The 57,671-nt window shown below is 44.5% G+C and carries 46 protein-coding genes (1 of these 46 running past the window's edge); 30 read left to right on the top strand and 16 right to left on the bottom strand.

Annotated elements, in window-relative coordinates:
* The 3 genes in view from NSB03_RS05955 to NSB03_RS05945 are tightly spaced (at most 12 nt apart) and all read left to right on the top strand, a layout consistent with a single transcriptional unit that may run on beyond the window.
* Positions 1 to 631 carry the 3' portion of an ATP-binding protein gene (locus NSB03_RS05955; RefSeq protein ID WP_024987339.1) on the top strand. 449 nt of this gene lie to the left of the window's left edge, so the window shows 631 of its 1,080 coding nt (coding positions 450-1,080); its start codon lies beyond the left edge, outside the window; it ends in the stop codon at positions 629 to 631.
* A gap of 12 nt (positions 632 to 643) precedes the next feature.
* Positions 644 to 2,965: a DUF5682 family protein gene (locus NSB03_RS05950; RefSeq protein WP_065537685.1), complete on the top strand. Its 2,322-nt coding sequence runs from the start codon at positions 644 to 646 to the stop codon at positions 2,963 to 2,965.
* A 10-nt stretch (positions 2,966 to 2,975) separates the two neighbouring features.
* On the top strand, positions 2,976 to 4,106 hold the full coding sequence (locus NSB03_RS05945; protein ID WP_065540233.1) for a vWA domain-containing protein: 1,131 nt from the start codon (positions 2,976 to 2,978) through the stop codon (positions 4,104 to 4,106).
* A 91-nt stretch (positions 4,107 to 4,197) separates the two neighbouring features.
* Here the strand turns inward: NSB03_RS05945 and mdh are convergent, their stop codons facing one another.
* The gene (mdh, locus tag NSB03_RS05940; RefSeq protein WP_024987340.1) at positions 4,198 to 5,139 is read right to left on the bottom strand and encodes a malate dehydrogenase; all 942 of its coding nucleotides are present in this window, start codon (positions 5,137 to 5,139) and stop codon (positions 4,198 to 4,200) included.
* Between the two features lie 666 nt (positions 5,140 to 5,805).
* Between mdh and NSB03_RS05935 the strand changes: the two genes are divergently transcribed.
* The gene (locus NSB03_RS05935; protein ID WP_024987341.1) at positions 5,806 to 6,678 is read left to right on the top strand and encodes a DUF8429 coiled-coil domain-containing protein; all 873 of its coding nucleotides are present in this window, start codon (positions 5,806 to 5,808) and stop codon (positions 6,676 to 6,678) included.
* 353 nt (positions 6,679 to 7,031) lie between these two features.
* On the opposite strand, the gene NSB03_RS05930 is transcribed toward NSB03_RS05935, so the two are convergent.
* Positions 7,032 to 7,901, bottom strand: coding sequence for an NAD kinase (locus NSB03_RS05930; RefSeq protein WP_024987342.1), 870 nt, complete (start codon positions 7,899 to 7,901; stop codon positions 7,032 to 7,034).
* Between the two features lie 296 nt (positions 7,902 to 8,197).
* Here NSB03_RS05930 and NSB03_RS05925 point away from each other — a divergent pair, with 296 nt between their 5' ends.
* The 20 genes from NSB03_RS05925 (at position 8,198) to folE (ending at position 30,929) form a co-directional block, all read left to right on the top strand.
* The gene (locus tag NSB03_RS05925) at positions 8,198 to 8,773 is read left to right on the top strand and encodes a DUF3575 domain-containing protein (RefSeq protein ID WP_024987343.1); all 576 of its coding nucleotides are present in this window, start codon (positions 8,198 to 8,200) and stop codon (positions 8,771 to 8,773) included.
* 16 nt (positions 8,774 to 8,789) lie between these two features.
* Positions 8,790 to 10,256, top strand: a complete 1,467-nt coding sequence (locus tag NSB03_RS05920) for an OmpA family protein (RefSeq protein ID WP_168355426.1) — start codon at positions 8,790 to 8,792, stop codon at positions 10,254 to 10,256.
* A 75-nt stretch (positions 10,257 to 10,331) separates the two neighbouring features.
* The gene (locus tag NSB03_RS05915) at positions 10,332 to 12,167 is read left to right on the top strand and encodes an Mfa1 family fimbria major subunit (RefSeq protein WP_024987344.1); all 1,836 of its coding nucleotides are present in this window, start codon (positions 10,332 to 10,334) and stop codon (positions 12,165 to 12,167) included.
* A 284-nt stretch (positions 12,168 to 12,451) separates the two neighbouring features.
* Positions 12,452 to 13,510 (top strand): FimB/Mfa2 family fimbrial subunit, encoded by a 1,059-nt coding sequence (locus NSB03_RS05910; RefSeq protein ID WP_217938184.1) that lies wholly within the window; start codon positions 12,452 to 12,454, stop codon positions 13,508 to 13,510.
* 27 nt (positions 13,511 to 13,537) lie between these two features.
* Complete coding sequence (locus tag NSB03_RS05905) at positions 13,538 to 15,187, top strand: hypothetical protein (RefSeq protein ID WP_257466278.1); 1,650 nt, start codon at positions 13,538 to 13,540, stop codon at positions 15,185 to 15,187.
* Positions 15,188 to 15,189: 2 nt separating this feature from the next.
* Positions 15,190 to 18,588, top strand: coding sequence for a DUF4906 domain-containing protein (locus NSB03_RS05900; protein ID WP_024987346.1), 3,399 nt, complete (start codon positions 15,190 to 15,192; stop codon positions 18,586 to 18,588).
* A gap of 741 nt (positions 18,589 to 19,329) precedes the next feature.
* Positions 19,330 to 20,043, top strand: coding sequence for a pyridoxine 5'-phosphate synthase (locus NSB03_RS05895; RefSeq protein ID WP_024987408.1), 714 nt, complete (start codon positions 19,330 to 19,332; stop codon positions 20,041 to 20,043).
* A complete protein-coding gene (locus tag NSB03_RS05890) occupies positions 20,043 to 20,756 on the top strand; it encodes a MotA/TolQ/ExbB proton channel family protein (RefSeq protein ID WP_024987409.1) in 714 nt (237 codons plus the stop codon). The genes NSB03_RS05895 and NSB03_RS05890 overlap by 1 nt, the downstream gene beginning before the upstream one ends.
* An 83-nt stretch (positions 20,757 to 20,839) precedes the next feature.
* On the top strand, positions 20,840 to 21,256 hold the full coding sequence (locus tag NSB03_RS05885) for an ExbD/TolR family protein (protein ID WP_024987410.1): 417 nt from the start codon (positions 20,840 to 20,842) through the stop codon (positions 21,254 to 21,256).
* Positions 21,257 to 21,262: 6 nt separating this feature from the next.
* Positions 21,263 to 22,141, top strand: coding sequence for a cell envelope integrity TolA family protein (locus NSB03_RS05880; RefSeq protein ID WP_172503794.1), 879 nt, complete (start codon positions 21,263 to 21,265; stop codon positions 22,139 to 22,141).
* Between the two features lie 29 nt (positions 22,142 to 22,170).
* Positions 22,171 to 22,722, top strand: a complete 552-nt coding sequence (locus NSB03_RS05875) for a DJ-1 family glyoxalase III (RefSeq protein ID WP_024987411.1) — start codon at positions 22,171 to 22,173, stop codon at positions 22,720 to 22,722.
* An 11-nt stretch (positions 22,723 to 22,733) separates the two neighbouring features.
* Positions 22,734 to 23,393 (top strand): 2-C-methyl-D-erythritol 4-phosphate cytidylyltransferase, encoded by a 660-nt coding sequence (locus NSB03_RS05870; protein ID WP_172503795.1) that lies wholly within the window; start codon positions 22,734 to 22,736, stop codon positions 23,391 to 23,393.
* Positions 23,394 to 25,490 carry an ATP-dependent DNA helicase RecG gene (recG, locus tag NSB03_RS05865; RefSeq protein ID WP_257466277.1) on the top strand — a complete coding sequence of 699 codons (2,097 nt, stop codon included), beginning with the start codon at positions 23,394 to 23,396 and terminating at the stop codon, positions 25,488 to 25,490.
* A gap of 222 nt (positions 25,491 to 25,712) precedes the next feature.
* A complete protein-coding gene (gene ndk, locus NSB03_RS05860; RefSeq protein ID WP_024987412.1) occupies positions 25,713 to 26,177 on the top strand; it encodes a nucleoside-diphosphate kinase in 465 nt (154 codons plus the stop codon).
* A gap of 19 nt (positions 26,178 to 26,196) precedes the next feature.
* Positions 26,197 to 27,069 carry a M23 family metallopeptidase gene (locus NSB03_RS05855; protein WP_024987413.1) on the top strand — a complete coding sequence of 291 codons (873 nt, stop codon included), beginning with the start codon at positions 26,197 to 26,199 and terminating at the stop codon, positions 27,067 to 27,069.
* 121 nt (positions 27,070 to 27,190) lie between these two features.
* Positions 27,191 to 27,733, top strand: a complete 543-nt coding sequence (locus NSB03_RS05850; RefSeq protein ID WP_024987414.1) for a DUF1599 domain-containing protein — start codon at positions 27,191 to 27,193, stop codon at positions 27,731 to 27,733.
* A complete protein-coding gene (locus NSB03_RS05845) occupies positions 27,723 to 29,021 on the top strand; it encodes a BT_3928 family protein (protein WP_024987415.1) in 1,299 nt (432 codons plus the stop codon). Before NSB03_RS05850 ends, NSB03_RS05845 begins: the two co-directional genes overlap by 11 nt.
* A 46-nt stretch (positions 29,022 to 29,067) precedes the next feature.
* Positions 29,068 to 29,826, top strand: coding sequence for a triose-phosphate isomerase (gene tpiA, locus NSB03_RS05840; RefSeq protein WP_024987416.1), 759 nt, complete (start codon positions 29,068 to 29,070; stop codon positions 29,824 to 29,826).
* A gap of 55 nt (positions 29,827 to 29,881) precedes the next feature.
* Positions 29,882 to 30,331, top strand: coding sequence for an SPOR domain-containing protein (locus NSB03_RS05835; RefSeq protein WP_024987417.1), 450 nt, complete (start codon positions 29,882 to 29,884; stop codon positions 30,329 to 30,331).
* Positions 30,332 to 30,338: 7 nt separating this feature from the next.
* A complete protein-coding gene (gene folE / locus NSB03_RS05830) occupies positions 30,339 to 30,929 on the top strand; it encodes a GTP cyclohydrolase I FolE (protein WP_024987418.1) in 591 nt (196 codons plus the stop codon).
* Positions 30,930 to 30,999: 70 nt separating this feature from the next.
* Here the strand turns inward: folE and dnaG are convergent, their stop codons facing one another.
* The 14 genes from dnaG to NSB03_RS05760 all read right to left on the bottom strand — a co-directional run bounded on the left by dnaG (position 31,000) and on the right by NSB03_RS05760 (position 48,476).
* The gene (gene dnaG / locus NSB03_RS05825) at positions 31,000 to 33,093 is read right to left on the bottom strand and encodes a DNA primase (protein WP_024987419.1); all 2,094 of its coding nucleotides are present in this window, start codon (positions 33,091 to 33,093) and stop codon (positions 31,000 to 31,002) included.
* A gap of 115 nt (positions 33,094 to 33,208) precedes the next feature.
* Positions 33,209 to 33,982, bottom strand: coding sequence for a prephenate dehydrogenase (locus tag NSB03_RS05820; protein ID WP_024987420.1), 774 nt, complete (start codon positions 33,980 to 33,982; stop codon positions 33,209 to 33,211).
* A 38-nt stretch (positions 33,983 to 34,020) separates the two neighbouring features.
* On the bottom strand, positions 34,021 to 35,082 hold the full coding sequence (locus NSB03_RS05815; RefSeq protein ID WP_121765397.1) for a bifunctional 3-deoxy-7-phosphoheptulonate synthase/chorismate mutase type II: 1,062 nt from the start codon (positions 35,080 to 35,082) through the stop codon (positions 34,021 to 34,023).
* A 53-nt stretch (positions 35,083 to 35,135) separates the two neighbouring features.
* Positions 35,136 to 36,314 (bottom strand): pyridoxal phosphate-dependent aminotransferase, encoded by a 1,179-nt coding sequence (locus NSB03_RS05810; protein ID WP_121765398.1) that lies wholly within the window; start codon positions 36,312 to 36,314, stop codon positions 35,136 to 35,138.
* Positions 36,289 to 37,137 (bottom strand): prephenate dehydratase, encoded by an 849-nt coding sequence (locus tag NSB03_RS05805; protein ID WP_024987421.1) that lies wholly within the window; start codon positions 37,135 to 37,137, stop codon positions 36,289 to 36,291. The genes NSB03_RS05810 and NSB03_RS05805 overlap by 26 nt, the downstream gene beginning before the upstream one ends.
* A 300-nt stretch (positions 37,138 to 37,437) precedes the next feature.
* Entirely contained in the window at positions 37,438 to 38,400 is a 963-nt protein-coding gene (locus tag NSB03_RS05800) for a tetratricopeptide repeat protein (RefSeq protein ID WP_024987422.1), read from the bottom strand.
* Positions 38,401 to 38,439: 39 nt separating this feature from the next.
* Positions 38,440 to 40,344: a RecQ family ATP-dependent DNA helicase gene (locus tag NSB03_RS05795; protein WP_024987423.1), complete on the bottom strand. Its 1,905-nt coding sequence runs from the start codon at positions 40,342 to 40,344 to the stop codon at positions 38,440 to 38,442.
* Complete coding sequence (recJ, locus tag NSB03_RS05790) at positions 40,337 to 42,055, bottom strand: single-stranded-DNA-specific exonuclease RecJ (RefSeq protein WP_121765401.1); 1,719 nt, start codon at positions 42,053 to 42,055, stop codon at positions 40,337 to 40,339. The genes NSB03_RS05795 and recJ overlap by 8 nt, the downstream gene beginning before the upstream one ends.
* A 115-nt stretch (positions 42,056 to 42,170) precedes the next feature.
* Positions 42,171 to 43,823 (bottom strand): O-antigen ligase family protein, encoded by a 1,653-nt coding sequence (locus NSB03_RS05785; RefSeq protein WP_024987424.1) that lies wholly within the window; start codon positions 43,821 to 43,823, stop codon positions 42,171 to 42,173.
* Entirely contained in the window at positions 43,795 to 45,801 is a 2,007-nt protein-coding gene (locus tag NSB03_RS05780) for a discoidin/SUN/FTP domain-containing protein (protein WP_024987425.1), read from the bottom strand. Before NSB03_RS05780 ends, NSB03_RS05785 begins: the two co-directional genes overlap by 29 nt.
* Positions 45,802 to 45,805: 4 nt before the next feature.
* On the bottom strand, positions 45,806 to 46,495 hold the full coding sequence (locus tag NSB03_RS05775) for a hypothetical protein (RefSeq protein ID WP_024987426.1): 690 nt from the start codon (positions 46,493 to 46,495) through the stop codon (positions 45,806 to 45,808).
* A gap of 89 nt (positions 46,496 to 46,584) precedes the next feature.
* Positions 46,585 to 47,271, bottom strand: coding sequence for a hypothetical protein (locus tag NSB03_RS05770; protein WP_024987427.1), 687 nt, complete (start codon positions 47,269 to 47,271; stop codon positions 46,585 to 46,587).
* Between the two features lie 2 nt (positions 47,272 to 47,273).
* Positions 47,274 to 47,948, bottom strand: coding sequence for a hypothetical protein (locus NSB03_RS05765; protein ID WP_024987428.1), 675 nt, complete (start codon positions 47,946 to 47,948; stop codon positions 47,274 to 47,276).
* 216 nt (positions 47,949 to 48,164) lie between these two features.
* The gene (locus tag NSB03_RS05760) at positions 48,165 to 48,476 is read right to left on the bottom strand and encodes a hypothetical protein (protein ID WP_024987429.1); all 312 of its coding nucleotides are present in this window, start codon (positions 48,474 to 48,476) and stop codon (positions 48,165 to 48,167) included.
* 154 nt (positions 48,477 to 48,630) lie between these two features.
* On the opposite strand from NSB03_RS05760, the gene NSB03_RS05755 reads away from it, so the two are divergent.
* The 6 genes from NSB03_RS05755 to NSB03_RS05730 all read left to right on the top strand — a co-directional run bounded on the left by NSB03_RS05755 (position 48,631) and on the right by NSB03_RS05730 (position 57,575).
* A complete protein-coding gene (locus NSB03_RS05755; RefSeq protein ID WP_024987430.1) occupies positions 48,631 to 49,191 on the top strand; it encodes an RNA polymerase sigma-70 factor in 561 nt (186 codons plus the stop codon).
* Between the two features lie 182 nt (positions 49,192 to 49,373).
* Entirely contained in the window at positions 49,374 to 50,318 is a 945-nt protein-coding gene (locus NSB03_RS05750) for a FecR family protein (protein ID WP_024987431.1), read from the top strand.
* A gap of 334 nt (positions 50,319 to 50,652) precedes the next feature.
* On the top strand, positions 50,653 to 53,865 hold the full coding sequence (locus NSB03_RS05745; RefSeq protein ID WP_024987432.1) for a TonB-dependent receptor: 3,213 nt from the start codon (positions 50,653 to 50,655) through the stop codon (positions 53,863 to 53,865).
* Between the two features lie 15 nt (positions 53,866 to 53,880).
* A complete protein-coding gene (locus NSB03_RS05740; RefSeq protein ID WP_242358046.1) occupies positions 53,881 to 55,149 on the top strand; it encodes a RagB/SusD family nutrient uptake outer membrane protein in 1,269 nt (422 codons plus the stop codon).
* Between the two features lie 37 nt (positions 55,150 to 55,186).
* Positions 55,187 to 56,119, top strand: coding sequence for a phosphodiester glycosidase family protein (locus NSB03_RS05735; protein ID WP_257466276.1), 933 nt, complete (start codon positions 55,187 to 55,189; stop codon positions 56,117 to 56,119).
* 28 nt (positions 56,120 to 56,147) lie between these two features.
* Positions 56,148 to 57,575 carry a BACON domain-containing protein gene (locus tag NSB03_RS05730; protein WP_024987434.1) on the top strand — a complete coding sequence of 476 codons (1,428 nt, stop codon included), beginning with the start codon at positions 56,148 to 56,150 and terminating at the stop codon, positions 57,573 to 57,575.
* The last annotated feature ends 96 nt before the right edge of the window (positions 57,576 to 57,671 follow it).

The following is a 57,671-nucleotide window of genomic DNA, read 5'->3' as shown; positions in this document are numbered from 1 at the left end:
GATCGGGCGTATTGAAGAGCTGACCCGAATCGGTTCGGATGTACAGGATACTTTGATTACGATTCTCTCAGAAAAGACGCTCCCCGTTCCTGAGTTGAATAAAGAGATACAGGCTGTCCGCGGCTTCAATATCATTGCCACCGCCAACAATCGCGATAAGGGGGTGAATGAACTTTCGAGTGCTTTGAAGCGACGTTTCAATACGGTCATTTTGCCTTTGCCTGACTCTATTGACGAGGAGATTGATATTGTCCGTCGTCGGGTGGAAAGCTTTGAGAAGGTGATGCAGCTTCCGGCAGAGAAGCCGGCGTTGTCGGAAATTCGGCGGGTGATCACCATTTTCCGTGAACTGCGGCAGGGGGCGACTGTCGATGGCAAGACCAAACTGAAAACACCGAGTGGTACACTTAGCACGGCTGAAGCCATCTCGGTTGTGAATAACGGCTTGGCAATGGCCGGTTATTTCGGCGATGGAGAAATCCATGCGGAAGATTTGGTATCCGGTATCTTGGGAGCAGTGGTAAAAGACCCGGTACAAGATAAAGTCGTTTGGCAGGAATACATGGAAACAGTCGTGAAGAACCGGGAGGGTTGGAAAGACATCTATCGTGCTTCAAGGGATATGATCTAAAAAGAAGAGAAAATGGCGATTCATTTATTAGGTATCAGGCATCATGGTCCCGGCTCATGCCGCAATGTGCTGAATTACCTGCAAGAACTGCAACCGGATTTGATTCTGGTAGAAGGTCCGGCAGAAGCAGAGGCATTGCTTGCTTGTGTGGGAAATCCGCAGATGGTTCCTCCCGTTGCGTTGTTGGCTTATCAGCCCGACGAACCGCAACGGGCAGTATTCTATCCGTTTGCTGAGTTCTCTCCGGAATGGCAGGCGATGCGATATGCCGTACAGAATGGGGTTCCTCTTCGTTTCTTCGATTTGCCTTTGGTTTATTCGATGGCTCTCCGTAAACAGGAAGAACTGAAGGCTTCGGAAGAATTGACGGAATCCGTTGACGAACAAACAGACCCGACCGAAAAGGAAACGATCGAAATGGAAGCTGCAGAAATGGAAGTGGCGGAAGAAACAGTCACAGCGGCAGAAGAAAAGAAAGAAGAATCAATCGGCGATCCGTTTGATTGGCTGGCTCGTGCCGCCGGATGTACCGATGGAGAATCCTGGTGGGAAATGATGATTGAACACCGAAAGGAATCTGAAGATATATTTCAGGCGGTGAAGGAAGCGGTCACTGCTCTTCGGGAAGAACTGTCCGGACAGACTTCCGCCCGTGATTTGCTTCGTGAAGCCTGGATGCGTAAAATGATACGGGCGGCACAGAAAGAAAACTTTGAGCGCATTGCCGTTGTTTGCGGTGCTTGGCATGTGCCCGCACTGGAGGATATGCCTAAAGTGAAAGAGGATAACGCATTGCTGAAAGGCTTGCCGAAAGTAAAAATAGAATGTACATGGATTCCGTGGACATATAATCGGTTGGCTCTGCGTAGCGGTTATGGCGCGGGAATCGAATCTCCGGGATGGTATCACTATCTTTGGCATCATCCGGAAGATGACGGTACGCTTTGGATAAGCCGGATAGCCTCCTTGTTGCGGCAGAAGAATATGGATATTTCGGTGGCTCACGTCATTGAGACTGTCCGACTGGCACAAGCTACGGCCGCACTCCGAAATCTGCCCTATCCTTCACTGAACGAATATAACGAGGCTGTGACTACAGTGATGGGGTTTGGAGATGATATCTTGTTGCAAATCATTCGTGAAGAGCTCATTATCAGCAATCGTTTGGGAAGCGTTCCCGATAATGTGCCCAAGGTGCCGTTGCTGGTAGATGTGGAGAAGACACAGAAAAGTCTGCGTGTTCCGTTCACTGCCGAAATAAAAGAGCTGATACTGGACCTCCGCAAACCCAATGACCTCGAACGGAGTATCTTTTTTCATCGTCTGCAATTGTTGGGAATTGACTGGGCGATTCACGGAGAAATAGACGGTAAAGGTACTTTTAAAGAACAATGGACCTTATATCATAAACCGGAACAGATTATCGATATCATTGAGCGGGCGATATGGGGGAATACGGTGATGGAAGCTACCCAAAAGTATTTGCAGGCAACCATGGAGGAGATTTGTCATATTCCTGAGTTGACCGCATTATTGAACGGGGTGCTTCCGGCAGATCTTCCCGCATTGGTGGAGACTATGACCGTGCGGCTGGATGCACTTTCGGCAGCCTCGACCGATATTCTTGAAATGATGGAAGCGATTCCCGGACTGGTGAATATCGTCCGTTACGGAAATGTCCGCAACCTCGACTTCTCGAAGGTAGGCAGTATGCTTGAGGCGATGGTTGCGCGTATTCTTGCAGGCGGTGTGCTGGTATGTATCAATATTGATGAAGAAGCGGCAAGCGGTCTGCTCGACAAATTAGTTGCCACAGACTATGCCCTTTCTATTCTGAATCGGGAAGAACTGAACCGGATGTGGCGTAATTTTATCTGTCAAATACGCTTATCGGCCAATGTCCATCCGTTATTGTCCGGTTACGCCACTCGTTTGCTGAATGATAAAGGCGAGATAACGATGGAAGAAATGCAGGATACGTTAAGTTACTATTCGTCGGTTGGTAATTCTCCGGCAGACATGGCTTATTGGTTTGAAGGATTCCTGCGCTCTTCGGGTTCGGTGTTACTATTGGACGATCGTCTTTGGAATCTGGTAAATACTTGGGTGTGTGCGCAGGAGCAAGAGACGTTTATGGAGTTGTTGCCGATTCTGCGGCGTACTTTCAGTGAATTTACTTCGGCCGAGCGCCGTAAACTGGGAGAAAAGGCACGTCATGCCGGAACTGCCACCGCCCGTCCCCTTGCCGGAACAGAGGATTTGAATCTCGACCGGGAAGAGGCGGCAAGAGTAATTCCGGTGATTCGTCAGTTGTTGGGACTTGAAACAAAGTAAAAGAAAAGAAATGGAAGAAGAATTACTGAAAAGATGGCGTTTGATATTGGGGGGTGATGAGGCCGATGGCACAGGCGTATCGTTGAGCGTGGAAGAACGGCGGATCGACCAATCCTTGGAAGCCGTATATGATAGCGACAGGAGGGGAGGGCTGGGCTCCTCGGCTCCCAAAGTCAGCCGATGGCTGGGGGAGATTCGTGAGTTTTTCCCACAGACAGTGGTGCAGGTGATTCAGCGGGATGCCATCAAACGGTTGAATCTGACTACGTTGCTTACAGAAAAGGAGATGTTGGAAACGGTGGTTCCCGATGTGCATCTGGTGGCTACCTTGATGTCTTTAAGTCAGGTGATTCCGGAGAAGAATAAAGAGATGGCGCGTCAGGTAGTCCGTCGGGTGGTTGATGAATTGCTCCGCAAACTGTCGGCACCTACCCAACAGGCGGTGACCGGTGCGTTGAATCGCTCCGCCCGTCGCCGGAATCCCCGCTATAATGAAATAGACTGGAAAACAACCATTACGAAGAACCTGAAAAATTACCAGCCTGAGTATAAGACGATTATTCCTGAAATACGTATCGGATACGGCCGTAAGAGGAAAGCCATGAAAGATATCATTCTGTGTTTGGACCAGAGTGGTTCTATGGGGACATCCGTGATTTACTCCGGCATTTTCGGTTCTGTATTGGCGTCTATTCCGGCTGTCTCTACCCGAATGGTCGTGTTTGACACGGCGGTTGTCGACCTTACGGATGATTTGCAAGACCCTGTCGATTTGCTTTTTGGAGTGCAACTGGGCGGAGGGACGGATATTGCCCGGGCTTTGACTTATTGTCAAGGCATAGTGACCCGCCCGCAAGATACAGTGCTCGTATTGGTGACCGACCTTTATGAAGGGGGCGATCCGCGAGAGATGCGAAAGAGGTTTGCGTCTCTTGTCGACAGCGGCGTGCAACTGATTGTGTTGCCGGCATTGAATGATGATGGTGCTCCGTCTTATGACAAGAACCATGCGGAATTTTTAGCTTCTATCGGCGTACCTACTTTCGCCTGCACTCCGGATAAGTTTCCCGACCTGATGGCGGCTGCTCTTAGCAAACAGGATATCGGTATGTGGGTTTCTCAAAACATAAAGATGTCCTGACAATCGAATACCGGATATTCGGTGGCAACGAAAAAGGCTGTTCCTCGTTGTGAAGAACAGCCTTTCTTGATATATAAAGTAAGGGGATTAATTACAGAGCACCTACTTCTTTCAAAGCAGCGTTCGTTCCGTGAACAGCTTTTGCGCTAGCTGCGAACTTAGCTTTTTCGTCTTCGTTCAGGTTCAGTTCAACGATTTTTTCGATACCGTTCTTGCCAAGGATTACAGGAACGCCGATGCAAAGATCTGATTCGCCGTATTCACCTTCCAATAATACAGAACAAGGAATCATCTTCTTTTGGTCATGAAGGATAGATTCAACTACGAATGCTCCTGCTGCACCCGGTGCATACCATGCAGAAGTACCCAGCAATTTAGTCAGCGTAGCACCACCTACCATAGTAGCAGCAGCAACTTCTTCCAATTTCTCTGCAGAGATGAAATTAGCTACAGGCATACCTTTGTAAGTAGCGAAACGAGTCAAAGGAATCATCGTAGTATCACCGTGACCACCGATAACCATACCTTCTACTTCGTTAGCGTTGCAACCGATAGCTTGAGACAAGAAATATTTGAAACGAGAGCTATCCAAAGCACCACCCATACCGATTACACGGTTTTTCGGCAAGCCCAGAGCCTTCAATGCCAAATAAGTCATTGTATCCATCGGGTTAGAAATAACAACGATGATAGCGTTAGGAGAATATTTCAACAGGTTTTCTGCTACCGACTTAACGATACCAGCGTTCACACCGATCAATTCTTCACGAGTCATACCCGGTTTACGAGGAATACCTGAAGTAATCACAACAACGTCAGAGTTAGCAGTTTGAGCATAGTCGTTAGTGCAGCCTACCAATGTAGAGTCGAAACCCAGCAATTGAGCTGTCTGCATCATATCCATTGCTTTACCTTCTGAAACGCCTTCTTTAACGTCCAGCATTACTACTTCGTCTGCTACTTCATTAAAAGCAAGTACATTTGCACATGTAGCACCTACGTTACCTGCGCCTACTACGGTTACTTTTGACATAATACTATATATTTAAAAAGTTGATAATTTGTTTTATCTTTTAGCGCGACAAAATTACAACGATAATCCTGATTAAAGAAATTTTTCCGTAATAATTTTAGTTAAAGGTCAAACTTCCTAATAATATGACGTCAGTTTGATATAAGCCATGCGGGCGAACTTATATCGAACTGACGTTAATATAATAGGTAGGATGAAAAGTTTGGGCAAAGGAAGCTGTTTGAGGTACGGTTATAAACCGAATGTAGCTATAGTGAGAGTGCACTGTTATGGAGAATTGTTTATTTAGCCATTTTTTTATAGCTGCTTGCCTATTCGGATTTACTTCGTTCGCTACTATTACTTCGTTTCACTATAGTTATACGCAAAAATAACTATAGTCTCCCTTGCGTATAACTATAGTCATACGCAAGAGTAACTATAGTTAAACGAAGTAAAAATAGGCAGTGGAGTTAATAATAGTAGGCAATAAGATAAGTTTAATTGGCATCTTGGCGAAAAAAGGTGTTTGAGTGCTTTGCTTTTGCCAATTTGAATAAATTAGCAAGCAAATAAGTTAAAATTATATGGATTAGCAGCGGGGGATAAAAAACTCTCTGTATTTCTGCTTGACTTCTGTTGCGAAATGATTACTTTTGCGCACGTTATCAATTCACAACTGAAACTATGAGTAAAAAAAGCCTTCTTATTGCGGCCGTGACTATCTTGGTGATAGCTATTATTGGTGTTACCTATTTATTGTTTACCGAGAAACAAGCTAACCGTGAGTTAGTGCAGGAGTTTCAATTAGATAAGGAAGATTTGGAAAACGAATACACCCGTTTCGCACAACAATATGATGAGTTGAAGATGACCATATCCAATGATTCTTTGTCTCATTTGTTGGAACAGGAGCAACTGAAAACACAGCGTTTGTTGGAAGAACTCCGTACGGTGAAAAGCTCGAACGCTACGGAAATCCGCCGTTTGAAGAAAGAACTGGCTACCCTGCGTAAGGTAATGATCGGGTATATCAACCAGATTGATTCATTGAATAAACTGACCGAACGGCAGAAACAGGTTATTGCTGATGTGACCGAGAAGTATAATAAGGCTTCTCAACAAATCAGTAATCTTTCTGAAGAAAAGAAGAACTTGGATAAGAAGGTGACATTGGCCGCCCAGCTTGACGCCACCAATATCCGTATCGACCCCCGCAACAAACGTGGCAAAGTAGCTAAGAAGGTGAAAGATGTGGTGAAACTGGCCATCAGCTTTACGGTGGTAAAGAATATCACTGCTGAAAACGGTGAGCGTACCCTATACATACGTATCACTAAGCCGGACAACGATGTGTTGACTAAGAGTGCGTCCAATACTTTCCCTTATGAGAATCGTACACTGGCCTATTCTATCAAAAAGTATATTGAGTACACCGGAGAAGAACAGAACGTTAATGTGTTTTGGGATGTGGAAGAGTTCTTATATGCCGGAAACTATCGGGTTGATATCTTCGAAGACGGCAATCTGATAGGCTCGCAGTCGTTTATATTGAATTAGCCAAGACTTTCTTACCGGATTCTTATGCTATAATCCGGTTTCAGTCGTTTCAGTCTTATCCGCAAACGCCTTGCTGGAAGGCGATAGCGGATGAAGGCGAAAAAAAACAACCCCTGCGAGAATAGGCTGTAGCCAGGGGGAGTGCTTTCAGTGCATTCAGCTTTTCAGACTTGACAGTAGAGCTGTGTATCCACCTTGGTGGGTATATATACTCACCGTGATGGATCTATATGCCCACCGCGATGGATCTATATATCCACCGCACTGAATCTATATGCCCACCACACGGGGTATACAGATTCATCAATCTTGACGAAATTTGCATTCAGGAGTGACCTCAGCCAAAGGACTGTTTATCTTCTGCCGTCCGCTCCCCACATCATTTTACTGCGAAGTGTATCGAAAAAGATGTGATTAAAGCGTTTCACCACTTTTACGCTGTAGTCGGCACGGCGAATAGTGAGTTGCGTCGTTTCCTTGCAGGTTTCACTGTTGCCGTCGATAGCGACCAGGAAGTTATGGCTGCGGCTTTCCACATCCAACGTGATTTCCCAATCGTCACGTATGACGATAGGGCGAACATTAAGGCTGTGCGGAGCTACGGGAGTAATGACGATGGTGTTGGCATGAGGAACCATAATCGGCCCGCCCACACTTAGCGAATAAGCTGTTGAACCGGTTGGAGTAGCAATCACTAATCCGTCGGCCTGGTAAGTATTCAAGAATGCACCGTTGATGGCAGTACGGATACTGATCATTGAAGAACTGTCCCGTTTGAGTACGGCTATTTCATTTAGAGCATACGGAGATGCTTGCAGGTGGGTGCCGTTACAGATAAGTTGAAGCACGCTGCGTTCTTCAACATTGTATCTTCCGGCTTGAATCTCGTTGAATGTCTCTTCCATCTCTTCGGGAGAAATATCGGCAAGAAAGCCCAAACGTCCCGTATTGATGCCAAGGATAGGAATCCCCTTTCTGCCTACCCGGCGGGCAGCTTTCAGGAAAGTGCCATCCCCGCCGATACTGATTACCATGTCGGCTGTGAAATCATCGCCGTCAAACAATTGGTCGGCTTCGATTTCCATATGCTCTGAAATCAGGAATTGGTAGAACTCCCTGCATACGCAGACTTCCGTTCCCCGTTTTTTCAGTAGTCTGAATAAATTGGCGGCATGAAAGGATTTTTTAACTTGATACGTATTCCCGAAAATTGCAAATTTCATAATCGAATCTTTATTTTTAAATACAAAAATGCTATTTTTTCTTGATATATCTCTTTAATCTTTCTTTTTTATTTTTGATTTTTTTGATTTTATAATACTTTAAACAATTAAAAAACAGATAAATGCAGTTTAATGAATGTTAATGTAAGTATACTTTTTTTTTAAATGCCGTATATTTGCAACGAAATTATATTTGTAATGGAAACAAAGAGGATTCATAAAACAGTATTTGGATTCGGAAAAAAGTTTTATTGTATGTGTTAGGATGTTGTAAGTTTCTAAAAAGCAACAGGGGAATGAAAATAAAAAAGTTTATAGGTTTGTTCATGTTCGTTTGTCTGTTTATGGCGGAAGCAAATGCGCAAAAAACGGTAATTAAAACGAACTTGTTATACGATGCAACAGCAAATGCGAATGTTGCGATCGAGACTCGTCTTGCCCCACTTTGGACTGCGGAAGTGTCGGGTATCTTTAATCTATGGAGAAAGCAGTGGCGCAATTATGTGTTGCAACCTGAATTGCGCCGTTGGATTTGCCGTCCTTTTGCAGGACATTTCTTTGGAGCACATTTGCTGGGTGGTCAATATAATATAGGTCATTTGGATATGGATTTCAAAATGCTGGGTACTGATTTCGGCAAATTGAAAGATTCGCGCTATCAAGGATGGTTTGTCGGAGCGGGCATTGCATACGGTTACGACTGGGTGTTGAACCGCCGGTGGAACATCGAAGCGGAAATCGGCTTCGGATGGACATATACCCGTTACGACCGGTTTAATTGTGCCGGATGCGGTCAGAAAGTGGAGTCGGGCAAGAGCCACAATTACGTAGGGCCAACGAAAGCGGCAGTCAACTTAATCTATGTTTTCTGATAAAATGCACCACACTATGAAGGTAAATATGTTAAAAAATAGCATTGTTTGTGCTGTTGTGATGATGTTATGTGTCGGGACGGCATCGGCACATTCCGGCAGATTGTTCAAGGTCTCAAAGATTAATATCAGTCGTGGTGAAGGGCAGCTCCTGATTCATTTCGATGTCGATGCCCGTCATATCAAGCCGGGACTTGACCGTGAAGTGGTGTTCACACCTGTCATTCGTGCCATCGGTAGTGCCGACAGTCTCCGGTTGCCGGCCATCACCGTTGCCGGAAAGAACAGTTATTATGCACATCTGCGCAATAAGGATATTATGCCGGGCGAGAAACTTGTCCGTGCCGGTTCGGACGAACTGGTGGCGTTTCGCGAGACAGTCCGTTTTCAGCCGTGGATGCAGCGTTGTTTGGTGGTGATGCGTGAAGAGACGCAGACTTGTTGCGACCCGATAGAAGACGCGGGAGACACGCCGGTTGCCGAACTCAATTACGTGATCGAACCGTTTCATCCCGATTTCCGTTATGTGAATATTGTGGGCGATAGCCTGGTGGTGATGTCTGCTGAGGGACGTGCTTTTGTGACTTTCGTTGTCGACCGCACCGAATTGAAGCCCGACTACATGAACAATCCGAAAGAGATTGGCAAAATCATAGCGTCCATCGACAAAGTGAAAAACGATCCTGATGCCACCATTACATCGGTCAGCATAAAAGGATTCGCCTCTCCCGAGGGAACTTATAAACATAACATCGAACTTGCCATGGGGCGTACCGCCACATTGAAAGAGTATGTGCGGAGCCATTACAACTTCGACCAGTCGATAATGCACACCGACTTCGAACCGGAAGACTGGCAGGGGCTTATCGAATGGCTGGATACGTGCCGTTTGGAACATCGTACTGAAATACTCGATATTGCACGTAGCGATATGGACCCGGATGCCAAAGACCTTACCATCAAACGGCGTTTCCCTGAAGAGTATTCGGTAATATTGAAGACCGTTTATCCGTGGCTGCGTCATTCGGATTATAAGGTGACATATTCCATACGTACATTTGCCGACATCGACGAACTGAAACGTGTCTTCCGGACAACTCCCGAGCGTCTCCGTCCCGTAGATTTCTCGCGCATAGCGGCAACGTATTCTCCGGACAGTCCGGAGTATGAGGCTACTTATATGAAAGCCGTCGAGATATACCCGTACAACAACGAAGCCAACCTTAATGCCGCCAATATCATGATGAAGCGCAACAATCTCGTTGAGGCTGCCCGATATGTGGCTCGTTCCGGCGATTCGGTGGAGGCTATTTATACCCGCGGAGTGCTGGCGGCTCGCAACGGTGACTTCGAACGTGCGCAGATGTATATGACCACTGCTGCCGAACAGGGACTTGATGTGGCAATCAGCCAACTCGAACTGTTGAAGAAACATCGTGCGAAACCGACAGTGAAATACCTGATACAGCCTACAGAAAAATAATAATGGAAAAAGACAGGGAAAAAATAATAATGGGAAAAGAAAACAATAGTAATTCATCTAAACATTAAAAAAAACATGAAGAAAATTAGTAACTATTTCTTAGGGTTTGCAGCAATCGCCCTGATGGCAGCTTGCTCAAATGATGAGATTGCTCCCGAGGTAGACAATACAACATTACCAGGTGTTGCCAACGGTGAAGCTTATTTGAACGTCCGTCTGCAGGATGCAAGCGCAATGACACGTGCTACAGATGGTGGTTATGAAAACGGTATTGCATCAGAACACACAGTGAAGGATGCACAGTTCTTCTTCTTTGATGCTCAAGGAGTATTTGTTGGAAAAGCAAGTGTATGGAACGGTGGTAATGATAACGGAGACCATGGGTCCACTGGAAACAATGTAGAATTTAAGGGAAATACGGTGATAGTACTCCGTGGTGTAACAGAGAAGAATTATCCGGAATACCTGTTGACAGTAATTAATGCGGAAGGATTTACTGCACAACCTACTATAGAAGCTACTTCTCAATCTTTGAAACAATGGTACAATACATATACAGAAACTGTTGAAGGTAAAGACCCATCTACTGTTGATTGTTTTGTAATGAGTACCTCAAGCTATTTTGGTACCGATGAAACAAAACATAATAATAATTTTTATTATGCTACCAAAATACTGTCTACACAATTCAAACCTGAACCAATTGAAGCAGCAGAAAGTGGAGCTGTACAGGTTTACGTAGAGCGTCTTGCTGCAAAAGTACAAGTTGAGACTAGTGAGAATTTGACATCTGTTGGAACAGACAAGGATGGCAAAAAACTTTATAAACTTAATAATGTAACTATTGCAGGTAATGAAAATGGACAGGTTGACCCAAACGAGGGTGTAACTGAAGTCTATGTGAAATTTTCCAATTGGGGATTGAGCGCTACAACAAAAGATTCATACCTGTCAAAACAACTGAAAGATAGTTGGAAGGAAACTGCTCCGTTTGCAAGTTGGGATAACAGTGGTGATTACCGTTGCTTCTGGGCACAATCAACTGTTTATGACAAAACCATCGTTACTGAAGGGGAGAATAAGACTTTGAATTATACGACTTTTGGAAATCTCAAGAATACAGTAGACGGCAATAAAGATAATAATGGTTATGCTTACTGTAATGAAAACACCAATATAGTTGCTAACATTACAAAAAACGGTAAAATAGATCCTGCAAAAGCAACTTCAGTTCTTCTTGGAGCAATGCTTTGCGACAAAGATGGAAATGAACTTGATCTTATCCGCCACAACGGTTTGCTGTTCAAAAAAGATGATTATAAGAAGTATGTGATCAATGCTATTAACAAATCCAAGCCAATCAATATCTACGTTGCGGATTCGGAAAATGAAGGTAAGTACATACAGGCTACCGAACTTCCTTCTTGGTTGGATCTTAAAAGAGTAACAGAAGGTGACAATAAAGGTATGATTAAAGTGGTTGCAAACGAAAAAGCAACAATCTCAGGTACATATTACCATATAGAAGAGGGAGTTTCCACTGCATATACTGATGCAGCAGCTGTTATTAAGGCACTTCAAGATGCTCTTGACGGATATTCATTGGATGAAACTCTGCTGTTGTCTGACGAAGCATTCACCAAAGGTATGATGTACTACAACATTCCTATCGAACACTTGGCAGGCTTTGGTACTGAAGGTGAAAACACGAAAGTTATTATCGAAGGTAGTTACGGTGTAGTTCGTAACCACTGGTATCGGATTACACTGAATAAGATTGAAAACATCGGTACAGGTGTATTCGATCCTAATGAAGAAATTATCCCAGAAATTCCTGAACAGAAATACTACTTGGATGCTACTATCAATATCCTTTCTTGGAAAATTGTTGATCAGAGTGTAGAACTGTAATTTTATAACAAAGACAGGCGTCTTTAGGCGCTTGCGTCAGAGGTGCCTGTCTTTCTTCATTATTGTTTATTTCCGTTTCGTTCGGATGGTGAGAACCGGTTTTTCGGCATTGCCGGTTAAAGAAAATGAAGTGCCGTGAAGAATTGAAAGACAGAAAACCGGACATGGTTTTCTTTTAAACAAGGAAACAAGGAGCGGGCAATGTCCGCCATTATATATGTCTGCACAGGGGCAGACACTTTTTGGGAAAAATCATAATAATATCATAATCAATCGTGAAAACAGTGAATCGATTAACCGACATAGTTACCGCGACAAAGGCGCTTCTGGTAGTGTTGCTGACATCGGCAGTCACGCTGACATCGTGCAATAAATTGCTCTACGACTACGAGGGTGATTGCGACCCTTATTATAAGGTACGTTTCGAGTATACCTATCACATGAAGCAGGGTGATGCGTTTCCTTATGAGGTCAACGACGTTACTCTCTATTTGGTTGACGACAATACCGGCAAGGTAGTATGGCAGAAACGCGAATCGGGGGAGGTGCTCGGTCGTTCCGGATATATGATGGATGTTGATGTGGCACCGGGCACTTACACGCTTGTGGCTTGGTGTGGCGACGGACATGCGTCCACTTTCAAAGTGAACGATGCTGTTGCCAAGGAAGATTTGCAGTGTCACCTGATGGTGGGGGAGACCTCTACCGAGACGTCCTGCGGCACGGCACGCCACGTAAAACAGGACATCAAGCGCCTTTATTATGGACGGCTTGAGGCGCAGGAATTTCCCACAACGGAAGGAACACACATTTTCACTGTGCCTTTGATAAAAGATACGAACGATATCCATGTCCTTTTGCAACATCTAAGCGGTGACTTGGTGGATATATCGGAGTTCTCGTTCACGATTGTCGACGACAATGCCCATTTGGGTTGGGATAACCGACTGATTGGCACCGAGAATATCTGTTATCATCCTTGGGCGGTAAGCCAAGGGTCGGCTACTACTACACCCGACTCCGATTCCGATATCCGGGAACAGACACGTGCGGAGAGTACGCATAGTGCGGCACTTGCCGAATTTACGGTGGCACGCCTGCTTACCGACCGCCAACCGAGGCTGATAGTCCGCAACGATTTGAACGAAGTGGTGGCATCCATTCCGCTTATCGATTATTTCACGATGCTCAAAGGACATCACACGGATATGGAGGATCAGGAGTTTCTCGATCGTCAGGACGACTACTCGCTGGTCTTGTTTCTCGACAAGAACAAACAGTGGGTGAAAACGGTTATCAAGATTCTTTCGTGGCAGATGGTATATCAGAAAACAGAAATTTAATATAGTTATCAAAAACAGATAAATAAAGTGAGTTTGCAAACCGACATATTGTTATTGCCGGCACGTTGCCTGAGAATGGTGCTTGTGGCATTGTTTCCGTTGCTGTTCATCGGTTGCGGTAGCGATGACAATACGACCGTTGTCAGTGCGCCTGTCGGTGCTTGTCAGGTAGGTCTTGATATTGTGGTGGACGGTTCGGATGCTTCGCCGGCTACACGTGCAGCAAGAACTCCCGAGGGAGGCTATCATCCGGGAGAGGGATATGAGAATTATATCGATATCCCAGGCAACAATTTTCGTTTCCTGTTCTTTACTGACGACAATAAGTATATAGGTCGGGTGAGGGTGGAGTCGGTGGTACCCACTGCCACACTTGCTTCCTCCAAACGCTATTACGTGCTTGGAGGTATAGATAAGGATTTGGTGGATGATATTGTGGGTAAATCCGTTAAAATCGTGACACTTGCCAACTGGGGAAATGACAATTATGAAAACCTCGAGTTAGTCAAAGGAAAGACGACCATTGCTGACGTTTGCGAGAAGGGTGTCTATAAGTATGTATCCGGAAATTTCCCTTCTCCTTTGCATCCGATTCCTCTCTACGGCGTTACCAACGCGATGACACTTAATTTCGATGCGCTCAACTTGGCGCGTATCGGTACTATACATCTGCTTCGTGCAGTTGCCAAGGTAGAACTGGAGTTGACCCGTGCTTCCGGTCAGGTCATTGAATGGGTCAAACTTTCCCGTTATCACACCCAAGGTTATTGTGCACCGACAGGAGCCGTTTCACAGAATGATTATGTACATGGCAATTACGACAAAGATTATGTCAATACCCCCCATGTAGTTGCCGGTGCCGTAGTAAGCGAATGGCTGCCACTCACCAAAATGAGCGATACGCGATATTTGGCGTATGTGCCCGAATATGACAACCTTTCCAGTGGCGCAGTGCGAACGCAGTTGGTGGTGAAGTTTCAGGACGATGACAATCAGTACAAAATCGATTTCAAGTATTACATAGATCCTCCGGCAGGCAAGAAACAGAATGACCCGTTCGATATTCTGCGCAATTATTGGTATAAGTTCTCGCTTGCCGCCAGTCCGTTATGTGTTACGGTACAGATGGTGCCGTATGACGAGGTTCTGCTTACACCCGATTTCGGTCTGTTGCGCAATCCGAATTGGGTGCCGGTGTACGATGAGGACGTGAATGTCACTTATTGGTATGACAGTGAGACTGGACAATATTATAATGAGAACCGTCAGCCGATACTCAATCCGTTTTGGGGCAAAGATCCGGTGAAAGGCTGGTCTATCATACGTGACGAGGATACCGGGAAGTTTCTTTATTATTACGATGCGAAAACGGGAAAGTATTACGATGAAAACTACAACGAGATACGCAATCCGTATGACAATACCGATGAGCGGGGATTTATTATAGTCAAAGACAAAGTTGGAAATATACTGTACTATTTTGATGTAAAGAATAATCAGTATTACAACCGGAATAATGTCCCGATACCTAATCCGTATTCCAATACTGATCCTGATACCGGCTGGCTTTTAATCAGAGATAAAGAGGGCGTTCTTCTTTATTATTATGATGAAACGGGAAAACAGTATTATGACAAAGATAAAAAACCGATTGACAATCCTTTTGTAACGATATAGATATGAGACTCGATAATATAACCAGATTCATGCTGTTGCCGCTTGTTGCGCTGTTGTTTGCGGCATGCGAAGATGAGTGGGATACTGCTTGGGAGGAATATGTGGAAGGCACAGCCAATATGCATGTGACTATTGCTTTCGACCGTGAAACCTCGGTGCAGCTTCAAACCCGTGCCGTTGAGGGAGGTGACAACGGAGAGAGCATACAGGATATAAATTCTTTCTGCATGGTGGTCTATAAGCCAAAGGATAATAATAATGGCAATACAGAGTGGGAATTGCAGGGGCTCTATCCGGTGTACGGGTGCGGCACAACGCACACTGATGTGAGCAACGTGAAGTATGAAAGGGATGATAACCGCATCGATGAAGAAAAAAAGGAAAATAATCAGGATGCCTCTTCCGGCAAACTGGAATTTGACTTGAAACTTCATTCGGGCAAATATCTTATTTACGGTGTGGCGAATATGGGCGATCTTGACGGCCGGGACTATTCCACGCCCGAACAGTTGAAGTCGATAGAGTTGGAATGGAAAGACGGGGATGCCGCCCTAAACAATCAGATGTTCGGGGTTTTCTCACTTGAGCCCGACCGCAATGCTTACTATAGTAAAAAACAGGAGATACTTGTTTCGGCAAAAACCAAGACAATACATTGCTGGTTGCTCCGGCTTGCGTCCAAAATTACGGTGGCTTTTGACGGTTCCGAACTTTACGATGATGTGAATGTGTTTATCGAAACCATTACACTGAAAGACATACCGCGTAAGTGTACCCTCGGTATGGACAACGAACCGGGTAAAGGATTGGACGGAAAGAAGAAAGAAGATCGTGAGAAAGTGTTGATGCTTGGAAAAACGGTGACCATTCAGCCTCCCGTTGAAAGTGACGGGCACATTATAACACCGGACAATTTCATCCATGTATGTAATAATGCGCATAAATATATGGATGGCAACACGGATAGTGTTCTCAATACAGTGCATAACCACAGTTCAGAGCATTCGTTGTTTTTCTATGAAAATATGCAGGGAGAGGGAAAATCGAAGAAACAGTCGCAAGACGGTGTGAAAATCGATTATCCTGACTGGAAAGAAAATGACGATAAGTCGGGTTGGAAAGATAATAAACCGTTTGGCACATATATCGAGGTGAAAGGATACTATCAGTGTGTGGCGCGCGATGGTGCGTCTCTGTCGTCGGGACCGATTACCTATCGTTTTATGCTCGGTCAGGACACGGACAAGGATTATAACGCCAAGCGCAACACCCATTATAAACTTACACTGAAGTTGAAAGGGTATGCCAACGATTATGATTGGCACATCGATTATGTGACCGAACCGGGATTGTATATCGTGTCTCCGCAATACATATCTTACCTCTATAATAAGAAGATGATGGCACATCTGCGTATTGTAGGCGAAATAGACCCGGATGATCCGCATATATATGCTACGATTGTAGGTAATGAGAAAGCGGAATTGTCCGAATTTCCGGAAGGTGCGAAAGTGGGTATAGCAGCGGAAGAAACGGATAAAGACAAGATATATTGGCAACCTTGGGGAGACGGATCGGAAGATTTTCCGACTATACCTTCGGGGGTTGTTGCTCCGGGTACGACTACCAATGACGGTCCATGGAATTCGTTTTTGTCGTTGCGGCAGACAAATGTAATCAAGATTACACCTCCGGGATACGGAAACGCGGCTTCTCATTTGGTTCCAGAGTCAACAGACTATAACAAGACGTATTGGAATAAAAATGATAAAGGGTGGAGAATTTATGACCTTAAGAATCCGGAAGGTGATTCTTCTATCTCGAAGGATGGTGTCTATACGGTGAATCATGTCGGCTCAGAATATGTGCTTGTATTTCCTCTATACACCCGTGCAAAAGAACTGGTGACAAAGACCGGTTTCACTGGAAATAATCCTTATTTCGCGCATCCGCGAAAAATGAAAGTGCGCTTTTCCGCTCATATGAAAGGGAGTGACGGGTATAAATGGAAACATGTGTATCTCGATGTTATTCAGGTCCGGCGTATTGAAAATCCGAAAGGGGTATGGAGAAAGGCAGGCAGTACCGAACCGTTTCATGTCACTTTGATGCGTCTTCCGGAGCAAAGTAATGAACAGACGGTAGATTACAAATCTTTTAAATCGGTGGGCAAATGGAGCGCAGAGGTTGTTAAGGGCGGTGATAATATAATAACGTTGAGTACGACGCCAAAGGGTAGCGGTGCTAATAATAAGCCACAGCATTATATGACGCGCATTGAAGGTGAATCGGAGCATCCGATTGATTTTCAGATAAACTTTAACGGTAGCGAAGGCTTTGCGATTGTGAAGGTACGCTATCATAATTACACATGCGAGCATGATATTTTTTGTCGTAACGGATACGGTGATGTAGATATAAATGATGATGGAATAAAGTGGTCATCGTTTAATGTGCACCATTTTGAGAATGGAGACGAGCCGGTATTGACCCAATCGCCTATCGAAGGCGGTTCGCTGTTCAGACGTGGGTCGTATATTGCCATTCTTGAGGAGAATGATGGTGCAATAGGGACAGCTCTCAGTAGTTATCAGGTAATGATGCCGGATGGCAGCAAAACCTCCAAAGGATGGAGTGAGGTAGCTGTAACAAAAGCGCAAGAGTTTTGGAAGATAGATAGCAAGAAAGCCGATAGCCAACGGCATATTGCAGCCATTGAAGATTACAATACATTGATCTCAACCTATCCCGATGCTGTATCAGGTATTACAGGCGATGATTTGGATTACAAAATAAAGAAAGCTTATGGGGTGGTTTATGCGGATGGTGCAACGGTAGTGCAGAGTACGTTTGAAGATGCCACCGGCTATAATCGCGAGAAAGATGGTGTGGAATCCTATAAAGGGATGCGTGGAGTTGTTGTTTACAACCGTGAAAACCATAAACAGTTGTTTTTGCCTGTGGGCAAAACTGGGTATGGACGAAGAAAAGCCAATAATGGAGCGTGGGCGCCAGCCCCTAAAGATCCGGACGGTGGATTGCGTTATGCCAGCCGTAGTGAAGTTATGAGTGGTGCACGGAAGTATACTCCGTTGTTTTATGATTTATATAAACGTCCGGGTGCCATTTATTGGTGTGAGAGGTGGCTTGATAATCGCAATGAGAATTTAGGTGATCCCAAATCACCGTATATACAAAACACTGCTCCTACAGGAGGATCGCAGATATTTAATGTTCGAAAATCGTCAGCATTGGATATTAATTATTTTACAATGGGATTTGAGGGATATGAAAATAATGCATCGTATAATACGCCTGGTAATGATACGCTTACAGGCTTTAATAACAGCGATGCGGCTTATATCAGAACTGTTACCGGAAGGCGTAAGTCTTCTGACTAAACGAGAAAATATACTGTACGCCCGGAAATATCTTTCTGCTTATCTTAAAGCCTGTTTAAATTCTCTTCAGTCATAATCTTATAGCTGATATTTTAACTTACCCCGGCTCTTCTTGTCGCGTCCGTCTGTAGTTGGCGGAAGGGGTATTAACAGTTGCGCTCTTGGCTGTTAATAGAAAACTTCCCGCCCATTAAGTATAAAGTTCCTTCGGACAGGAAGGAAACTTTCTTTTCATTCGATGCAAACTATAAACGCAAGCTTTGATTATATAATTGCAAGCTTTGTTTTTATAATCAAAGCCTTTGTTTTTATAAACGAAGCTTGCGTTTATAGATTACAGTTAACGAAGAAAAAGTTTACATACTGATAATAAGAAGTTTACAATTAATGAAAGAGAACTTTTCTATTAATGAATGAAAAGTGGGTTATTAAGAGTCTGCTCCGAGTTTTGCCCGACACAGTTTTGAGAGTTGCTTTCGAGTATATTTTCTGTTGTTGTGAGCAGCAGCATGACGGAGACTATGTGACGAATAAAAACAGGTCGGTAAAGCCTATCTAACATAATCTCAGGAAAATTTAAACAGGCTCTTAAAGTTCTTCGATATTTCTTTTCGATAGTCCGGTGCTTGGCGAATGTACGGATAAGGATCGATTTGCATGATGTGTGCTACTTTATTTCTTCAATCTATGTCGTATTTTCGTGAATTCTTTGTATTTTTGCGCCAAATTAACAGTAGAATTATGACTAAATTAAGTGTAAACATAAATAAGATTGCCACACTGAGAAATGCCCGTGGCGGAAACGTTCCCGATGTGGTGAAGGTGGCACTTGATTGTGAATCTTTTGGAGCGGATGGCATCACTGTTCATCCGCGTCCCGACGAACGTCACATCCGCCATTCTGACGTATATGCTTTGCGCCCATTGTTGCGGACGGAATTCAATATCGAAGGCTATCCGTCTCCGGAGTTTATAGACCTGGTGCTGAAGGTGAAACCACATCAGGTGACTTTGGTTCCCGATGCCCCTTCGCAGATTACTTCCAATGCCGGGTGGGATACGAAAGCCAACTTGGAATTTCTGACCGAAGTTCTCGACCAGTTCAACAGTGCAGGTATCCGCACTTCTGTTTTTGTGGCTGCCGACACCGAAATGGTGGAATATGCGGCAAAAGCAGGAGCCGACCGTGTGGAACTTTATACGGAACCGTATGCGACGGACTATCCGAAGAATCCTGAAGCAGCTATCGCTCCTTTTATCGAAGCTGCCAAGGCTGCCCGCAAACTGGGCATCGGCTTGAATGCCGGACACGATTTGAACCTTGTGAATTTAAACTATTTCTATAAGAACATTCCTTGGGTGGACGAAGTTTCTATCGGTCATGCATTGATTAGCGATGCACTGTACTTGGGACTGGAACGCACCGTTCAGGAATATAAAAACTGTCTACGCTGATGAATGCAATGATTTTGTTACTCCAAGGGGCTATGAATATGGCCGACTCGCTGGCCACCGCCAATCCTGTCCTGACAGAGGTGAATGCTTCCGAAATGGATATGCTTGATATGGCTGTCAAGGGTGGGTGGATTATGCTTGTGCTGGGCGTGCTGTCCGTTGTTTGTTTCTATATTCTTTTCGAACGTAACTATATGATTCGTAAGGCAGGAAAGGAAGACCCCATGTTTATGGAACGGATAAAAGACTATATCCATAGCGGTGAAATCAAAGCTGCCATTAACTATTGCCGTACGATGAACACCCCGTCGGCACGTATGATAGAAAAGGGTATCAGTCGTCTGGGCCGTCCTATCAACGACGTGCAGGCTGCCATTGAGAACGTCGGTAACATCGAAGTGGCGAAACTTGAAAAAGGACTGACGGTGATGGCCACCATCTCCGGCGGCGCCCCGATGCTCGGATTCCTCGGAACGGTGACCGGTATGGTGCGTGCATTCTACGAAATGGCGAACGCGGGAAGCGGGAATATTGACATCACATTGCTTTCCGGCGGTATCTACGAAGCTATGATTACTACGGTCGGTGGTCTGATTGTCGGTATCATTGCCATGTTTGCCTATAACTATCTGGTGATGCTTGTAGACCGTGTGGTGAACAAGATGGAGTCTCGCACGATGGAATTCATGGACTTGCTGAACGAGCCCACATAAAGGCTGAAAGAGAACCTGCGTAAAAGTGGGGAAAGTAACCGAGAACGTTAATCATGAATCGCTAACCACTAATCATTTATAAAGTGGGATTAAAAAGAAGAAATAGAATATCGCCCAATTTCAGCATGGCTTCCATGACGGACGTCATATTCCTGTTGCTGATATTCTTTATGATAACCTCTACGGTGGTGTCGCCCAATGCTATAAAAGTGCTGTTGCCGCAAGGCAAGCAACAGACCTCGGCGAAACCGCTGACAAGAGTCGTTATTGATAAGGACTTGAACTTCTATGCCGCTTTCGGCAACGAGAAGGAGCAACCGGTGGCATTGAATGATTTGACTTCATTCTTGCAGAGTTGTGCAGAGAAGGAACCTGAAATGTATGTGGCATTGTATGCGGATGAATCAGTACCTTACCGCGAGATTGTGCGGGTGCTGAACATCGCAAACGAGAATCATTTTAAGATGGTGCTGGCTACGCGCCCGCCTGAAAACAAATAAGGAACAATGGACAGAAGAAAAAAGGGTGAATACATAGGAGTGCTGGGTACATTGTTGGTACACGTGGCAGTGATTGCTCTTTTGATTCTGGTGAGCTTTACCGTTCCCCGGCCGGACGAGGATGCAGGCGGAGTGCCTGTGATGATGGGAGATGTAGACGCAGCAAATGGTTTTGATGATCCCTCTCTGGTAGATGTGGATATTATGGATGAAGATGCGGCAGCACCCGCGGAGACTGAACCGGAACTTCCTTCCGAACAGGATTTGTTGACGCAGACCGAAGAGGAAACAGTAACCCTGAAACCTAAGACGGAAGAACCGAAAAAAGAAACGGTGAAACCCAAAGAGGTGGTTAAGCCGAAAGAACCGGTGAAGAAGCCGGAAAAAACGGAAGCGGAAAAAGCTGCGGAAGCGAAACGACTGGCGGAGGAAAAAGCGGAGCGTGAACGTAAAGCTGCCGAAGAGACCGCTAAAAAGAGAGTATCCGGTGCGTTCGGAAAAGGAGCGCAAATGACGGGTAATAAAGGTACGGCAACCAGTGGTACGGGAACCCAAGGTAGTAAAGATGGTAATTCTTCTACCGGAGCGAAAACAGGAACAGGTGGTGAGGGAACATTTGACCTTGGCGGACGTTCTTTAGGTGCAGGTACTCGTTTGCCGAAACCGGAATGTAATGTACGCGAGGAAGGACGTGTTGTGGTGAATATCACCGTAAACCCGGCGGGATTAGTGGTAGGAACCAGTGTGAATCTCTCTTTGACGAATACCTCTGACCGGACTTTGCGTAAGGCAGCTTTGGATGCAGCTAAGAAAGCTCGTTTTGAAGCAGTGGACGGGGTGACGAATCAAACGGGAACAATTACGTATTACTTTAATTTGAGATAGAAGTATCATTAACCAAAATAGATAGCATTATGGGAACTGTGTACGCATTTTTTGCAGATGGTTTTGAAGAAATCGAAGCCTTTACCACTATTGACATACTGAGACGTGCCGGACTGAACGTAAAAATCGTATCTGTCACTCCGGACGAAATTGTAGTAGGCGCACATGACGTGTCCGTTTTTTGTGACATCAATTTTGTGAATTGCGATTTCTTCGATGCTGAACTTTTGTTCTTACCGGGGGGAATGCCGGGAGCAGCTACGCTCGACAAGCACGAAGGGTTGCGTAAGCTAATCCTTGACTTTGCCGGAAAAGGCAAACCTGTCGCTGCCATTTGTGCGGCTCCGATGGTATTGGGCAAACTGGGGCTGCTGAAAGGCAAGAAAGCGACATGTTATCCGAGTTTCGAACAATATCTGGAAGGTGCGGAATGTGCCAATGAACACGTTGTCCGTGACGGAAACATCATTACGGGAATGGGACCGGGCGCTACCATGGAGTTTGCTTTGACTATCGTTGACCTGTTGGTAGGTAAAGAAAAGGTGGAAGAACTGGTAGAGGCGATGTGCGTAAAACACTAAGCTGCCTGTCCATGAAGAAATCTGTAATTATTGTCGCCGGTGGAAAGGGCTTGCGAATGGGGAGTGAGCTTCCGAAGCAGTTCCTTCCTATCGGCGGTAAACCTGTGTTGATGCATACGCTGGAAGTATTCAGGAAGTATGACGCTTCACTCCAGATTATATTAGTGCTTCCCAAAGAGCAGCAGGGCTTCTGGAGACAGCTCTGCGAAGAACACGGCTTTGACGTAGAGCATCTGATTGCCGATGGTGGAGGGACGCGTTTCCATTCGGTAAAGAATGGTTTGGCATTGGTGCGGGAACCCGGACTGGTGGGAGTGCATGATGGTGTCCGCCCGTTTGTCTCGGTAGAGGTGATTCAACGTTGCTATGATTTGGCGGAAGAGCAGAAAGCTGCGATTCCGGTGGTTGATGTAGTGGAGACGTTGCGCCATCTGACGGATGACGGCAGTGAAACAGTCAGCCGCAATGATTATAAACTGGTGCAGACTCCTCAAGTCTTTGAGACTGAACTGCTGAAACGGGCTTATGCGCAGGAGTTTACCCCGTTCTTTACGGATGATGCCTCAGTGGTGGAGGCAATGGGCATACCTGTATATCTGGCAGAAGGTAATCGTGAAAATATAAAAATAACAACCCCTTTCGACTTGAAAGTGGGGAGTGCTCTGTTGTAAATGTTCGATTTAGTCACACGCGACATAAAATTCATCTCCGGGGTAGGGCCACAGAAGGCTGCCGTATTAAACAAGGAGCTGGGAATATACTCCTTGCATGATTTGATTTATTACTTCCCTTACAAATACGTTGACCGGAGCCGCATCTATTACATTCACGAAATAGATGGCAATATGCCGTATATCCAGCTGAAAGGAGAAATCCTCGGTTTCGAGACCATTGGCGAAGGGCGTCAACGACGTCTTACCGCTCATTTCTCGGACGGTACGGGTGTAGTGGATTTAGTGTGGTTTCAAGGGATAAAGTATATTCTGGGCAAATATAAACTTCACGAAGAATATATCATCTTCGGCAAACCGACCGTTTTCAACGGGCGTATCAATGTAGCTCACCCCGATGTGGACAAGACGGATGACCTGAAACTTTCTTCCGTAGGTCTGCAACCTTATTATAATACGACGGAGAAAATGAAACGCAGCTTCCTCAACTCTCACGCGATTGAGAAGATGATGGCGGTTGTGATTCAGCAGATACAGGAACCTCTGCCCGAAACGCTTTCTTCCAAACTATTGGCGGAACATCATTTGATGCCGCTCACGGAAGCTCTTCGGAATATCCACTTCCCGACAAATCCCGACTTGCTTCGCAGGGCGCAGTATCGTCTTAAATTCGAGGAACTGTTTTATGTACAGCTCAATATCCTCCGCTATGCCAAAGACAGACAACGGAGATACCGCGGCTATATCTTTGAGAAAGTAGGCGACATATTCAATACGTTTTATACAAAGAACCTGCCTTTTCAACTGACAGGGGCGCAGAAACGGGTATTGAAAGAAATTCGCAACGACGTAGGCGGCGGACGGCAGATGAACCGTCTTTTGCAGGGGGATGTAGGTAGCGGGAAAACGCTCGTTGCCTTGATGAGCATGCTGCTTGCCTTGGATAATGGTTATCAGGCGTGTATGATGGCACCTACCGAAATTCTGGCAAACCAGCATTATGAAACGATAAAGGAACTGCTTTTCGGAATGGATATCCGAGTCGAACTGCTGACCAGTTCCGTCAAAGGAAAAAGAAGGGAAAGCATCCTTACCGGTCTGCTGACAGGAGACGTGCATATTCTGATAGGTACGCATGCCGTCATTGAGGATACTGTCAATTTCTCTTCATTGGGTTTTGTCGTCATTGACGAGCAGCATCGTTTTGGTGTGGCGCAACGCGCCCGCCTTTGGAGCAAGAATAACCAACCGCCGCATGTGCTTGTTATGACTGCGACGCCCATTCCCCGTACACTGGCAATGACCCTGTATGGAGACTTGGATGTTTCCGTTATTGACGAACTTCCCCCCGGCCGGAAACCGATAACCACCGTCCATCAGTTTGACAACCGCCGTGAGAGCATGTACCGTTTTGTACAGAAGCAAATTGACGAAGGACGTCAGGTTTATATCGTTTATCCTTTAATAAAGGAGAGCGAAAAGATTGATTTGAAGAATCTTGAAGAAGGCTACCGGTATATTCTTGAGGAATTTCCCAAATGTACGGTCTGCAAGGTGCACGGCAAAATGAAAGCAGCCGAAAAAGACGAGCAGATGCAACTTTTCATTTCGGGAAAAGCACAGATAATGGTAGCTACGACAGTAATCGAAGTAGGAGTGAACGTGCCTAACGCTTCGGTGATGATTATTGAAAATGCCGAACGTTTCGGACTCTCGCAGTTGCACCAGTTGCGCGGTCGGGTAGGGCGTGGCGCTGACCAGTCTTATTGTATCCTGGTGACCAACTATAAACTGACCGAAGACACCCGTAAACGGCTTGAAATCATGGTACGTACCAATGACGGCTTTGAAATAGCGGAGGCCGACCTGAAACTGCGTGGTCCCGGCGACCTCGAAGGAACCCAGCAGAGCGGTGTGGCTTTCGACTTGAAGATTGCCGATATTGCCCGTGACGGGCAACTGCTGCAATACGTACGTGCTATAGCCGAAGAGATTGTAGAGCAAGACCCTGTGGCACAGAATCCGGAGAATGAAATACTATGGCGGCAACTCAAATCCCTGCGGAAAACGAATGTTAACTGGGCTGCCATTAGTTGAAAAACGGTTAAACATGCGGCTTGTTTGCGTAAATGTGTTGCATAACATATTTGGCTCTTATCTCTCCTATTTATAGGGGGTTAAAGACTCATTCCTTTTCTCTCTTGTTGCTAATCATCTGAAAAATAGTTAATAACTCCCTTGTTGTTTCGTAGGAAAATACTACCTTTGGAGGAATTTTTTAGTAAATGTATCGTTTAACCATTTGAAAAGTCGAGTATTATGCTTGAAAAAACGCTGGTCATTTTAAAACCGTGTACCCTACAACGGGGACTGATTGGTGAGATTATTCATCGTTTCGAACGTAAAGGATTGCGGTTGGCCGGCATGAAGATGATGCAACTGACAGATGAATTGCTAAGCGAACATTATGCCCACCTCAGTGGCAAACCGTTCTTTCAACGTGTGAAAGATTCAATGATGACAGCTCCTGTTGTTGTTTGTTGTTTTGAGGGTGTGGATGCTATTCAAACGGTCCGTACGTTGGCAGGACCAACTAATGGACGTCTGGCTGCCCCGGGAACCATTCGTGGGGATTACAGCATGAGTTTTCAAGAGAATATAGTTCATGCTTCCGATTCACCGGAGACTGCAGCTATTGAATTAAAGAGATTTTTTAAACCGGAAGAGATATTCAATTACAAACAGGCGACATTTGACTACCTGTATGCAAACGATGAATATTAAATGAATTGACAAAGAACGAATGAATTTCAATTGCATTATTAAAACTGGATTGGTGGCCGTAGCGGCTATGGTTAGTCTGAGCTCTTTCTCTCAAGACCTGATTGCCCGCCAGGCACCGATAGACAAAAAATTAAAATCTGTAGACTCTTTGGCATTGCAAAAGCAAATCCGCGCCGAACAGTCCGAATACCCTGCCCTAAGTCTTTATCCTAACTGGAACAACCAGTATGTACATACTTATGGAAATGCTATTATCCCTGAAACTTACACTATCGACCTGACAGGCTTCCATATGCCGACTTCGAGCACGAAAATTACTTCACCTTTCGGACCCCGTTGGAGAAGAATGCACAATGGACTTGACTTGAAAGTGAACATCGGGGATACTATTGTGGCAGCTTTTGACGGTAAAGTGCGTATCGTAAAATACGAGCGGAGAGGATATGGTAAATATGTCGTTATCCGTCATGATAATGGCTTGGAGACTGTATATGGCCACTTGTCCAAACAATTGGTTGAGGAAAACCAATTAGTGAAAGCAGGAGAGGTTATTGGTTTGGGGGGCAATACGGGACGCTCTACCGGTTCGCACCTGCATTTTGAAACCCGTTTCTTGGGAATTGCAATCAATCCGGTTTATATGTTCGACTTCCCGAAACAAGATATTGTTGCCGATACTTATACGTTCAGAAAGACAAAAGGCGTGAAACGCGCAGGCTCACATGATACTCAGGTAGCCGATGGAGCAATCCGCTATCATAAGGTGAAGAGTGGAGATACTTTATCACGCATTGCCAAATTGCGTGGAGTGTCGGTCAGCACACTTTGTAAATTGAACCGTATCAAACCGACTACAACTTTGCGTATCGGACAGGTTTTGCGTTGTTCATAACCCGCTTGCTTATAAAACAGTAATACAATAGCTTTGGAAGAGGGCACTTTAATATAATTTAGAGTGCCCTCTTTCTGTTTTTACTTAATTATTGTTACCTTTGCGCACTATTTGGAAGAAGATGAAAGATACCAAGCAACAATTTGAACATGTCATCGCTTTGTGCCGTGACTTATTTTCCAAGAAGCTGCACGATTACGGGTCTGCGTGGCGTATCCTGCGTCCGGCTTCTGTAACTGACCAGATTTTTATCAAAGCCAACCGGATCCGTAGTATCGAAACTAAGGGAGTAACCCTGATTGACGAGGGAATCCGTGCTGAATTTATCGCAATTGTCAACTATGGAATTATCGGACTTATCCAGTTGGAGTTGGGCTATGCCGAATCTGCCGATATCAGTAATGAAGAAGCGATGGCTTTATATGATAAATACGCTAAAGAAGCATTAGAACTGATGCTTGCCAAAAATCATGACTATGACGAGGCTTGGCGGAGTATGCGTGTCAGCTCTTACACAGACTTGATTTTGATGAAGATATACCGTACCAAGCAGATTGAAAGCCTGTCCGGCAATACATTGGTGTCTGAGGGAATCGATGCCAATTACATGGATATGATAAATTACTCTGTTTTCGGACTCATAAAGATAGAATTTGAAGGATAAGAACCTACATATCATTCAGGGAGTGGTAGCAAATACCAGTCGCTTTCTTTTAGCGGCTTCGTTTATTTTCTCCGGGTTTGTGAAGGCAGTTGATCCGCTGGGTTTCCAGTATAAGATACAGGATTATCTGACTGCATTCGGCATGGCTTCCTGGTTTCCTTCATTTTTCCCTCTGTTGGGGGGCATTACGCTATCCGCCATTGAGTTTTTTGTCGGCATCTCCCTGTTCTTTGGTACGCGGAGAACATTGGCCTCTTCATTGGCGTTGATGTTGATGATTGTCATGACACCGTTGACTCTGTATCTTGCAATCTTCGATCCGGTTGCAGACTGCGGTTGTTTCGGTGATGCCTGGATATTGACGAATTGGGAAACATTCGGCAAGAATGTCATACTGTCACTTGCTGCAATCGCAGCATTCCGTTACAGAACGATGCTGATCCGCTTTATCAGTGTGAAAATGGCATGGCTGGTTTCCTTATATACACTCTTTTTTGTATTTTCCCTGTCATTCTATTGCTTGGACCGTTTGCCTGTTTTAGACTTTCGCCCCTACAAGATAGGAAAGAATATTCCGGAGGGAATGACAACACCCGAAGGAGCAAAACCAAGTGTATATGAAAGTATCTTTATTTTAGAGAAGAATGGGGAAAAGAAAGAGTTTACGCTGGATAACTATCCGGACAGTACGTGGACATTTGTCGACACACGTACCAAACTCAAAGAGAAAGGCTATGAACCGCCTATCCATGATTTCTCTATGATGGACTTGCGCACGGGAGACGATATAACGGAAGAGGTATTGACTGATATGGGATATACTTTCCTGTTGGTTGCCCATCGGATTGAAGAAGCGGACGACAGTAATATCGACCTGATTAACGAAATATACGATTACTCGGTGGAGCATGGCTATAAGTTCTATTGCCTGACTTCTTCACCTGAGGAACAGATAGAACTGTGGAAGGATAAGACCGGAGCGGAATATCCTTTCTGCCAGATGGATGATATAACGTTGAAGACGATGGTACGCTCCAACCCGGGATTGATGTTGATAAAGAACGGGAAGATTCTGAATAAATGGAGTGACGAGGATATACCGGATGAATATGTGCTGACCGGCAAACTGGAAAATCTGTCGTTGGGACAGCAGAAGATGGTGAGTGACGTCCACACCGTAGGATATGTATTTTTGTGGTTCATCATTCCATTGCTGTTGGTATTGGGACTGGATATCCTGGTTGTTCGTCGCAGAGAACGGAAGTCCGTTATAAATAGTAAATCGTAAATAAGAGAATAGTAAATTTATTAACCCTTTAAATAAAGAAAACAAAATGAGAAAGAACATTGTTGCAGGAAACTGGAAAATGAACAAAACCCTTCAGGAGGGTATCGCTTTGGCTAAAGAATTGAACGAAGCATTGGCTAACGAAAAGCCTAACTGTGATGTAATCATCTGTACTCCGTTTATCCACTTGGCTTCTGTTACTCCGTTGGTAGACGCTGCTAAGATCGGTGTAGGTGCTGAAAACTGTGCTGACAAAGTATCAGGAGCATATACAGGTGAAGTTTCTGCTGAGATGGTTGCTTCTACCGGGGCTAAATATGTAATCCTGGGTCACTCTGAACGTCGTGCTTACTATGGCGAAACAGTTGCTATCCTCGAAGAAAAAGTGAAATTGGCTTTGGCTAACGGTCTGACTCCGATTTTCTGTATTGGCGAAGTATTGGAAGAACGCGAAGCTAACAAGCAGAATGAAGTGGTAGCTGCTCAGATGGAATCTGTATTCTCTCTGTCTGCCGAAGACTTCTCTAAGATTGTATTGGCTTACGAGCCGGTTTGGGCTATCGGTACGGGAAAAACAGCTTCTCCTGAACAAGCTCAGGAAATCCACGCTTTCATTCGTTCAATCGTAGCTGACAAGTATGGTAAAGAAATCGCAGACAATACTTCTATTCTTTATGGTGGTAGCTGCAAGCCTTCTAACGCTAAAGAACTGTTTGCTAATCCGGACGTTGACGGTGGTTTGATTGGTGGCGCTGCTCTGAAAGTATCTGATTTCAAAGGTATCATTGATGCATTTAACGCGTAATTAAAACTTATTTCAGGCACGGATTCACACGGTCCGTGCCTAATAATTATTTGTAATGAGAAAACTAGCTTTACTTACTTTATTGTTGGTCTTGGCAGGTGTCGGCATACAAGCACAGAACATTGTCAAAAGCTTGGAACGTACAGTGCCGGGGCAGGGGAAAGTGACTATTCATCAAGACCCCCGTATTGGTGCTCTGATTGGTGTGGAGCGTCCTGCGACAGGTGAACATAAAGTAATAAAGGCTTCCGGATACAGGATACAGGCGTATGCGGGTAACAATACCCGTCAGGCGAAGAATGATGCTTATCATGTGGCTTCACGTATCAAAGAGTATTTTCCGGAATTGCCGATATATACTTCCTTCACTCCGCCCCGTTGGCTTTGCCGTGTGGGTGATTTCCGGAGCATTGAAGAAGCGGACGCAATGATGCGTCGGTTGAAAGCTACCGGTGTGTTTAAAGAGGTTTCTATTGTAAGAGACCAGATAAATATCCCTTTATAAATCTATCATGTTAGGAAAAGAAGAAATTATCTCTCCGAATCTGGAAGAGTTGAAAAGTCATTATCACAGTATTATAACTTTGTTGGGTGAGGATACCGAACGGGAAGGATTGTTGAAAACTCCCGAACGGGTGGCTAAAGCGATGTTGAGTCTGACAAAGGGCTATCATATGGATCCTCACGAAGTGCTTCAGTCTGCTAAATTTCAGGAAGAATATAGCCAGATGGTGATTGTGAAGGACATTGATTTCTTCTCTCTTTGCGAACATCACATGCTGCCGTTCTACGGAAAGGCTCACGTGGCTTATATCCCTAACGGCTATATCACCGGGTTAAGTAAGATTGCCCGTGTAGTCGATATTTTCTCTCACCGTCTGCAGGTGCAGGAGCGCATGACGCTGCAAATCAAAGAATGTATTCAGGAAACATTGAATCCATTAGGAGTAATGGTCGTAGTGGAAGCAAAGCATATGTGCATGCAAATGCGCGGTGTGGAAAAACAAAACTCCATTACTACTACTTCAGACTTTACAGGCGCTTTCAATCAGGCAAAGACACGTGAGGAGTTTATGAATCTGATTCAACACGGAACTTTGTAGAGAGACACTTATTGGAAACGTGATTTCTGTCCGGCACCAGGGGAAGAGAGTGTCCGGCATCGGGGAAGAATTATCGCAATACGACCCTGTCCCCTAATCGTTTTGCCATAATGTTTTGTACTGTTCTCAGTTCATTATAGCGTTGCATTAACGAATCGCACTTCTCATTATCATGTGCAAGGGCGGGGTCTTGTAAAGCATAGAGCATATGCTTTAACTCTTCCGTTACAATTGCGTATTTGAAGTTAATCATCAGCATCGGAACCAGTTCGTAAAGCCGTTCTTCATCTGTCACAATCTTCTGTGACTTGGAATGATATTTGCTAAGCTGATAACGTACATTAATCAAGTCTACGCTCAGTTTGCTGATAACCGGATCGGGATGCGCCAGAAAATAGCGTTCTGCAATGAAATTGGGGTCATGCATATGTGCGGCAGCTTCCGACAACATTTGGCGGTGCAACGGGTTATGGAAAGCCAGATCATCTTCCTTCAAGTCGTTGATAATATATTCTATGACGGTCACAGGGATTTCATTACCCTCTTCGTCAGTCAAGTTGCACATGACTTTCTCACCATGACGGACTACAGCCTGCAATATCAGTCGTTCGAATTTATAGAACTCTTGTCCCTCTTTTCCTTCTTGTGGAATAAATGAAGCATAGTTATCTTCTTGTGGCGGAAAAGGCGTTTCTGCATATCCGGCATCAGCAACCTCCACTGGCAATGGAACATCACCATCAGGCATGGGGGCATTTCCATTTGCTTCGCCTTGCTGACCTTGCTGGACCATTGAAGCCGTTCTTTGGGCAATCCGGCGGTCGCGTTCACTCTGTTCAGCCCGTTTCTTCGCTTGCGTTTCCCGTCTTTTGGCAACTTCCGATACCAGCAATTTATCTTCTACATGCAATAATTGGGCACATTCTTTGATATAGACATCCCGTACAATCGCTTCTGGTATGACGGAGATGCTTTGTACCAAGTTGCCGATCAACTCTGCCCGTTTGATAGGATCTTTTCCGGCATCTTCCAGCAGCAAGTTGGTCTTGAAGCGGATAAAGTCCGTCTCATGCTCCGATATGAAGGCTTGGAATTCCGTAGAGTTATGTTTGCGGGCAAAAGAGTCCGGGTCGTCGCCATCGGGCAGCAGACAAACTTTGATATTCATGCCTTCTTCAAGCAGCATATCAATGCCTCGGATAGAAGCCTTTATACCAGCAGCGTCGCCGTCATAGAGCACAGTCATATTATTGGTAAACCGATGAATCATACGGATTTGTCCCGGTGTAAGAGCCGTTCCCGAAGAAGCTACCACGTTTTCTATACCGGATTGATGCATGGAAATAACATCCGTATAGCCCTCGACTAAAAAACAACGGTCTTGTTTCACAATTGCCTGTTTGGCGAAGTATATACCGTATAATTCGTTACTCTTATGGTAAATCTCCGATTCTGGAGAGTTGACATATTTGACTTTTACACCTTTGGTGGCACTGGCAAGTACACGTCCACCAAAAGCCACGACTTTGCCGGAAAGAGTATGCACAGGGAAAATGACACGTCCCCAAAAACGATCCTGCAAACGGTGGTCGTCTGTCTCATAGCAAAGTCCGGTTTTGACTAAATACTCTTTCTTGTATCCTTTCTGTAACGCTTCTTTGGAGAAAGCATCATGGTTGTCGGTACAGTATCCTAATTGGAATTTCTCGATAATATCATCCCGGAAACCACGGTTGCGGAAGTAAGCCATACCGATGCTGCGGCCGTCTATATGATTTTTCAGTATGTTCTGAAAGTAGTCGCGTGCGAAGTTATTGACAATAAACATACTTTCACGTTCGCTCTGCACAAACTTCTCTTCATCGCTCAGCTCCCGTTCCTTGATTTCAATATTGTATTTCTTGGCAAGGTATTTCAGTGCTTCGGGATAAGACATCTGCTCGTGTTCCATGATAAAGTGCACTGCGTTTCCACCCTTGCCGCAGGCGAAGCATTTGCAAAGCCCTTTGGCAGGCGAAACGTAAAAAGAAGGTGTCTTGTCACTATGGAATGGACACAAGCCGACGTAGTTGACACCGCGTTTGCGCAGAGTGACAAAGTCCGAGACGACATCCATTATCTGTGCCGCGTCCAATATCCGGTCGATGGTAACTTGATCTATCATTCTTCTTTTCTCCTGTGAATCCGTTTTTGCGGATGCAAAGGTACATATAAAAAAAATCCCCTGCAAAGAACTTTTTTGCAGGGGATGGTTAAATCTTACCTATATCGGTTGCGGATTATCTAATCTTCTCCCGAATCTTCGTCAGATACTTTTTCATCCCTTCCGCGTCCTTATTCTCGATGATTTCGAGAAGGTTTTTCAGCTCGGTACGGATATTGGTCACTTGTCCCGGAGTACGTGGATTGAACAGGATTTCCTGAAGCAGGTAGTCGTCTTCACTCAGCAGACCTTTGGCGATAGCCATATGTTTCTTGAACGTAGTTCCCGGAGCTTCCTGATGTTTCATTACGGCAGCAAATACGAAAGTCGAGACGAACGGAATGGAAAGCGAGTAGGCTACTGTCTCGTCATGCTCGTCGAATGTATATTCGAAAATATTCAGTCGCAACGTCTGATAGAGGTCTTTGAAGAATATCTTTCCCAAATGGTCGCCTTCACTGATGATGATCGCATTCTCGCTGCTCAAGTTGCTGAGACTGGCGAAAGTAGGACCAAACATCGGGTGACTGGAAACATAACGGAAACCGCTTTCTTCATAAAACTTCTTCAGTCCTGTTTTTACAGAGGCAATGTCACTGATGATACAGTCTTTGGGCAGTACGGGCAATACGTTGCGGAAAGCATCCAACGTGTACTTTACTGTAACGGCATTGATAACCAGTTCCGGTTCGAATTCCTTAATCTCCTCTAATGTAGTGAAACGATACGTGTTGTAGACAAAACGCAATTGGTGCGGGTTGACGTCATATACGGCCGTCTCGTGTTGAAAGCTCAAAATATCAGTAAAGAAGGAGCCCATTTTTCCGGCTCCGAGGATTAATATTCTCATATTCCTATTTGTTTAGTAGCAAGTAGTCAACTATCTGACTACTTATTGATAATTTCCATCTGCTGACGAACAGATTCTTCGTGGATAGCTTCGAAGATTTTCTTCATAAATTCTGCATCCATACCACATTGCTCTCCCTGCATTCCGCGTTTCTCGAGAATTTCATTGTAACGTCCGGCTTGTAGTACAGTGATGTTGTGCTCTTTCTTGAATGTACCGATTTCGCGGGCGACACGCATTCTCTTGGCTAGTTCTTGGATGATGTTGTCGTCACATTCGTCAATCTGTTTACGCAACAGGCTCAAGTTTTCTGTAGATTGAGTTTCGGTACGGATAACCAGTAGATTGAGGATGTAGTCGAGCACATCCGGCGTCACCTGTTGCGAGGCATCGCTCCACGCACAATCAGGATTGCAGTGGCTTTCTACAATCAGACCGTCGAAATTCAAGTCCATCGCTTGTTGGCAAAGAGGAGCTATCAGTTCACGTTTGCCGCCGATGTGGCTCGGGTCACAGAAAATCGGGAGATTAGGAATGCGACGGCGCAGTTCGATAGGAATGTGCCATTGAGGAAGATTACGGTAAATCTTCTTATCGTAGCTACTGAAACCGCGATGGATAGCACCCAAACGTTTCAGACCTGCGTTGTTGATACGTTCCAAAGCTCCAATCCATAGTTCAAGATCCGGATTAACGGGATTCTTGACTAATACAGGGATGTCAACACCTTTTAGTGCGTCAGCTATTTCCTGTACGGCGAAAGGGTTGGCGGTGGTGCGTGCGCCTACCCAAAGAATATCGATACCAGCCTTCAAGGCTTCGTAGACGTGTTTGGCTGTTGCTACTTCGGTAGAAACATACATTCCCGTTTCTTTCTTCACCTCTTTCAGCCAAGCAAGACCCTCTACGCCGACTCCTTCGAAACCACCCGGTTTGGTGCGCGGTTTCCAGATTCCTGCGCGGAATATCTTTTGTCCTTTAGCTGCCAATTGCTTGGCTGTATCCATCACTTGTTCTTCAGTCTCTGCACTACATGGGCCGGCAATGACAATCGGTCTTTTAGTTTCAATGCCCGGTAATAAAATTGATTCGAGTTCCATATTCTTATTCGTTTTTACTTTTATACTAGATGATTATTGGTTGTGGGAAGCGGCTAGATCCTTTTGATTCTTTCCAGTGCTTCCGCTAATTTTGCATCCTTGCAACAGAGGGAGATACGGATATATCTTGCTCCGTTACTGCCGAAAATAAATCCCGGAGTGATGAACACTCTTGCTTCGTGCAGCACTTTTTCCGTCAGTTCCTCTACATCCTTGCAAGATGCGGGAATTTTCCCCCAAAGGAACATTCCCACTTGCTTTTCATCGTAGGTGCATCCCAATGTTTTCATAATCTCACCAGCGAGGTGACGACGGTTGCGGTAGTTTTCGTTATTGCCTTCATACCAGTCTGCTTCTGCTTCCAGAGCTGTTGCAGCTGCCAGTTGCATGGCACGGAACATTCCGCTGTCTATGTTGCTTTTTACCTTCAGTATCCATTGTACGAATTCAGCGTTCGAAGCTAACATTCCGATACGCCAGCCTGGCATATTGTGGCTCTTGCTCATAGAATTGAACTCGATGCAGCATTCTTTGGCTCCCGGCACACTCAGAATACTGATAGGCTTTTCGTTCAGGATAAAGCTGTACGGATTATCATTCACAATCACAATATTCTTCCGGCGGGCAAAGTCGACGAGACGTTCATATAGTTCGGGAGTTGCGTTTGCGCCTGTCGGCATATTCGGATAGTTCGTCCACATCAGCTTCACGCGGCTTAAATCCATATTCTCCAGTGCTTCAAAGTCGGGCATCCAGCCGTCATCCTCTTTCAAATCATAATTGACGACTTCCGCACCGAGTATCTTGCTCAAAGAAGTATAAGTAGGATAGCCCGGATTCGGAACCAATACCTGTTCGCCCGGATTGACAAAAGCCAGTGTGACATGAAGAATCCCCTCTTTCGAGCCAATCAACGGTTGTATCTCCGTATTTGGGTTCAGTTCCACACCGTACCAGCGTTGATACCAGGCAGCGAAACCTTTGCGGAGTTCGGGGATACCCACATACGGCTGATAACCGTGTCCGTTCGGATCGTGGGCATTGTTGCATAATGTTTCGATGGTCTTTTCCGAAGGCGGCATATCGGGACTGCCGATACCCAGGCTGATAACGTCTTTTCCTTCCGCATTCATCTGTGCTACCTCTTTCAGCTTCTTTGAGAAGTAGTATTCGCTTACACTTGCCAGCCGTTCGGCAGGAGCGATTTTATACGTTTGATTTTCCTTCTGCATATTCGCCTAATAATTTAAGTTCTTTGGTTAATGGAGTGATTGCCGCAATGGATTGCTTATATCTCAGATAGTCGTTGAAGGTCACGTCGACATAAAACTGATATTCCCATTCACGTCCGATAATAGGCAACGACTGTATCTTGGTGAGGTTGATGTTGTAGAAAGAGAGGATGGAGAGCACTTGTGACAGGCTGCCTTCCGTGTGCGGCAGTGTGAACACCATGTTTGCCTTGTTGGCAGTGGAGGCGTGGTGCTGCCGCAGTTCGTCCGCCTGCCAAGGGTCGGCAACAACGAGGAAACGGGTGAAGTTGTGCTTGTTTGTCTCGATGCCCTCCTGCAACACTTTCATTCCGTAGCGTTCGGCGGCCGCTTTGGAGCAGATGGCGGCGTGTCCTTTCAGATTTCCGTTCTTGATGGTCTCTGCGCTGCGTGCCGTGTCTTCGCCTTCCACCACTTTCAGTTGCGGGTGCTGGTTCAGGAAATCGCGGCACTGCATCAGGGCGATGGGGTGGGAGTTGACTTCCGTCAGGTCTTCCCAACTTTCGTCGGGCAGGCAGACGAAGCTGTGCGAGATGCGCAGTTTGTATTCGCCGATAATCTGCGTGCCGCTCTGCCTCAGCAACTCGTTGTTGTGCAGCAAGCTGCCCGCAATCGTATTCTCGATGGCGAGCATCCCGATGACCTGGCTGTCTCTGCGTATGGAGGCAAACACGTCTTCGAAGGTGGCGCAACAGATTAGCTCTATCTCTTCTCCTTCGAAATATTTGTGTGCGGCGATGTCGTGATAAGAGCCGAGTGTTCCTTGAATAGCTATCTTTTTCATTGTCTTGACGATGTATTATAAAAAAATCCCGCGTCCGTATCGGAGCGGGATTCATATGATTGATTTCTTTATTCTGTCCTTAAGCATCACTGTCACTTGATACATACAAACTCCCGCTCTACTTTGCTGCTAAAGTAAAAGTAAAAAAAGAAGTAATATGCATAAGTAAATGATTTCATACGAACTTTGTTTTTTGCTTTGGTTTTTAATTCTTGGGACAAAAGTAATACTTTTCTGTTAAACGCAAACAAAAAGCGATACTTTTTTTGTTTTCTTGCCTAAAATATATAAAAAGGACATTTAGAAGATACCCGGCAGTGCTTCCGGCTTTGTTCCAAGGTTCTTGAATTCTCCGTTCAGCCTGGCCTCTTCTTTCGGATTCAGTTCCAAAGATTTCTTCATGTCTTCCACGGAGCCGTCTTTATCTCCATTCAGCAGTTTGGCACGCCCGCGCTCCTTGTAGGCTTCCGCGAAATTAGGATTCAGTTCGATAGCTTCATCAAACAGTTCGATGGCTTCCGTCAGTTTCTTTTGGTTGATATAAAGTTGCCCCAGATAAAGATATGCCTGTTCGTTGAAAGGGTTTATTTCCGTAACAAGTTGGTAGTCCGCTTCCGCTTCTTCAGCCTGTTCGTTCGCTTCTTTCACTTTTCCACGCAGTAGTATGGCAGTTTCTTCTTCCGGATTTTGGGCAAGTACGGTGTCTATGTCTTCCATCATTTCGTTGTACTGTCTTAGCTTTAGGAGAGCTTCTGCACGCAGCAGGCGGGCTTCAACGAAATCATCCTTCAATGTGATGGCTTTCGTGAGATGGGCGATGGTCATCAGGTCGTCATTCTGTCCCTGACGGGCTTTTCCCAACAGATAATGCGCTACGGCATTTCCCTCTTCGATGGCAATCGCCTTATTGGCAGCCTCTTCCATCGCTTGATAATCTTCCTGAATGAAACATACATTGGCTAATGTCAGGAAAGTGTTGGTGATGTGCGGCTCCATTGCAGCCATTTTCTCCAACAGTTCGCGTGCTTTTGCCGTGTCTCCTATTTGGATGTAGAGTTGGCTGAGATATCCCATTGTTTCAAACTCTTCTTCGATGGCAAGAGCTTCAGTGAAACATTTTACGGCATAATCCGGACGTCCCATGCGTTGTGCACGCAGACCGTCATATTTGAAAATCTCGAATCTTTTCCGGTCGTTTTTTTGCTTTTCGCTTTCCGGAGTTTCAGACTTTCCGGAGAAGAAAGATTTAAAAAAGTTCGGCATGATATGTTTTTTTTTGAGTTTATCTGCAAAGGTAATAACTTATCTTGAAATACGTATTATTCCGTCCTGCATCTTCAATGCGCCTTCTTCCAATAAATGACGGATGACTTCCGCTATTTCCTCTTTTTCCACCGCTATCTGATAGGCTATTTCTACTGGGGATAGCGGATTCTGAGTAAGCAGCTCTATGATTTGACGTTTCAGTTTCTCGAAAGAATCTTCGGATAGAGAGTCTGTCGCGTGACGGCTGAGGCAGACATCACACTGTCCGCAGTTATGTTCGTTCTTCTCTCCGAAATAGCGGAGCAACATCCGGCTGCGGCATACATTGTCTGAAGTGACATACTCTTCCATCGCCTTAATGCGCGCTTCATAGCGGACTTTGCGCTCTTCATAGACCGAAGGCGGGATACGTACGAAACGGAGTTCCTGCCGTTCGCGCGTATATATAATATAAGGTGTCTTTTTGTGAGGAATATAATCCACGATACGGCGTTTGGTCAGTGTCACCAGTATGTTGTAGATTTGCTCGCGTGTCAACCCGGTACGTATGGACAGGGATGCTTCGCTGATATAAGCATAATCCGTGAACACTCCTGTGTACGAACGGAGGATGGTTTGTATCAGTGCTTCCGTTTCCGGTCCCATTTCGCGCAACTTGTACAATTCATCCCGGCGGAGCGTGAACAGGATACGCGAAGCATTGTCCTGCTCGTCCGTATATTCCAGATAACCGGCTTGGGTCAGTATTTTCAGTGCACTGTCCACCGGAACCGGAAAATATTTGAATTTCCGGCAGAACTCTTCGATATTGAATTCGCGGACACACTGGAATCCGTCTCCCATCGCCATCTGATAGTAATACTGCAAATGTTCGTAGACATTGAGTATGTATTCCTTGTCGGGAAAAGTATCCGCTATCCGCTTATGTAGTGTTGTTCTATCTGATTTGGAATATAAGATGACAGCGTAAGCCTTTTCTCCGTCTCTTCCCGCACGTCCGGCTTCCTGAAAATAGGCTTCGGGCGAATCGGGAAGATCGAGATGCAGTACAATACGGACATCAGGTTTGTCAATTCCCATCCCGAAGGCATTCGTCGCTACCATTACACGTACTTCGCCGTTTTGCCAACGCTTTTGCCGCAGGTCTTTTACGGCATTGTCAAGTCCCGCATGATAGAAATCGGCGGTAATCTCTTCGTTTACAAGCAGCTCGGTGATTTCTTTAGTCCGTCGCCTGTTGCGTACATAAATAATGGCACTGCCCGGAATCCTTTGTAAGATATGCAATAATTCTTTGGTCTTGTTATCCGTCTGGCGGACGATGTACGCCAAGTTCTTCCGCTCGAAGCTCATGCGGAAAACATTCCCTTCATGGAAATTCAGGCGGGCTTGAATGTCTTTTACTACTTCCGGGGTGGCGGTCGCGGTAAGTGCCAGTACCGGAACACCCGGCAAAAGTTCCCGTATTTCCGCTATCTTCAAGTAAGCAGGACGGAAATCATATCCCCATTGTGAGATACAGTGGCTTTCGTCTACTGTAATCATGGAGACTTTCATGGAACGGAGTTTGATGCGGAATATTTCCGTATCCAGACGTTCCGGAGAAATATAGAGAAATTTGTAATTGCCGAAGATACAGTTCTCAAGTGCGGTAATAATCTCCTGCCGTGTCATACCGGAATATACGGCAAGAGCCTTGATACCGCGTTTGCGCAGGTTGTGCACTTGGTCTTTCATCAAGGCGATGAGAGGAGTGATGACGATGCAAAGTCCCTCTTGGGCAAGGGCAGGGACCTGGAATGTGATGGACTTGCCGCCACCGGTCGGCATCAGTCCCAGTGTGTCTTTGCCTTCACCGATACTGGTAATGATCTCTTCCTGCAAATCGCGGAAAGAGTCATATCCCCAGTATTGTCTTAATATCTCCTGATACTTATTCAATCGGTCTTATATCTTCGATTTGTAGTTGCACTTCACCACGTTTGTGGGTATTCTCTTCAATGGTGTAGCAGATATCGAACGAACGTTTGGTCTTGATATATCTTACGTGCGAACTTTGCCCGAATGCGATACCATTCATCACATTGTTCGATTTATTGTCAACCAGTTCCAGTTTGATATGTTCCTGGTCGCGTCCCACCACTTTGCTCGTCCCATAATCATAGACATGATGCGTACAGAAGATGGGCTTTATGTTATCGGGGCCGTACGGATTGAACTTTTTCAAGTCATTGAAGAACTTGGGAGAAATATCCCTGAAGTCAATCTCGGCGTCAATATCGATAACAGCACTGGTTTGCTCCGGCAGGATGTGCTGCGAGACGTATTCTTCGAACCGTTTGGTGAAGGCTTCCACGTTTTCCACTTTCATGGACAATCCGGCAGCATAGGTATGTCCGCCAAAATTCTCCAGCAAGTCGCGGCAATGTTCAATCGCCTTGTATACATCAAAACCGGAAACAGAGCGTGCGGAACCGGTTGCCATATCATCCGTCCGGGTCAGTACTACGGCAGGACGATAGTAAACTTCCGTCAGGCGGGAAGCTACGATACCAATCACCCCTTTGTGCCATTCTTCGTTATAAAGCACGATAGAGCGGCGGTCGGCCAGCCCGTCCAGGTTGGCGACGATTTTGTTCGCCTCTTCCGTCATGCTTTTATCGAGGTCTTTCCGTGTCTCGTTATACTGATTGATTTGTCCGGCCTTCTCAAGCGCAGACGAGAAGTCTTTTTCCGTCAACAAGTCCACCGCTTCTTTCCCATTTTGAATACGTCCCGACGCATTGATGCGCGGTCCGATTTTGAAGACAATATCGCTGACGGTGATTTCCTTTTCAGAAAGTCCGCATACGTCGATAATGGCTTTCATGCCGATACTCGGATTACTGTTCAGTTGTTTCAGACCATGGTATGCGAGAATACGGTTTTCACCCATAATCGGAACGATATCCGATGCGATACTCACAGCTACGATGTCGAGCAACGGAATCAGGTGATGGAATTCGATGCCGTTACTAATGGCGAACGCCTGCATAAACTTGAAGCCGACTCCACAACCGGAAAGGTGAGTGTACGGATACGTGTTGTCCAGACGTTTGGCGTTCAGAATAGCTATGGCAGGCGGCAGAATGTCATCCGGCACATGATGGTCACAGATGATAAAGTCAATGCCTTTTTCTTTGGCATACGTAATTTCCTCTACTGCCTTTATTCCGCAGTCGAGTACAATAATCAGTCCCACACCGGTTTCAGCAGCGTAGTCCACTCCTTTTTTAGAAATGCCATACCCTTCGTTGTAGCGGTCGGGTATGTAATAATCAAGGTTTGAATAGAACTGTTGGATAAACTTGTAGACCAGCGCCACGGCTGTGGTACCGTCTACGTCATAATCTCCATAAATTAGAATACGTTCTTTCTTTCCCATCGCCTTGTTCAGACGTTCTACTGCCATATCCATATCCTTCATCAGGAACGGATCGTGCAGGTCGGGCAACTGCGGGCGGAAAAACTTCTTGGCATCCGTTGCCTTCGTTATTCCCCGCTGCACCAAAAGTTGTCCAAGTATCGGGCTAATCCCTAATTCCTGGGCCAATGTCCGGCTTGTCTCTGTCTGTTCGGGTGTAATGGGTCGATAATTCCATTTGTGATTCATTTTATATATTGTTTTTTCTTTTTCTGTTCTCAAGGGTTGCGAAAGGCACTTCTTTCCAACAAGGGGTAAAAGTACGAAAAAAACCGGAAGTGGGAGTGGATATGACGAAAATATTTCAAAACGCTTCCTTAAAGAGTTGATTCTTAATCTCCCGGATATGTTCATTGTCGTTTTTGGGTTTTATCCGTATGATGCTGTTTGCTATGTGATCGGCTTTGTCTTTTTCTCCTGTTTTTTTGTATAATAGATATAGCTGATAGCGGGGGATGATATGATGCGGAAGCATTGCAATGGCATCTGAAAAGGCGTTTTCTGCTTCTTTGTATTTACCAGTTTCTAAATAACAAGTTGCCAAGTCACAGTATTTGTCGGTTGTAGGATAAAGTCCGATAGCCTGTTTTATAATAGGAATAGCCGACTGATATTCTCTTTTCAAGAAAAGAACGCGTGCATATCGGAAGATAAAAGAGGAAGAATATTGGATGGAAGAATAACGGTGTTGAATGTAACTTAGGCTCTTATAGTCGTCTCTGTAGAAAAATCGGGAAAAGGATTTCTCGATTAACTCTCTATTTACCCATTTATTACCTATTATTCCGGTGAGTGATATGATTATAGTGAAAGCAATTATAGTGAAAGGGTATTTTTCTATTTGAATTACGAGGAATGTGTCAGCGGATAGTTTGCCTAATAGCAGTGCAAAGAATAGAAATAACAGGAAGATGTCATTAGGGTATGAAAAACAGGAGAACAGAATATAAGTAATTAAACAAGGAAATGATACCGAGTGTTGTTTGGTGTATTTGATATACAGTAAAATAAGGATGCTTAAAAAGGAAAATAATCCGATTATTCCTTGTTCGACGGTAATATGGAGAAACTCATTGAATGCATATCGGTTGTTATTCAATAGTCTATGATTGTCCGATGAAGGAGATTGTTGGATGTAATGTGTTTGATAATTCATGTATTCACGTTGAAACCCGCCGAAGCCAAATCCCGTGAGAGGATGTTCACCAATCATTGTGCGGCAGACTTTCCAAATTTCTATACGTCCTTTTGCAGATTGTGTTTTGTATAAAGTAAGAGAAAATATACCGGTCAATAATAGTAGAAGTAGTGCAATGCTCCATTGTTTGGCGGGATGTATTTTCCAGTATTGCATACCCATATAGGACAAAGCAAAAATTGTGGCTATCCAGGTTGCCCTTGAGTCGGAGTATATGATGCCTGCGAGAAGAATTAAGACGCTTAGTTCTCGCCATCCTTTTTTCATGTGCGTATAGTTGGCGATAGAGGCAATCAGGCTGATAGCCAGGTAGCCTCCTAATGGTCCCGGATTCTTGAAACTGCCGGTTATGGGAAAGATGCTATGGTTGGAAGGTAGGCAGTCAAAGAATTGCGCCAGCATCAGAAAAACCTGAAAACAACCGGATATGGTTAGTAGATTAGCGATGCGATTCTCTGTCGTTGCTGTTTTTGACAGTAGATAGAATATAAGAAATGTTCCTATTTGCCCTTCCATGTGGTATTTGAAGATGTCGTTCCCATTACTGACGAGTGGAATGAATATCAATATGTCAATCCATGAAAAGTATATCTTCGTTTGCCAGTGTAACAAATGGAAAGCAATAAGTAGCAGCCCGCACAAACAATATAGATAAGGTATGCGGAATGTAGCATCCGGATACCAGATGCTTGTTATTGGTTCTATCAGAAATATGGAGAATAAGAATACATTATTTCCATATTTGGTTGCCGTTTTCATATACAAATATGCGTTCTTGAGTTCCACGGGTGTAATTACATAATAATAAAAGGGCATTTTGTGGTAATTGTTGGTAATGCAGGGAATCGGATGTTGCCTGCATTTCACCTGCTGATATCCAGTCTTTATTACAGTAGAAAAGTTCGTATGTATCTCCCGGACGGATGTAGTTATCGCGGTTACGAGGTGTATATACTATTTTATCAATTTGGGTAGGTATTCCTAAATCCAGTCCTGCCCATCCTCCTTCGGATTCTTTGTAATCAAAGGAAGTCCAACTTTTCCCATCAAAAACATTGGTGTACTCATGGCTTCCGTCTTGCTGGAAACATCCGGGAGTTCCTATCACTTTCCCTTTCAAGGGGATGTCGTCACCGACAGCATAGAATACTACTTCCGCTATGTTGCAATTGGAATTTTTGCCTCCTATGTATCGTACATACCGATAACTTTTGTCCGAATGGATTTTTACGGAAGTATTCAGCCTGTAGGGTTTTTCGCGAATGACAAATAAGGTGTCTTTAGTTTTGAAGTCTGCCCGGTTGCTTCCTTCGAATACGCCTCCCAACATTCGGTTCAGAAACAATTCATCATTCGTGAGCTGGTATTTGCTGTATAAAGTAATTTCTTTCATCTGTTTTCCGCAGGTATAGAAATGCAATTCGTTTGTGTTTTTGTCAATGTAGAATGGATCGGTTAAGTATACCAATTCTTTATTTTCATAGGTAGCGATCCGCATTACACTTCCTTTGCGTAGTTTGTTGAAAATTAGTTGTCCTCGCTTGTAAACAGTACGATCTACCGGAATCCATCTTTTTCGGTAGCTGAGGCATAGATACGCTATTCTTCCTTTTGTGGGAGTGTTGTAAAGTCTGGAAACAGGGATTCTTACTTGTTCCAGATAATGTCTACCGTAAACATGGGTAATGTCTGTAAACTTTGGCAATGACCAAAACGGGTAGATTTCTTCACCGTCATAGCCTGTCTCTTCTGCCAGTGTGCGGTTGAGGCTGAAAGTAGTGCGATATACTTTCGGACTGTCATCATGTTCATACCACCAGTTCTTTTCTGTAGGCCATAGTTCCCTTGGAAAGTCCGTCATGTATTCTTTTCCATACTTGTCCCAACAAACTACCCATAGATGACTGGCATTCACATTGCCGCGTACCGGTATAAAATCGATTGCGCACGGGATGCCCAGTGCGCGGAAAAGATAAACGGCGAAGTCGGTGACTTCTCTGCATGAGCCGGTAAGATATTGTACGTGTTCCGGTCCGACATGTCCGAAAGAGTAGGGGAAGATACCCGTGTAGCGATGATACTTGTGCGGAAGCTTTTGTATCAGGTAGTTAGCTACTGCGACGGGATTTTCTTTATCCGGAGAATTGCTATTCTTTAAAGGAATTAGTAATGAATCAAACTTGTTGTAATATTCTTCACGCCAGTATTTCAGCGGTTCGTCTTCTATCCGGTAAGGCAAGAGGTATTCGCAAAACGTAGCGAAAGAGATATGCTTTCCCCATGGTTGTTCTTGCCAGACTTTGAATGCCCATTCGATGTTGTGACATAGGTAGGCGGAGTCTATTTCATGAATATCTTGTTTCTTTTCCAATTCTCCGATGGGACCGAACAACTGCCGGATGGAATCAGACAGTTGTTGTGGTGTCTTCTTTCTGTAATGTCGTAGCCAGTTGAAGTAAGTTTTGTAGTTATCCAGTTGTTCGCCAACCGGATAACTATAGTATGGCATGTTCTCAATCAGGAAACAAGCGGCTTTATATTTCAGACTATCTGCGGGACTTTGCTGATAATGACGAAGTACTTTTTCTAGTTCCTGCCGATTATCACCAGCTTTTTCCATTGCTATATCCAAAGCTGTCTGTGTGTCTTTATTCTTGCATGAATATAGCCCCAAACATAGACTGCCTGCTACAAACCAACTGAATAGGATATAATACCCCACTTTCCTGATTCTCATAGTGTTATTGTTGCTGTTTTTTCAATTGAAGCGTTCCGTATCCGGATGCTTTGATTTCAGTGAAAACGGGCGGAGTACATAGTTTCCCGCAAGAATCATACTCTTCCAATACGGTTTGCACCTTCATTGTATATAGGGGATATGTCTTAATGGAATCCAACCCCATTCTTTTGTTGAAAACGATATTGGCTTCTTTTTCTGTTGCTACAACGATTGTCATATATGGCATATCTCCACCGTATGGCCATCCGAGGAATACCATAGCTAACGATTTGGGTGATAGCTTTATTGGAATAAAGAACTGGTTGTCAGTGTAATCGCGGAAGTCGATAGCGGAGCCTCCGTCATATACATATGTCCATATCTCGGGCTGTTTTAATATTAATTCTGTTCTTCCGTCCTTATATAAGGATATAACATTGAATCCTCTGGAAAATATGCCATCTCCCCAATCTTTTAAAATACCTGTCTTAAGCGTATATGAAGCTGTACCTACAGTAAAATTATGGGAAAATGTAGTTTTATATTCTACATCTTTAACTGTTTGACTAAGGTCAAAATCGTCAATCATGAAAGACACCTTATTGATACTTCCATCTGAGGATACGTCAAAAATGTCCTCATAGGTCCCATTTTGTGCATTGCAGAATAATGTACACATGGATAAAACTGCTAAAACTAATAATTTATTCATATTTATTTCTTGAGAAAAGGGATTACAGACTGCTTGCTACAAACCAACTGAATAGTATATAATAGCCCACTTTCCTGATTCTCATAGTGCTATTGTTGCTGTTTTTTCAATTGAAGCGTTCCGTATCCGGATGCTTTGATTTCAGTGAAAACGGGCGGAGTACATAGTTTCCCGCAAGAATCATATTCTTCCAATACGGTTTGCACCTTCATGGTGTATAGAGGATATGTCTTGATGGAATCCAACCCCATTCTTTTGTTGAAAACGATATTGGCTTCTTTTTCTGTTGCTACAACAATTGTCATATACGGCATATCTCCTCCGTATGGCCATCCGAGGAATACCATAGCTAAAGAGTTGGGCGATAGCTTTATTGGAATAAAGAACTGGTTGTCGGTGTAATCGCGGAAGTCAATAGCGGAGCCTCCATTGTATACATATGTCCATATATCAGGTTGCATTAGTTCTAATTCAATTCTTCCATTTTTATATAATGATAGTACATTAAAACCTTCATTTTCATTATCATCCCATTCTTGAAAAATACAAGTTTTGAGTGTATATGAAGCGGAACCAACTTTAAAATCATAGGAATAACCTGTTTTTCGTTTTTGATTTCTAAGGTCAGTTTGGGAATCAAAATTATCTATCATTGAATAGATCTTATAAATACTTCCATCTGCCATGACGTCAAATATATCCTCATAGATTGCATTTTGTGCATTGCAGAATAATGTACACATAGATAAAACTGCTAAAATTAATAATTTATTCATGTCTATTTATATTTAAAAAAGATTACTTCACTATGCTTGTTTTTTCCGAAACTTCCGGTAATAGAATGGATTTTATGTCTCATATTAGCTCCTGTATCCATAGTGTTGGGAAGAGTTGTAAAAGAACCATTCCATTTACCTCGTGAACCTTTTCCCGGAACAACTAGACATACATGACCACTACCTTTGGTATTTATCCACCCGGCGACCACAAAGAAACCTTGATTAGCCAGTTCTTGTGCTTCCTCCATACGTATTACCTCCCACTTTTCCGGATGATTTTTCCAATATTTCACCATATCGTTGGCACGCATATTATACAATTCTTTGGATTGGAATAGATTATAAAATGCATTTCTGACTCCTTCATTGCAGTGGGCGGTTTTTCGGTCATTATTATGATCCTTCAAAACCTTATCTACAGCATCCGAAGCAGCTTGCGTAATATCCTTTACCGGTTTTTGATTAGGGCTGGTGATTACGATATCTCCGTCGCCGGATCCGTTTCCTTCAGAAGCATTGTTGTTGCCGGAGTTTCCACCACCCGTTCCGTTTCCTCCGCCGGAAGGACCATTGTAATCATCATCTCCGCTATTTTCATTTCCGTTGCCTGGTCCATAAATGTCCGATAAGCAACTGCATGAACCCCAAGGACCACCACACAGGGGGCATCTCATACCACCTGGAGTAATAATGATACACGTGCACAAATCTGCGGGAAGTCCACAGAAAGAGCAAGTGAAATCATCTTCTTCTATATCTGAGTAGGTACTTAAAGGTTGTATGTTGTTAGATTCGGAAAAAAGAGCAATATAAATACGGCTTGTTCCTGCTGCATTTTCATCTTTTACGGTGTTTGAAAGAGAATCAGCATCAGTATTCGCTTTGCGTTATTACCATTTGCGGATTACGTATGAAATGGAATAAATGCCGTCTTTTATCATACTTGTCTCCATACCTTTCTTTTCGGTCAACGTTTTTGGAACTGCCATCGCTGAACGTGTACTGACGGTAGGATGCGATGATGTCTGGTGCATGTCCGGTAGCGACAGTTCCTTTGTTTTTAAATAATTCATAGCCTCAATAGTCTCGGGAGGCAATTCCTCTTGTTCTACTCCTTCTGTATTATCCGTGTTTTCGCACGAATAAAAACAAAGGCAAGACAAAGGTCGAAATACTTGTGCAAATAAAAAAAGTTTTCTCATTTTTGTTTTTAATACAATGTTTCATTTAAAAGTTTGTTTTGACACACAGAACTCTGTTTAGCTATTATATACGTTGAAGGTGTGAAAAACACGTATTAGTTAGTGTATTTCGGGAAACTATTTTATCTTTGCTCCACCAATAAGAATCTGATAAATGAGAAAGCCGGGTAACGTCACAGACTCCAATATGACATTTGATAATATCTATTCAGAGTATTATCAACGTTGCTTCCTGTTCGCCAAATCCTATCTCCATGATGAAATGCTGTCGAAAGATATAGCTTCCGAGGCAATGATTTCTTTATGGACTACGATGAAGACGGAAGAAGTGGATAATGTCCGTGCTTTCCTGATGACCGTAGTAAAGAACCAGTCGTTGAATCATCTGCGGAACGAACACCTGCGGATGGAAGCTCGTGAGAATATCTTGAATGATGAGCTTTATGAACTTGAATTCCGCATCTCTTCTTTGGACGCCTGCAATCCGACGGATATTTTCTCGGAAGAGATAGACCGGATTGTTAACCGGACGTTGGATATCCTGCCATTGCAAACCCGGAATGTTTTCAGAATGAGCCGTTATGAGAACAAATCCATAAAAGAGATAGCCGACTCATTGAATATCAGCGTCAAAGGTGTCGATTATCATATCAGTAAGGCTCTGAAAGCCTTACGTGTCAGTCTGAAAGATTATCTTTATCTCTTCTTCTTTTAATAAAGTACTGCTTTATCCCTAGTCTATTAATAGATAAGGAATGAAGAAGTACTGTCCTGACCATTAATAACCTGCTGATGGAAGAAAAACTCACTTTTTTCATCTTTTCAACTAGTGAACTTCTTTTCTGGCGTGTCTATTATGTACAAGGCGGATAAATGCTTTGGATAATAGAACGCTATATGGATGTAAGACTACTTAATAAATATATTGCCGGCGACGTACTTCCCGAAGAAAAAAAGGAAGTGATACGTTGGATGAGGGAGAGCGAAGAACATCGTGAACAACTGATGCAGTTGCATCGCATTTATAACGCAACTCTTTGGAATGGAAACGTTGACAGCCGGGATTCGAAGAATACGGAAAAGAAGAGACCTGTAATGCGGTATCTTTGGGCATCGATGAAGATAGCCGCGGTGGTTGCCATGCTCGCTTTTATTATCCATAAGGAATATCAGGACTATCGGTTGGAACATTCTACCGATGTGCAGACGGTAACCGTTCCGGCAGGACAGCGTGCCAGTCTGATATTAGCCGACGGGACAACTGTTTGGCTCAACTCCAACTCCACATTGAAATACCCCGCCAACGGCTTCCACTCTAAAAACAGAAAAGTGACTTTGGAAGGAGAAGGGTACTTTGAAGTGGCTCATGACGAGAAACACCCTTTCATTGTTGAAACGGAGAAATATGACATCCGGGTATTGGGAACCACTTTCAACGTATCCGCCTATCCGAATTCCGATATGTTCGAAACATCTCTGATAGAAGGGAAGGTAACCGTCTACCAACCGGATACACAACATGAAGTGACCTTGAAACCTCATGAAAAGGTGGAAGCTAAAGACGGAAAACTTTATAAGGAGACTTTTTCATCGGACAATGATTTCTTGTGGAGAATGGGTATCTATTCCTTCAAGGATGAGCCGTTGGAAACTGTCTTCAAGAAACTGGAGCAATATTATGAAGTGAAGATTATTAATAAGAACGAGGAAATCGCTTCCCGCCCGTGTACCGGTAAATTCCGTCAGAAAGAAGGAATCGAGCACGTGATGAAGGTATTGCAGAAGTACGTCAAATTCAACTATACGCAGGACGATGAGAAAAACCAGATAATTATCTATTGAATTAACCCTAGTATTTAATCTAAAAAAGAAACACCCGGAATGAGAGCAAGAGAACCAGCCCCATCAAAACAGAAATATCGGTAAATGCTGCAACACTTACCGATATGTGAGAAGTCAATAAAAAAGACTCGATATCTGTTACAAATCTTTATGTATTAACTTAATAACTCTAGGCAAAGATATGAAAAATAATCTTTGGTGTGGATGTATTGTCCATAGAAAAACACACTGTACTCAAATTTTAAGAATTATGAGGTTAACTGTCTTTTTCCTGTTATTCATTATCTTTGAGACGTATGCTTTGAACAGCTATTCTCAGAATCAAAAAGTTACGATGAATAAAGGAACCGCAACATTGGCCGAAATCATCAGGCAGATTGAAAAGCAAACAGACTATTTGTTTATTTACAATGAACGTGAAGTTAGTCTGAAACGTAAAGTTTCCATTTCTACTCAAGACGGGACAGTGGCAAGTCTGCTGCTGGATGCGTTGCACGGTACGGAATTCTCCTACACGATGGAAGGGAAGCACATCATCCTTACGAAAAAACAAGCAGAAGTGCAAAATCCTGTGCAGAACAGAAGAAGAGTGACCGGACAAGTCAAGGAATATTCGGGCGAGGTTATCGTTGGGTGTAATGTGTCGGTCAAAGGCACTACTATCGGTACAATCACCGATATAAATGGCAAGTACAGCCTCGAAGTTCCCGATAATGCCACCTTGGTCTTTTCATTTCTGGGATATAAGAGCATGGAATATCCGGTGAAAGCGCAGCAGACCATCAATGTGACTTTGGACGAAGATTCGAAAGCATTGAATGAAGTGGTCGTAGTGGGATACGGAACACAGCGCAAAGCGTTGGTTACGAATGCTATCAGCTCTTTCAAACCGACAGAATCGAATATGCGTCCGGTGTTGACATCGAGTGAATTATTGCAGGGACGTGTAGCGGGCGTCACGGTATCAACCGGCTCAGGTAACCTGGGAAGTTCCGAACGAATGAGCATTCGTGGTGCCGCCTCTTTGAGCGCCAGCAATGAACCGCTTTATGTGGTAGACGGGATACCCATCCTCAACAGTAACGCTTCCTTATTTAATATGGGAGAAGATTTAAGCTCGATGGCGGTATTGAACCTGACGGATATTGAATCTATCGAAGTACTGAAAGATGCGGCTTCGGCAGCTATCTACGGTTCGCGTGCCACCAATGGGGTCGTAGTGATTACCACAAAATCCGGTAAAGAGGGACGTTCGGATATTCGTTTGAATGTCAGTACGGGAATTTCCAAATTCGCCAATAAAGGACGCATCAAATATGCGGATTCCGACTTATACGTAGAAACCTACAACGATGGAGTCGAACGTTATAATCGTCAGAATGGCTATACCGTAGGTTCTGCGGGCTATGTGGTTCCCATTTCCAACCCCTTCCAGGGATTACCCGATACGGATTGGCTGGATCTGATAACTCAAGTAGGACATTCCTACAATGTGGATTTGTCTTTTTCCGGTGGAAGCAAGAAGACGAAATTCTATGTAGGAGCCAACTACAATTATCAGGAAGGTATAATCAAGACCAATGATATAACCAAAATCAATCTGAAAGCCAAGATTAGCCACGAAATGACTTCCTGGCTGGAAGTCGGTGCTAATGTCAGCGGTAATTATCTGAAAAACAACCGTGTGCCGGGAGCTAATATCGGTTCTACCATCGTAGCCCGTGCCGTAGAGCAACGTCCTTTCGACCGTCCATACAAGCCGAACGGTGACTATTACTTGGGAGGAACCGACGAACTGGCACGTCACAACCCGCTTCAGATTCTGAACGAAGAGGTTTCCTATATTGATACCTATCGTTATTTAGGAACGTTCAATGCCGACTTGAAATACAAGAAGTTCAGTTTGAAAAACTCTGTCAGCACTGACATCGGATATACATATGACTATGTGTATTATAATGAAAACCATCCTTATGGAGCAGGAGGGGGACGAATCGTGGAATATAATCGTTTGGTGAAGAATATATTGATAGAGAATGTCTTTAATTATAATGATAAGTTCGGAGATTTTGAAACAGGCTTGATGCTGGGACATTCTTTCCAGAAGATGTCCACCCGTACTTCTTCCATTGACGGACGCGGTTTCCCTTCTCCCGTATTTGATACGGTAGGCACGGCTTCCGAAATCTATAACGCTTCGGGCGGTATCTCCGAGTTTGCCATGGAGTCTTACTTCGGACGTATCAATCTGTCTTATTTAGACCGTTACATCTTGAATGTGACCATGCGTTCGGACGGTTCTTCCCGTTTTGCTCCTTCCGACCGTTACGGATACTTCCCTTCCGTTTCTCTAGGATGGAATGTTTCAAAAGAATCTTTCTGGAAATTCCCTCAGACAGACTTGAAGTTCCGCCTGAGTTATGGAAAGACCGGAAATCAGGATGGAATCGGCAACTATGCCTGGCAACCGTTGATGTCCGGTGGCATCAACTACGGCAATAATAGCGGTATGGCGGTCACCAGTATGGGAAACAACAAACTGACGTGGGAAACCGCCGACCAGTATGACTTCGGTTTCGACCTCGGCTTCTGGAACGGAAAGCTGAACATGATTGCGGATATATATCTGAAGAATACGAACAACCTTCTTTATTCAATGCCCCTGCACGGTACAAGTGGATTTACCAGTATCACCAGTAATATCGGTTCCATGCGGAATTATGGTGTCGAGTTCTCAATAAACGGGCATATGAATATCGGCAAGGTGAACTGGACTTCTTCTTTCAATATATCCCACAACAAGAATAAGCTTACTAAACTGCTGGGAGATGATTTACTTCCGATAGGCGCCAACCGCGCTTTGAAAGTGGGTAAGGAACTGGGGGCTTTCTACCTGTTCCAAATGGACGGGCTCTATCAATATGACGGCGAAGTGCCGCAACCCTTGTATGACTTGGGCGTCCGTGCCGGTGACGTGAAATACCATGACGTGGATAACAATGGCATTATCAATGATAACGACCGTGTGCTGACAGGTTCTTCCAATCCCGATTTCTTCGGCGGATGGAACAATACTTTCAAGTATAAAGGATTCCAGTTGGATGTATTCTTCACCTATATGTATGGCAACGATGTATATGCCGAATGGGCGGTGACAGCTACCCGTCCGGGTTACCGGATGGCTATCACGGAAGATGTCGCGAAGAATCGCTGGACAGCTCCGGGAAGTTCGGATAAATATCCGCGTGCGGTCAATACATTGTGCGGACACAATAGCAAGAACTCCACCCGTTTTCTGGAAGACGGTTCTTTTATCCGGCTGCGTTCTCTGACATTCAGTTATACATTCCCGCAAGTAATGTTACAGAAGATTCGCCTGAAAGGGCTTCGTATGTACGTTCAGGGAGACAACCTGCTGCTGTTCTCCAAATACTCCGGTTGGGATCCGGAAGTGAGTAAGAATATGGATCCGCAGTTCTTTGGAGTCGACTTGTACGGAGTGCCGCCTTCACGTTCGGTCAATTTCGGAATAAACCTTAGTTTCTAATCATAAACGCTCACAATGATGAAAAAGATTATTTATATATTTCTCGGATGCCTGTTGTGGACTTCGTGCAGCGGTATGCTGGATATTGAATCGCATTCTGCCGTATCGCCGGGAAGCGTGACTCCCAAAGACCTGTCCGCCCTGCGAATGGGGATGTACAATAAAGTGCAGAACTCTCCGGCACGCGAATCATACATCACCTTCGATATATTAGGCGGTGACTTGACCCAAAGTACGGGAAATGCAAGAGACTTGATAAACTCGGTGCTTTCTTCTTTGAATTCAATAGTCGCTACTAGTTGGAACGGCTATTACAATGCTTTATATCAAGTGAATAATGTAATCTCCATCGTAGAAGATCTCCCCGAATCCGACCTGCGGAATCTGATTATCGGAGAAGCACATTATTTCAGGGCATATATTTACCACGCTCTGGTGACCCGTTGGGGTGGTGTGCCTATCCAAAGAGTGAATACAATGGAAAAGCCATTCCGTGATTCGGAAGAAACTGTCTGGACATTTATTGAGGAAGAACTCGAGACAGCCCTTGCTTTTCTGGGGACTTCTTCCAGTTGTTACTATGTATCCCGCGATGCCGCCCTTGCACTGAAAGCCCGTGTGATGCTCGAACGTGGCAAAAAGACGGAAGCGGCTGCACTGGCGGAAGGTTTGATAAAGGATGGAAAATACAAACTGGATAGCTTCGACAAGATATTCCGGGGAAAGACCAACACGGAAGTTATTTTTTCTTTCCAATGTCTGGCTGAAGAATCGAATATCACCATTTCCGCCTTATTCTATACATATGCTCATCCCAATCATGGCAGCTATGTCTATCGTCCCACTAACGACGTGATGAATATGTATGACGACAAGGATAAACGGAAAGAAGTTTCCATTATCAATGTAGGTGCCGAACCTTGTATCAATAAATATCCGAGCGGACAAACCGGTACCGACCCGGTAGTGATGAGTCGTTTGGCTGAAATGTACCTGATAAGTGCGGAAGCGCAAGGACTCTTCAAAGGTCTGGGACGGCTGAACGAATTGCGGAAAGAACGCGGGCTGGACGCCGTAAATCCGAAGGATGAAGACGAATTTATAGAATATATTCTGGACGAACGCCGGAAGGAACTGCTTGCCGAAGGTTTCAGATATTATGACCTCATACGTACGAATAAGGCAAAGACAATGCTTGGACTGAAAGATTATCAGTTGGTATTGCCTATACCGGGCAAGGAAATGATTTCGAATCCGAACCTTGAACCGAATCCCGGATATTGATAATGATTGTATTTATACTTATTAAAGAGACAAAATGATGAAAAAACTGATATATGATTCCGCTCTGCTTCTTTTAGGGTGTCTGCTATGGACGGGATGCAATAATGATGAGGACCTGACCGTCTATTCCACCAAGGGTGCGAAAACGGAGTTGGGACAGAAGATAATTGCCGGAAGTGACGGATACGTCGGACAATATTTCTCGGACACTACTTACGCGTTGGCTCCGGGTGTAAAGGCTTTGGAGATGGAAATCCTTTCTGCCACAGGTATGGCGGTAAAGATGTTTGTCCTGGAAGTTGATTTGAAAGACACGCACCTGACGATGAAGGCTTCGTCTCCCAAAGACGAAGGCAAGCTGAAAACCAAACAACAAATGACGTTGCAGGCATTGGCACACGACAAACAGGGAAGCCGTGTTCTAGCTGCCGTGAATGGTGATTTCTTTGCTACGGACGGAACACCGCAAGGCATTTACTACCGGAACGGAGTATGTCTGAAGAATACGATGACCGATAATGTATGTACTTTCTTTGCCGTCACGAAGGGTAAGAAGGCGGTGATTGGCTCGTATGACGAATATGATACCTATAAGGATGAGATTCAGGAAGCGGTAGGCGGCCGCGTGCGTTTGATGACGAACGGGAATGTGCTTCCTCAGACATCGACAGCACTGGAACCCCGGACGGCTATCGGCGTGACAGACAATAATGTCGTTTATATTTTGGTTGCCGACGGACGTAACTTTTGGTATTCCAATGGCATGAGGTATGCTGAAATGGGAGCTGTCATGAAAGCGTTGGGAGCGAAGGATGCTATCAATCTGGATGGCGGTGGTTCGTCTACGTTCATTATCCGCTCGAAGGCGGGATTTGAAGAGGACCGTTTTGCTATCCGCAATTGGCCTTATGATAATGGCGGTGTCGAAAGAGCGGTTGCCAACGGGCTGTTGGTCGTGACAGATAATTAATTGTTTGAATCTTAATAGTTGAATCATTATGATACGAAATAATAGAATGTATAGTTGCCGGCAAGGTCTATGGGGAATCATCTGTTGTCTGTCCTTGCTGATGGGTATGGCAAGCTGTCAAGACTTTACGGATGATACGGGACGTACAATGCCCGAACCGGATTTGAAGTTTGCGGACGGAACGCTGAATCTTCCGTTGGAAGAAAAGGAATATACGGTGGATATCGAATCCAATCTGCCTTGGCGTGTGAAGACTTCCGCCACTTGGATTGACTTGCTTTCATCGAACGGGATGGGGACGGGAAGTTTCAGAATATCGGTATCCAAAAATGCGAATGTAGCTCCCCGCGAAGCGGAAATTGCAGGCTGGATTATCGAAGGTGCCGAAACAAAGCTGAAAGTGGTACAGGAAGGAGTGGGCATCGCTCTAAAAAAACGTGCGGTGAAAGTAGGTGCGGAAGGCAGTGCGGAAGAGGTGATACCTTTTTCGACAATGGTTACTTATACATACGAACTATCTGAAGGATGCGACTGGATACACGTTACCGACGGGGCAGCAATTACTCCGGGCGTCATCAATGAATCGGAACTGAAATTGGCGATTGACCCTTATACGGATATAGACGAGGGACGTACCGCCTCATTGTACCTGAAAGGTTCGAATGGGATTACCGACGTACTGACGATAACGCAGGATAAGAAACCCTTGGGAGACATCGATTACCTGAGAATGTTCTACGAAAGTGCGAACGGGGATAACTGGACGAAGAAATGGAACTTTGACGCTCCACTGGAAACTAACCCGACAAACTGGTTCGGATTGAAGTTTGAGAATAAGAGGGTGGTTGAGATTGATATTCAGTCCCCGAATAATATCGAAGGAGATATTATCCCCTTATGCAACTTGTCGGAACTGAGAAGCATAAAGTTCAAACATCAGAAGTTAGCAGGTATTCCAGAGGAAATAGGACAACTGTCCCAGTTGACCACTTTATGGATAATAGAATCTGCTGCAAGCGGAAACTTGCCGGAATCTTTGGGAGAATGTGAATTATTGACTAGCTTTAACATCTCAAATCATCCTACTTCCACTCCGGTCGGATTTAACAACACGTTTACCGGCAATCTGGATATGTTGATAAATATCCCCGGTATGGTGACAATAAAGGCATATTGCAATAATTTGAGCGGACCGCTTCCGGTTATCCCGTTAGACGGAAACAATAAACCGACCACTTGGAAGAGCCTGAAAGAGTTTATGATTTATACCAACGGATTCAGTGGAAGTATCCCTTACGGATATGGAACGGTAATTGAGAAGAGTGGTTCGACTGGTATATTCAGAGTGAATGATAATCAGTTGAGTGGACAGATACCTGCGGATATCAAGGCATGGTCGCAATATGCAACCCGGAAAGCTGCTTGGATAATGCAAGGAAATAGTCTTACTGAATAAAATAACTTGATTAATTTATTAAGTAGATGTTCATAATTGGTTTATATCATAAGGTTTTGATACCTTTGCCTCATAAAATTCAAATATGCACTTATG

The sequence above is a fragment of the Bacteroides acidifaciens genome (assembly GCF_024623065.1).
In the GTDB taxonomy this organism is placed as follows: Bacteria; Bacteroidota; Bacteroidia; order Bacteroidales; family Bacteroidaceae; genus Bacteroides; species Bacteroides acidifaciens.
The sequence above is the reverse complement of the archived record's forward strand: the minus strand, read 5'-3'. Positions and strand labels throughout refer to the sequence as shown.

Bases quoted from the DNA above. Each gene is read 5' to 3' on its own strand.
- NSB03_RS05950 (WP_065537685.1), top strand. From the start codon at position 644: ATGGCGATTCATTTATTAGGTATCAGGCATCATGGTCCCGGCTCATGC.
- NSB03_RS05945 (WP_065540233.1), top strand. From the start codon at position 2,976: ATGGAAGAAGAATTACTGAAAAGATGGCGTTTGATATTGGGGGGTGAT.
- mdh (WP_024987340.1), bottom strand. From the start codon at position 5,139: ATGTCAAAAGTAACCGTAGTAGGCGCAGGTAACGTAGGTGCTACATGT.
- NSB03_RS05935 (WP_024987341.1), top strand. From the start codon at position 5,806: ATGAGTAAAAAAAGCCTTCTTATTGCGGCCGTGACTATCTTGGTGATA.
- NSB03_RS05930 (WP_024987342.1), bottom strand. From the start codon at position 7,901: ATGAAATTTGCAATTTTCGGGAATACGTATCAAGTTAAAAAATCCTTT.
- NSB03_RS05925 (WP_024987343.1), top strand. From the start codon at position 8,198: ATGAAAATAAAAAAGTTTATAGGTTTGTTCATGTTCGTTTGTCTGTTT.
- NSB03_RS05920 (WP_168355426.1), top strand. From the start codon at position 8,790: ATGAAGGTAAATATGTTAAAAAATAGCATTGTTTGTGCTGTTGTGATG.
- NSB03_RS05915 (WP_024987344.1), top strand. From the start codon at position 10,332: ATGAAGAAAATTAGTAACTATTTCTTAGGGTTTGCAGCAATCGCCCTG.
- NSB03_RS05900 (WP_024987346.1), top strand. From the start codon at position 15,190: ATGAGACTCGATAATATAACCAGATTCATGCTGTTGCCGCTTGTTGCG.
- NSB03_RS05895 (WP_024987408.1), top strand. From the start codon at position 19,330: ATGACTAAATTAAGTGTAAACATAAATAAGATTGCCACACTGAGAAAT.
- NSB03_RS05890 (WP_024987409.1), top strand. From the start codon at position 20,043: ATGAATGCAATGATTTTGTTACTCCAAGGGGCTATGAATATGGCCGAC.
- NSB03_RS05880 (WP_172503794.1), top strand. From the start codon at position 21,263: ATGGACAGAAGAAAAAAGGGTGAATACATAGGAGTGCTGGGTACATTG.
- NSB03_RS05875 (WP_024987411.1), top strand. From the start codon at position 22,171: ATGGGAACTGTGTACGCATTTTTTGCAGATGGTTTTGAAGAAATCGAA.
- NSB03_RS05870 (WP_172503795.1), top strand. From the start codon at position 22,734: ATGAAGAAATCTGTAATTATTGTCGCCGGTGGAAAGGGCTTGCGAATG.
- recG (WP_257466277.1), top strand. From the start codon at position 23,394: ATGTTCGATTTAGTCACACGCGACATAAAATTCATCTCCGGGGTAGGG.
- ndk (WP_024987412.1), top strand. From the start codon at position 25,713: ATGCTTGAAAAAACGCTGGTCATTTTAAAACCGTGTACCCTACAACGG.
- NSB03_RS05855 (WP_024987413.1), top strand. From the start codon at position 26,197: ATGAATTTCAATTGCATTATTAAAACTGGATTGGTGGCCGTAGCGGCT.
- NSB03_RS05850 (WP_024987414.1), top strand. From the start codon at position 27,191: ATGAAAGATACCAAGCAACAATTTGAACATGTCATCGCTTTGTGCCGT.
- tpiA (WP_024987416.1), top strand. From the start codon at position 29,068: ATGAGAAAGAACATTGTTGCAGGAAACTGGAAAATGAACAAAACCCTT.
- NSB03_RS05835 (WP_024987417.1), top strand. From the start codon at position 29,882: ATGAGAAAACTAGCTTTACTTACTTTATTGTTGGTCTTGGCAGGTGTC.
- folE (WP_024987418.1), top strand. From the start codon at position 30,339: ATGTTAGGAAAAGAAGAAATTATCTCTCCGAATCTGGAAGAGTTGAAA.
- dnaG (WP_024987419.1), bottom strand. From the start codon at position 33,093: ATGATAGATCAAGTTACCATCGACCGGATATTGGACGCGGCACAGATA.
- NSB03_RS05820 (WP_024987420.1), bottom strand. From the start codon at position 33,982: ATGAGAATATTAATCCTCGGAGCCGGAAAAATGGGCTCCTTCTTTACT.
- NSB03_RS05815 (WP_121765397.1), bottom strand. From the start codon at position 35,082: ATGGAACTCGAATCAATTTTATTACCGGGCATTGAAACTAAAAGACCG.
- NSB03_RS05810 (WP_121765398.1), bottom strand. From the start codon at position 36,314: ATGCAGAAGGAAAATCAAACGTATAAAATCGCTCCTGCCGAACGGCTG.
- NSB03_RS05805 (WP_024987421.1), bottom strand. From the start codon at position 37,137: ATGAAAAAGATAGCTATTCAAGGAACACTCGGCTCTTATCACGACATC.
- NSB03_RS05800 (WP_024987422.1), bottom strand. From the start codon at position 38,400: ATGCCGAACTTTTTTAAATCTTTCTTCTCCGGAAAGTCTGAAACTCCG.
- recJ (WP_121765401.1), bottom strand. From the start codon at position 42,055: ATGAATCACAAATGGAATTATCGACCCATTACACCCGAACAGACAGAG.
- NSB03_RS05785 (WP_024987424.1), bottom strand. From the start codon at position 43,823: ATGAAAACGGCAACCAAATATGGAAATAATGTATTCTTATTCTCCATA.
- NSB03_RS05780 (WP_024987425.1), bottom strand. From the start codon at position 45,801: ATGAGAATCAGGAAAGTGGGGTATTATATCCTATTCAGTTGGTTTGTA.
- NSB03_RS05775 (WP_024987426.1), bottom strand. From the start codon at position 46,495: ATGAATAAATTATTAGTTTTAGCAGTTTTATCCATGTGTACATTATTC.
- NSB03_RS05770 (WP_024987427.1), bottom strand. From the start codon at position 47,271: ATGAATAAATTATTAATTTTAGCAGTTTTATCTATGTGTACATTATTC.
- NSB03_RS05765 (WP_024987428.1), bottom strand. From the start codon at position 47,948: ATGAGATGCCCCCTGTGTGGTGGTCCTTGGGGTTCATGCAGTTGCTTA.
- NSB03_RS05760 (WP_024987429.1), bottom strand. From the start codon at position 48,476: ATGAGAAAACTTTTTTTATTTGCACAAGTATTTCGACCTTTGTCTTGC.
- NSB03_RS05755 (WP_024987430.1), top strand. From the start codon at position 48,631: ATGAGAAAGCCGGGTAACGTCACAGACTCCAATATGACATTTGATAAT.
- NSB03_RS05750 (WP_024987431.1), top strand. From the start codon at position 49,374: ATGGATGTAAGACTACTTAATAAATATATTGCCGGCGACGTACTTCCC.
- NSB03_RS05745 (WP_024987432.1), top strand. From the start codon at position 50,653: ATGAATAAAGGAACCGCAACATTGGCCGAAATCATCAGGCAGATTGAA.
- NSB03_RS05740 (WP_242358046.1), top strand. From the start codon at position 53,881: ATGATGAAAAAGATTATTTATATATTTCTCGGATGCCTGTTGTGGACT.
- NSB03_RS05735 (WP_257466276.1), top strand. From the start codon at position 55,187: ATGAAAAAACTGATATATGATTCCGCTCTGCTTCTTTTAGGGTGTCTG.
- NSB03_RS05730 (WP_024987434.1), top strand. From the start codon at position 56,148: ATGATACGAAATAATAGAATGTATAGTTGCCGGCAAGGTCTATGGGGA.